Source organism: Parerythrobacter jejuensis, from assembly GCF_039536765.1.
Lineage (GTDB): Bacteria > Pseudomonadota > Alphaproteobacteria > Sphingomonadales > Sphingomonadaceae > Parerythrobacter > Parerythrobacter jejuensis.
The window spans coordinates 739,023-796,693 of record NZ_BAAAZF010000001.1; the positions used below are offsets into that span (position 1 = coordinate 739,023).

Here is a 57,671-nt window from a genome sequence, read left to right on the forward strand (position 1 = left end):
GCGTCGCAATAAGTCGCCATAGTCGGTATGGAACGCGCCGCGCGCCAGCACGATTTTGCGCACCGGCTGGTGGAACACAGTCAGATCGCTGCGCCGGATGCTGACCTTCTCCGCCAGATCGAGCTCGCCTTCGTCGACCTTTTCCAGCGCGGCGAGCGCGACCCACAGCTTGCTGAGGCTCTGTTGCGGGAACATCCTTTCACCATTGAAGTGAATCACCCGCCCGCGCTCGATATCGCGAATGGCAATGCCGACATATCCTTCGAACACGTTGGCAGTGGTGAACACGGCGTCGTCCAACGCGCGCTCTTCCGCAGAGAGGTCGGGCGCGACTGGCCGCCGGGGGACCTCCTCGATCCGCTGCTGATAAGCGGCAGCTGCAGACGTCTCGGGATCGCCTTCAACGCTGGCATCACTGCAACCTGCCGCCGCGACAGCGATCAGCGGCAAGGTCCAGCGGCACTTGCGCCGCGCGATAGAGGCGAGCCTATTCGGCAGGCGGCGCATCCACCTTGCCCTTGCGCGTCCACGGATAAAGGAACTGCCCGGCATATCCGCGCGGCACGTCTTCGGGGATGCCGTAGTTTTCAGGCCAGCGATCTTCAGGCAAATGGAAGGTGCCGAACAGCTTGTCGATCCACGGGAAATGGATCGCGAAATTCACGTCGAAAGCCTCTTCCTCCAGCCCGTGATGCCAGTGGTGGAAACGCGGGGTAGCGATCCAGTGGCCAAGCCGGTTGAAATCTCCGCCGACATTGGCGTGCAGCAGCGACGACCAGACATAGATAAACCCGATATAGGCCTGCATCACCGATGCCTCGAACCCGAGCGTGAACAGCGGCAGCGAAGTGATAGTGCGCAACAGGATCACCTCCACGAAATGCATCCGCGATCCGGCCAGCCAGTCCATGCTCTTGGCGCTGTGGTGGATCGCGTGGAAACCCCACAGGAACGGCACCTGGTGGAACAGCCGATGATACCAATATTGCGCCATGTCGGAGACGACGAGCACGATGATAAACTGCACCAGCCACGGCAGGCTGGCGACTGTGGCGCGGAAGGCATCCCAATTGCTGGTACTGGAATTGATGATCTCCGATGGCGCCAGCGTGATGAAGGCCAGCACCTGAACGAACATCGTGCTGACCAGGAAATAGAACAGGTCCTCGCGCCATTCCTGGCGGAACAGCCGCTGTTCCCTCCGGTGCGGCGCCAGCCGTTCCAGCGGCGCGAACATGAAGCCGGTCGCAAGCAGGTTCACGACGAAGAAATCGAGGCCGAAGAATATCCCCCAACTGTTGCCGCCCTCCGGCTGGACACTCGACCCGCCGAGCAAGGCCGCCGAGAGTCCGATCGCCAGCGCTGTCATCCCCAACACCTTGCGCGGCCTCAGCAGCAGACTGAGCAGGGCGAGCGCATAGCTGGCCAGCAACACACCATGGAGCAGCACGCGGAAGCCGCCCCATTCTTTGACGATCTCAAGCTCCGGGGTGGCAAACCAGTCAGGGAAACGCAGCGCGATTACCAGGCCGAAACCGGCGACAGCGAGCAGCAGGGCAAAGAAGCCGGAGAGCCAGCCACTGCCAAACCGCCGCACCTTTGTGGGCGATTCCAGGTCGCGCATCAGCTTGCGAAAAAAGCCATCTGCATGCCGGTCAATCTTCTCTTCGATCTTCATCCTAACCTGCCGCCTTCACGATTTCCGCCCAGCCGGCCTCGTCGATTGTTTCGATCCCCAGTTCGGCCGCTTTCTTGAGCTTGCTGCCTGCGCCCGGCCCGGCGACTAGCAAGTCCGTCTTCGCGCTGACCGATCCGGACGCCTTGGCCCCCAGTCGCTCGGCCTGCGCCTTGGCCTCATCGCGGCTCATGGTTTCGAGCTTCCCGGTGAAGACCACCGTCTTGCCAGCCACGGGCGAGTCGAGCGTCTCCACTTCGTAGCGCGGAGGGGCGACCTCGCTGAGCAGATCGTCCCAGACAGCGCAGTTGTGATCCTCGTGGAAGAAGTCCCCCAGCGCCTCCACCACGGCGGTGCCGATACCGTCGATGCTGGTGAGTTCGCTAGTAGCGTCCTCATCGCCTGAACGCGCTTTCTCGGCTGCCTCACGTATCGCCGGTAATTCATGGAAATATTTGAGTAAATCGCGCGCCGTCACCGCACCAACGTGACGAATGCCAAGCCCGAACAGCAGCCGCGCGGCGTCCGGTGCGCGCCGGTTCTCCACGCTCGCCAACAGGTTATCGACAGACTTGTCCTTCCACCCTTCCAGCGCCAGAATATCCTCACGACGGTGCTTGAGACGGAAGATATCGGCCGGGCTTTCCAGCCAACCCAGTGCGAAGAATTGGTCGATGGTCTTCTCGCCCAGCCCGTCAATATCCAGCGCCCCGCGACTGACAAAATGCTTCAATCTTTCAGTACGTTGTGCCGGACATATAAGGCCGCCAGTGCAGCGCACATCGACTTCGCCCTCTTCGTTGACCGCCTCGCTGTCGCATTCGGGGCAGCGTTCCGGGAATGCGAATGGCGCGCGATCTGCATCGGGCGTCAGATTGCGGACGACCTGCGGGATCACGTCACCGGCGCGCTGCACCACCACCCGGTCTCCCGGGCGCACACCAAGGCGCGCAATCTCGTCGCGATTGTGGAGCGTGACATTGGTCACCGTGACCCCGCCCACCAGCACCGGTGCGAGCCGCCCGACCGGCGTCAGCTTGCCCGTACGGCCGACCTGGATATCGATAGATTCCAGCGTCGTTTCAGCCTGTTCCGCCGGGAACTTGCGGGCAATCGCCCAGCGCGGCGCCTTGGCGACGAAGCCCAACCGCGCCTGCCAGTCGAGCCGGTCCACCTTGTAAACCACACCGTCAATCTCATAAGGCAATTCCGGCCGCAGCCGCCCGATTTCCTCATAATGGGCCAGCATCTGCTCCAGCGTTTCACAGCGCCGGAACAGCGGCGACACGGGCACACCCCATGCGGCGATCCTTTCGACCATCTCGACCTGTGTCGCAGCCGGCAATTCGCCCTCAACCGCACCCCAACCATGGGCCCAGAATTTCAGCGGTCGCTTGGCGGTCACGCTGGCATCCTTTTGCCGCAACGACCCAGCCGCCGCATTGCGCGGATTGGCGAATTGGCGGACCTTTGCAGGATCCAGTGCCTCGCCCTTGGCCTCTGCCGCGCTGCATGCCTCGTCCATCAAGCGTGCATTGAGCGCATGGAAATCGGCAGTGGCCATATAGACTTCACCCCGGATCTCGAACACATCCGGCACATCGCCCGCCAGCTGCTGCGGAATGTCGGCAATATGGGCGACATTGGGCGTCACATCCTCGCCCACTTGTCCGTCCCCGCGGGTCGCCGCGCGGACGAGTTTGCCGCCCTCATAGCGCAAGGAGCATGACAGGCCGTCGATCTTGTCCTCTGCCGTGAAGGCGATCGGCGTGGCGTCGTCCAACGCCAAAAACCGCCGCACCCGCGCAACAAACTCCGCGACTTCCTCGTCGGCAAAGGCATTGTCGAGGCTCATCATGCGAACCTCGTGGGTGACCTTGCTCAGCGGCGAAGCGGCAATCGCATGGCCAACCTTTTTGCTGGGCGAGTCCGCGCGCACCAAATCGGGAAACGCTGCCTCCAGCTCCGCATTGCGCCGCACCAGCGCGTCATATTCCTGATCGGTAATCTCGGGATCGTCCTGGGCATGATACAGCTTGTCATGCTTCGCGATCTGCCGCGCCAGCCGCATCAATTCATTTGCGGCTTCGGCTTCGGAGAGATGGTTTGCGTCACTCATGCTGCGCCTTTTGGACGCGTTATGCCACAGAGGAAAGGCTCCGAATCAGGCCTTTGAACGGCGGTATCCGGCAGCCTGCGCATCGGCTTCCGTGCAAAACAGGGCCTCGGCCTTTGTCTGGGCGTAATAGGGTCGCCCGGGCAGGTGATAGATCCATTCCCCCCGCCGGCTGTGATTGCCCTTGATCGCGCAGCCGAACTGGTTGCGCCATTGGCGATGGAGGGATGCGTCCGCCCGTTTTGCGGCCATGCGCGCTTCCGCCTGTCGTTTCATTGCCGGCGAAGGCGGCGTGACGGCGGCTGGATTGGCCGCGCGCCAACGATCCGGGCGCTCAAAATCCGATCCCCACAATCCCATCTTGTGCTGCTGCCGCAGGGCTTGTGCATCATGATAGGCAGCAGGCGCACTATCCAGAGCGACCGCCAGACCTGCTTCGATCATGACCGCCGATAAATCGAGCGACCCTCTTGTGCAGGCAGCAACCACATTGCCGTCGCGGACGTCGGCCTGGGGCTGGCAGGAAACCTCGTGACCCTTGAGGAAAGTGCGCAGGAAGGTGATGGCGTCTTCGCCGCACGCCCAACTCTCACCCTCGCGCTGGCATGTCTGTGATGATTCAGGCGCATCGATGCCATGCAGCTCGATCCGTGCTCCGGCGAAATCCAGCGTATCCCCATCCACGACTTTTGGAGTCCCCGCCAAAGTTTGCGCCGACAGGGGCACTGCAGCGAAAAGAAGCCCAACTACAATTGCAAAATCAAGAACGCGCACCCTTTACCTCCGCCCGGCCTGGGCGAGGATTATGCGCTCAAATAGTTACGGTGAGCTTTCGAGGAAACATTCAAACCCCCTCCAGCAATCGATCTGCTTGTGCGCGCGCTTCTGGAGTCACTTCGGCTCCGCTCAGCATCCGTGCGATTTCTTCCTGGCGGCCCGCATCGTCCAGACGCGCGACACTGGTTTTGGTGACTGTCCCCTCGGATGACTTGGCGATCATGTAATGCGTGCCGCCGCGCGCGGCGACCTGCGGGCTGTGGGTGACGGCGAGCAATTGCCCGTCCCGTGCCAGCCGCGCCAGCCGTTCGCCGATGGCGCTGGCCACTGCGCCGCCCACGCCGCGATCGATTTCGTCGAAGATGACAGTCGCCGCCCCGCCCTGCTCCGCCAGCGCCACTTTCAGCGCCAGGATGAAGCGACTGAGTTCACCGCCCGAAGCGATCTTGCCCAGCGGTGCGAAACCTGCCCCGGCATTGGTCGCGATCAGGAACTCGACCGCGTCGATCCCGCTCGCATTCCATTTCTCCTCCGGCAGTTCCTGAATATCAGTACGGAAGCGCGCGGCATCGAGTTTGAGCGGCGCCAGTTCGTCTGCCACAGCCGCATCCAGTTTCTGCGCGGCCGTGACGCGTTGGTCATGCAATTTGCGCGCAGCATCACGATAGACATCGCCTGCCTCGCGCTCCGCCAGTTCCAGCGCATCAAGTTCCGCCTCGCCGCCTTCGATGGCGTCCAGCGCTGCGCGGAAGGTACGCATTTTTTCGGGAAGTTCATCCACCTCACAGCGATGCTTGCGGGCCAGCGCACGCAATTCGAACAGCCGGGTTTCCGCCGCATCCAGAGCCGCCGGGTCATGCTGCAGGGCCTCTGCCGCAGCTGCCAGCTTGTCCTCCGCCTCGCCCGCCTCGATCACGGCGCGATCGAGGGCTGCCAGTGCCTCGGCCAGCAGCGGGTGCTCCGCGCCGATCCGGTCCAGCCGGCGGGCCGCGCTGCGCAACTGGGCCAGCGGGGCGTCCGATCCTTCCCAGACGTGGCGCAGTTCTTCCAGGTCACCGGCCAGCCTCTCCCCCTTCTGCATATCGGCACGCGTATTGGCGAGCCGCTCCTCCTCCCCCGCCTGCGGTTCCAGCTGGGTCAGCTCGGCCAGATGCGCGATCAGCAGATCCTGTTCGGCCTTGGCTTCCTCAATTTCTTCCCGCGCCTGGGCCAGTGCCTCGGTCGTCCTGCGCCATTCGTCCCAGGCCTGAGCGACCGCGTCGGTATCGGCCCCTTCTTCATGGGCGGCATAGCGATCGAGCAAGGCACGGTGGCCGCGCGGATTGACCAGGCCGCGATCGTCGTGCTGGCCGTGCAGCTCCACCAGTGCCGGGGCCAGGGTGCGAAGCAACGCAACGCCGACGGGCTGGTCATTGATAAACGCCTTGGAGCCGCCATCCGCCTTGAGCTGGCGACGGATCAGGAGCGCTTCGCCCTCCTCGATCTCGATATCGGCTTCATCCAGCGCCTCTGCGACGGGACGCGGCAGCTGCGCGAATTCGAAACTGGCGGTAACACTGGCCTTGCCCTCGCCCGCGCGGACCAGGCCGCTATCGGCGCGATTGCCCAGCACCAGGCCGAGCGCATCGAGCAGAATCGACTTGCCCGCACCGGTCTCGCCGGTCAGCACGCCGAGGCCGCGCCCGAAATCCAGGTCGAGTGCCTCGATCAGCACGATATTGCGGATGGAAAGCCGGGTCAGCATGTCTGGCCCGATTCTCTAGCGAATGTGCGCGGGCGCGTCACCGTGGTGCGCGCGGCTACCCACCATCGCGTGCTGACGCCCTATTCCATGGAACAGCGGAGCAGGCTCAGCTGGCTGTAACGCCTGCAGCGTGCCGGTCGACCAGCTTGAACGCCTTTTCATACCATTCGCTGCCCGGATAGTTGGCCCCCAGCACAGCGGCGTATTTCTTCGCCTCGTTGGGGATCCCCAGCGCCAGGCTGGCTTCGGTCAGGCGGTAAAGTGCCTCGGGTGTGTGGCTGGTCGTCTGATACGTCTCGACCACGTTCTGGAACCGGATCAGCGAGGCCGCCCATTTGCCCGAACGCTGGTAGAACCGGCCGATTTCCATTTCCTTGCCCGCAAGGTGATCGTTCACAAGGTCAATCTTGAGCCGCGCATCGGCGGCATATTGCGTGGTCGGGAAGCGGCGATCGACTTCGCGCAGCGCGGTCAGCGCCTGTTCGGTCGTCTTCTGGTCGCGCTGCACATCGCTGATCTGCTCGTAATAGCTGAGCGCGATCAGGTAGTAGGCATAGGGCGCATCCTTGTTGCCCGGGTGAATCGACAGGAAACGCTGCGCGCTCTGGATCGACTTCGTGTAATCGCGCGAGACGTAGTAGCTGAAGCTGCTCATCAACTGCGCACGGCGGGCCCAGGGCGAATAGGGATGCTGGCGCTCGACCTCGTCAAACAGCGCCGCGGCCAACTTCGCATTGCCGACATCGAGCCGTTCCTTGGCGGAGGCATAGAGCGTCTCCACATCGCGCGCGACATAGGCCGTATCGCGCGTGCCGCCGTCCCCGCCGGCACAGGCCGTCAGCGTGGTGGCCGCAAGGGCAGACAGGGCGAGCGCGCGAAGGCCCGAGCGGGCGGGCGCAGCGATAAGCTTGGAAACCATGGCCTGCCCTATAGCCAGCCGCCACGTGAACGCCAAGTGAAAGGGCGCGCGGTTTTGTGGAGAGCAATGCCAACGCAAACGCGAACCCGAACACCGGCGCTTGAGGGCCCCGACAAACACCCTTTCCTACAGCCCCCCACCCATGGCATCTCCCCTCGCCCCCATGACCCGCCGCACCGATCCCCGCACCGCCCGCCTCCCCGTTCGCGCGGGGGAGCTCCCCACCTTCACCCCCGTCCCGCGCAAGGGCGCGCGGCATGACGGGTGGACGCAGGCGCGCCAGCAGCGCTTTATCGAGGCGCTGGCCGAGACCGGCTCGGTCCACGCGGCGTGCAAGGCGGTCGATATGAGCCAGCGCGGCGCCTATCACCTGCGTCGCCAGCCGGGCGCGGAGAGCTTCCGCGACGCGTGGCAAAAGGCGCTCGACCTGGGCGTGCAGCGGATCGAGGATGTGGCGATGGACCGCGCGCTGAACGGGGTGGAGGAGCCGCTCTATTCCTATGGCAAGCTGGTCGGCAGCCGGACGAAGTATAATGACCGGCTGCTGATGTTCATGCTCCGCAACCGCGCGCCCGAGCGGTTTGCCGCAGGCGGCGGACACCACGCCAAAGGTCTCGGGGGCCTCAACGCCGTCGGCAAGATGGAGAAGCGTCGGCTCAAGAAGAAATGGCGGCAAGAGTGGGAGGAGGAACAACGCGGCAAACCCCTGCCTCTGGCTGAGGCCCGCCAACTGATCGACCGCAAGCTGGACGAGCTCCGCCGCCGCTCAGCCCTGCGCCAGCGCGCCCGATGGTGTGCCCTCACCCCCGAAACCCGCGACGCCTACCGCCACTATGAGGAACTGCGCGCCCGCGACGAACAGCGCTCCGTCCAGATGCCGGACCACTGCCCCGACGAAGCCACCATCGCCGCCGAAGCCCAAGCCCGCGAGGCTGCGGCCCTGCGCGAGACCGAATCCGACAAAGACGCCCCGAGCCTCCCCCCGCCCGGTTGGGATCGGCGGGGTGTGGTGGAGGAGCCGGAGGACAAGCCAAGGGTGCGGACGGTGAAGGATGAGAGTTGGGAGTAGCCCAGACATGCGTGACGAAGCACGGACGGCGACCAGCCGACCGCAAGGGCGACTGCCCGCCCGAGCTTATGCGAGGAGGCAAGGGGCGCGGATGCGTCCCGCCCGCAGGGTCCCAACAAAAGGTTCTCGCCACCTGCACATCCCTTACCGTAAAGCACCCGAATGGTGGATAACCTCTCTCCCGAAGAGCGCAGTCGCTTGATGTCGCGCGTGCGTGGTAAGGATACTAAGCCCGAGATGGCTGTGCGCCGACTCGTTCATCGGCTCGGCTTCCGGTTTCGATTGCACAGACACGATCTGCCCGGAAGTCCCGACTTGGTTTTTCCAATCAGGAAAAAGGTCATCTTTGTCCACGGGTGCTATTGGCACAGGCATAATTGCAAAAAGGCAACCACTCCAAAGACAAACGTAGATTTCTGGCAAAAGAAGTTTGACGACAACATTATGAGAGATAATAAGAACTTGATCGACTTGGCCGAAATGGGATGGGAGACGATGGTCGTGTGGCAGTGCGAGGCAGAAAAGCCTGACGAACTTGCCGATCTTCTGGTCGACTTTCTGGAGACTGCGTCGTGAGGGCGCAGCCGGAAGTCGTCGATCTATTCTGCGGCGTGGGCGCCCTGAGCCATGGCCTCAAATTGGCAGGCTGCGAGATATTGGCGGGCTACGACACCGACGAACGATGCAAGTTCGCCTTCGAGCAGAACAACGGCGGCGAGTTCATCAAGCGCGACGTCGGAAAGATGTCCGCATACGAAATTATGAGCCACTACTCCGGCAAAGCGCCGACTGTGCTGGCCGGGTGTGCGCCATGCCAGCCATTCTCGAGCTACAAGCAACGCTACGATGAAGACCCCCAGTGGTCACTCGTCGGCAAATTTGCCGAGCTCGCAGCGGCTGTCCAGCCAGACTTCATAACCATGGAAAACGTTCCGTCACTCCTGCGATACAAGGAGGGCAGCGTTTTTCGGGAGTTCAAAGAGATTTTGAACGATGCCGGATATCCCGTCCGTGCGACCATCGCAAAGTGCGAACTGTTCGGAGTGCCACAGAAGCGAAGGCGTCTTGTTGTCGTCGCCGCGCATCGGCGCAAGATCGGTCGCCTGATTCCCGCCGAGAATGTCGGGATGACCGTCAAGAAAGCGATTGCCCATTTGCCGGCTATCAGCGCGGGTGAGACCGATCCGGCCGATCCGCTTCACACCGCCTCGTCGCTTTCGGAGCTGAACATGCGGCGGATGAAAGCCGCCAAGCCAGGGGGAACATGGCGAGATTGGCCGGAAGAATTGCGTGCTGCCTGCCATCGACGCGCATCGGGAAAGACCTACCCTGGCGTATATGCTCGCATGACATGGGATGACCCTGCACCCACCATGACTACGCAATGCTTTGGTTTCGGAAACGGTCGATTCGGCCATCCTGAACAAGACCGGGCTATAAGCCTTCGAGAGGCTGCTATCCTTCAGTCCTTCCCACCAGAATACGAATTTCTACCATCAAACGATAAACCTAACTTGAAAGAGGTCGGGCGCTGGATTGGCAACGCAGTGCCTGTGAATCTCGGTAGGGCCATCGGACAAACCATTATTTCAAGGTGCGACTACGCATGAGCAGAAAGACAACAGAAAAATATGAACTCACAATAAGTCTGAATTCGCTCGAACATCTTGGTATAAATCTCTACAGCAATATGGCGGCGGTGCTTTCTGAAATCGTCGCCAATGCCTACGATGCAGATGCAGAGCGCGTTGACATCTCTTGGGATTCCGCTCGCAAAAAGATTGTTATAACTGACGATGGTCTCGGAATGACCGAGGAGGAAGTCAATCAACGGTTTCTCACTGTCGGCTATCGCAGGCGGAGCGGACAGCCGGGATTGACCCCAAAACACAAGCGCAAACCCATGGGTCGAAAAGGCATCGGAAAACTCTCACTGTTCTCCATCGCCGATACGGTAGTCGTGGAAACAGCCAAAGACGGGGAAAAAAGTGCTTTCAAAATGCACCTGCCTGATATCCGAAAGAAAATCGAAGCGGGCGGAAACGACTCCACTACTTATACGCCCAAGGAAGTGGGAACAGACAAAATTGACTTCGTACACGGCACACGAATTACGCTGACCAACTTGCGACGACGGCAGACCCTTGCAACTCCCAAAGCTCTCAAAAAACGGGTCGCCCGACGCTTTCAAGTCATCGAAAGCCCAAAATTTCGAGTATATATTGACGACGAGGAAGTGAAAGTCGATGACCGAGAGTATTACGATAAGCTACAATATATTTGGACATATGGACAGCAGAAAGACGTAGTCGCACGAGCCAAAAATATTGAACACCATGAAAAGCGGGCGACCACTACTGCACCTGGCGGAGTAACAATCTCGGGATGGTTGGGCACAGTAAAAGAGTCGAGTCAGCTCAAGGACGATGATGATGACGATAATTTGAATCGCATCGCTATCTTCGTCCGTGGAAAAATGGCACAAGAAGACATACTTGACGCTTTTACAGAGCGCGGCGTTTATGCAGGATATTTGATAGGCGAGCTCAGAGTTGACGGGCTGGATCTATGGGTAGATGAAAAGTCCAAGGACGACGATGCTGCAACAAGTAGCCGCCAAAATTTGGTCGAAGGTGACCCAAGATACGTCGAACTGAAGAAGTTTATCGCCGCCGAGCTCAAACACATCCAAACACGATGGGCAGCCTTGCGAGTTGATTCCGGCGCCAAGAATGCTTTGAAAATTCCCGTTGTAAAAGAGTGGATCGACACACTCAAACCAGCAACCCGAACTAAAGCTAAGCAGTGGATTGGAAAATTAAACAAAATCGAAGCGTCGGATACTGAGGAGAAATCCCTCATAAAACAATCCGTTCTAGCTTTCGAGTTTCACCGCCTGAACGAGAATTTGGATAGGCTCGAAAACATAACGGACGAAGGGGTGCCGACCCTGTTGGAACTATTCTCAGAGGTTGATGGTCTTGAAGCAAACCTGTATGGTCAGATTGTCAAATCTCGCGTGGGAGTTCTTAGGGCACTCGAAGAGAAAGTCGACGGAAATGCTCTCGAAAAGGTGATTCAAAAGTACCTTTTCGATCACCTTTGGCTGATTGATCCAGCATGGGAACGCGCCGACTCCACCGAGTACATGGAGCGCCGAGTCGAAAAAGTAATCGCCCAAGTAACTTCCAAACTTAGTGCGGCTGAGAAAAAGGCACGCATAGATATTGGTTATCGTAAGACGGCTGGAAAACACGTCATAGTCGAATTGAAGCGTCCAAACGTCGTAACAACCTCGTTCAAACTAGCAGAGCAAGTTTCAAAATATCGCTCAGGCATGACAAAGGTCTTGAAAAAAGCGGACCTCGACAAAGAGCCCGTCGAGATAGTGATTGTGCTGGGAAAGCCGCCCTCTGATTGGGCAAATCCTGGAGGAGAAACCGCCTCGCAAGCAACGCTTAATGCGCAAGGAGCGCGTATCATATTCTACGAGAATCTTCTTGAGACGTCGTCGAGAATTTATGCAGACTACTTGGCTCACAGAAAGGACGTTGATAAGCTTCAGAAATTGATGGCTGCTATCGACGATTTTTCGGCAACCTAAACCCCTACTCCTCACCCATCCGCAACGCCGCAATAAACGCCTCCTGCGGAATGCTCACGTTCCCATACTCCCGCATCTTGGCCTTCCCCTTCTTCTGCTTCTCGAGCAGTTTCTTCTTCCGGGAAATATCGCCGCCATAGCACTTCGCCGTCACGTCTTTGCGCAGGGCCGAGATGGTTTCGCGGGCGATGACCTTGCCGCCGATGGCGGCCTGGATCGGGATTTTGAACATGTGGCGCGGGATCAGGTCTTTCAGGCGTTCGCACATGCCGCGTCCGCGTGCCTCGGCCACGCCGCGGTGGACGATCAGCGAGAGCGCGTCGACCGGTTCGTTGTTCACCAGGATGCTCATCTTCACCAGATCGCCTTCGCGCAGGCCGATCTGTTCGTAGTCGAAGCTGGCATAGCCGCGGCTGATGCTTTTCAGCCGGTCATAGAAATCGAACACGACTTCGTTGAGCGGGAGCTCGTACGTCACCTGTGCGCGGCCGCCGACATAGGTCAGGTCGACCTGGATGCCGCGCCGGTCCTGGCACAGTTTCAGGATGCTGCCGAGATATTCGTCGGGCGTGTAGATGGTCGCCTTGATCCACGGCTCCTCGATCATCTCGATCCGGTTGGGATCGGGGTAATCGGCCGGGTTGTGGAGCAGGATTTCCTTCGCGTCCTCGTTCTTCGTCTTGCCCAGCTGGATGCGGTAGACGACCGATGGTGCGGTGGTGATCAGGTCCAGATCATATTCGCGGGTCAGCCGTTCCTGAATGATTTCCAGGTGTAACAGGCCCAAGAACCCGGCGCGGAAGCCGAAGCCGAGCGCCGCGCTGCTTTCCATTTCGAAGCTGAAGCTGGCATCGTTGAGGCGCAATTTGCCGATGCTCTCGCGCAGTTTCTCGAACTCCGCCGCGTCAACCGGGAACAGCCCGCAGAATACCACCGGCTGCACTTCCTTGTAGCCGGGCAGCGCCTGTGTCGCGCCGTTTTTGGTGGTGGTGATGGTGTCACCCACGCGGGCCTGCTCCACCTCCTTGATCTGGGCGGTTATGAAGCCGATTTCGCCGGGGCCGAGCTCTTCCAGCTGTTCAATCTTGGGGCGCATGCAACCGACCCTGTCGACCAGGTGCTCTGTGGCGCCTTGCATGAACTTGATCTGCTGGCCCTTCTTCAGCACGCCCTCGATCACGCGGACGAGGATGACGACGCCGAGATAGGGATCGTACCAGCTGTCGACGAGCATGGCCTTGAGCGGCTTGTCACGCTCGCCCTTAGGGGCGGGGATCTTGGCGACGACCGCTTCCAGTACCTCTTCGATGCCGATGCCCGATTTGGCGCTGGCGAGGACGGCTTCGGAGGCGTCGAGGCCGATGATGTCCTCGATTTCCTGGCGCACGCGCTCCGGCTCGGCGGCGGGCAGGTCGATCTTGTTGATGACGGAGACGATTTCGTGGTCGTGCTCGATCGACTGGTAGACATTGGCGAGCGTTTGCGCCTCCACGCCCTGCGCCGCGTCGACCACCAGCAGCGCGCCTTCGCATGCGGCGAGGCTGCGGGAGACTTCATAGGCGAAGTCGACATGGCCGGGCGTGTCCATCAGGTTGAGCTGGTAGGTCTCGCCATCCTTGGCGGTGTAGTCCAGCCGCACGGTCTGGGCCTTGATGGTGATGCCGCGCTCTTTCTCGATGTCCATGTTATCAAGGACTTGCTCCGACATCTCACGGTCGGTCAGCCCGCCGGTATGCTGGATCAGCCGGTCGGCCAGCGTGCTCTTGCCATGATCGATATGGGCGATAATCGAGAAATTGCGGATTCTGGAGAGATCAGTCATTTCCCCGCGCATTACCCGCGCTTCCGGCAAATGTCAGCATGTCTTGTAGACCGTAATGGGGATGGCGCGAAACAGTTGCCGAACCATCCTCGATTTGTGCGTGTTTCCAGGGTCTCAGGCGACAGTCGCGCTGCCGAAAAAGACTCCGAAAGCACGACACCAGATTACGACCGATTTTGCATCGGTAACATTGGCAGACGCCGGAATACGATAGATTTGCTCGCCACTGCTGCTCTTGAGTCGGCCAAGGTCGACATAGCCAGCCTGCCGGACAGCACGCCCGTTGCGGGGATTGCGCGCTTCGCTGAGCCACACGCGCAAGTCCGGGCCGCCGCGAACCTTGAAATTGCTCTTCAGCTTGACCCCGAGGCCGCCGCCTTTGAGCTTCACGATTTCCACATTGCCTGATGCGGGATGTGAACTGTCAGCGCCACGAAACTCGCCGGCAGAAGACGCTTCGGCAGCAACCGCTGCACTTGGCAGGCCAACAAATGCGAGCCCAAGAGTTGCCGTGCTGGCAGTCGTCGCCAGAAGAACTGGCGCAGCTATGGTACGGATAAGTTTCAGCATTTTTCCATCCTTTCGAGTATTCCGGTCGGCACGATGGCCCATGCCGGTCAGTTCGAAAGGGTTGGCTTTTTCGTTACACGCACCCTCTATCTGCAACGAATTTTCTGACAGCGGGTGCGCAGTTACGCCGCGCGCGATCCGTCGTGCGACATTTCGATCTGCAGGAACTTTGGTGCCGTCTTCGGCTGGTTTCCGTTGATCTGATTGATCGGGTAGTTGCCCGTGGGAAGCGCGGCCAGCGGCATGCCGGCTGCTGCCAACGCGTAAGGTGAGATCCTGTGACGCGTGCACAGACCATCTGCGCCATCGCTGATCAAGGGTGTTTCGAATTCGATGCCCTGTGCGGCTTCCTCAGAGCGCCTGACCACGCCAACTGCGAGCTGCCCGTCACCCAGATCGAGGACCAGACCTGTCCCGACTGGGACATCCAGCAGGCCTTCAATCCGCGCGCCCGTCTTGGAGAGGTTGCGAAGCACCACATCATACCTGTGGTCTTCGTGCACAGCCCCGATGCGGCGAAACACTGTCTTGCGATCCGACCGGTGTTTGGCAGGGCCGTTGGGCACATACTCAAGCTCGCCGGCTTCAAGTTTCGCGAGCACCTGATCCTGCGGCAGTGCCTTGGAATAGATCCAGCCCTGGATCAGGTCGGCACCGCGTTCCCTGACAAGCTCCAGCTCGTCCATTGCTTCGACGCCCTCGGCCACTGTCACCATGTCCAGCGCGCCGGCAAGGCTCACGATCGCAGTAATGATGGCCGCATTGTTATTGTCGTCTTCGGTCGCGCCGCGCACAAAACTCTGGTCGATCTTGATCTTGTCAAACGGGGCATTCTTCAAATAGCCGAGCGACGAATATCCAGTCCCGAAATCGTCCAGAGCCAGCCGCACGCCGAGCTTCTTCAGATCGCGAAACATCTCGTGCGTAGCGGTCGGATCGCCGATGAAGACACTTTCGGTCAACTCAAGCTCAAGCCGGCTGACATCCAAGCCCGAAGCATCGAGCGCATTCTGGACAATCTGCGGCAGTTCCGGATTGGCGAACTGGACCGCAGAAACGTTGATGGCCACGCCCAGGTCGCCGGGCCAACTTGCAGCGTCCTTGCATGCCTTGCGCAAGACCCACTCACCCAGCGCGCCGATTTGGTTCGTATCTTCGGCAACCGGGATGAAGTCAGCCGGACTGATCCAGCCCCGCTCAGGATGATTCCACCGGACCAGCGATTCGAAGCATTTGACCTTGCTGGTTTTCGCGCACACCAATGGCTGGTAGTGCATCTCAAGGCCCTGCTCCGTTACAAGAGCATCGCGCAGGTCTTCTTCAATCTGGCGCCTTAGCTTGGCACCGTCTTTCAGTTCGCTCGAATAGAAGCGATATTGGCCGCGTCCTCCGCCCTTGGCCGCGTAAAGGGCAAGGTCGGCCGCGCTCACAAGTTCTTCTGTCTCGATGCCATCGAAGGGTGCAATCGCTACACCGACGGAGGTACCAATGATCGCCCTGGTCCCATCTATGGAATAGGGCTGTGAAATCATCTGGATTACGCGGGACGCAAGTTCACCCAAGCGCCCACGATCTTCGATATCCGGCAGGATAATCTGGAACTCGTCTCCGCCGAGCCGCCCGATCTCACCCATTTCACCCACGATCCGACCGAGGCGTTGACCGACCTGCTTCAGCAGCTCGTCACCGGCAGGGTGCCCCAGCGTATCGTTGACCTGTTTGAACCGGTCGAGGTCCAGCATCATCAAGGCACAGGAACGCTTCGCGGCCTTATAGGCTATAAGCGTGGCCGTCAGACGTTTGGTCATGCGATGACGGTTGGCCAGGCCTGTCAGCGAGTCATACTGGGCCATGCGCCCGACTTCGCGTCGGCTCTCGCGAACCGAAGTAATGTCTTTCGCGCTGCCTCTGTAGCCGAGGAATTCGCCCTCGCTGTCGAACTGGGGCTTGCCGGAGATTGACCACCAGATCTCTTTGTCGTCCTGCGCGATCCGAACGGTCAAATCCGTGATCGTATTGCGGGCGCGAAGAAGGAACTGCAGTGGCCGTTGGGAGCCCTCGTCCTCGTCCCCATCATTATCCAGTACGAACAGCTTCGACAGCTGTTGCCCTACCAGCTTGTCGACATCCATGCCGAATTGAGCGGCAGCATTGTCCGACAAATAGACCAGCTCCGAGGCAGTATTTGTGGCCCAGAACCAACCCAGATCAGCGCTTTCGAAATCATCGAGCAAGGCAAGGCGACGCGGATCGGCTTTTCCAATCGGCGTCTGTCCCACCGATGGGCCGTTGTCCCCCGAAGAGGCCCCGCGTTTCGAAAAGAAGTCACCTATGGCCATGATATGCCGCGAAATCGCTCTCTATTTATACTTGACCGTGAAATTACTCGGTAGAACGTGATGAATTTCGATAGGATAACTTACCTACTATCAGGTTAACTTACATCGAGTTTCGGACCTGTTTCTTCAGCGCAAAGGTCGTATCTTCACCTGCAAGTTCGATTTTCCCGCTTTCAGACTTTGGCAGAGGTGTGGCGAATTCCATGCCCATCCGGTCTTCCTTGCTCCACCGTGCCGTCGCCGTAACGATCAGTTTCTCGGTAAGAGCAATCTGGAAAATGGTGCTGGCCGGTACATTCCACAACCCTTCAATCATGCAGCCCGTTGACGACAGATTACGCACGGTTGCGAGGTAATGCTGGCTGCCATGCTCCAGCACGACGCGACGCAAGACGGTCTGGCGCGGTGCACGGGTTGATTTCGGACCCTTGGCCACAGCCGTAAGGCCAGTACCCAGCAAACGGGTCGCTGCATCAGGCTGCAAAGGCTTTTCGTAAATATAGCCCTGGATATGGCTGCACCCATGCATTCGCACGAGGTCAAGCTCATCAAGGGTCTCGACACCTTCGGCGGTCGTATCCATGCCGAGCGCCTGGGCAAGACTGGTGATCGAAGCAATGATCGCACCGTTGCGGCTGCCGGGCTCGGTCGCACCGCGAACGAAGCTTTGGTCAATCTTGATCTTGTCAAAAGGTGCCGACTTCAAATAGCCGAGCGAGGAATAGCCTGTGCCGAAGTCATCAAGCGCCAGCCGCACGCCGATCCCCTTCAAGGCGGCGAACATCGCGTCCGTACCCTCATCATTGTTCAGGAACACGCTCTCTGTGATCTCGAGCTCAAGGCGTGACGGCGCAATGCCCGCTTCCGCAATGGCACTGGTAATAATCGCAGGCAGTTGCGGGTTGGAGAACTGGATGGGCGAGACATTTACGGCACAACGGATGTCGTCAGGCCATTCGGCAAGGTCCTTGCACGCAGTGCGCAGCGCCCATTCCCCGATGGGCTGGATCAGACCTGTGTCTTCGGCAATCGGAATGAACTTGCCGGGGCTGATGAAGCCCTTTTGCGGGTGCTTCCAGCGGAGCAGCGCTTCAAAGCCGGAGATCCGCTCTGTCGCGGTGTGGACGACTGGCTGGTAATGAAGTTGCAGCGATCCATCGGCAATTGCATCGCGCAAGTCTTGCTCAAGCAGGCTGCGCTCTTCTGCAGCGGAATGAAGATCGCTGGAATAGAAGTGGAAACGCCCCCGGCCACCGTCTTTTGCAGCGTACAGGGCAAGGTCCGAATTGCGGATAATGTCGTCACTGCTTTCGCCATTCTCCGGCGACATGGCAATGCCGATAGAGGCGCCGATAACAACACGCTGCCCCTCGATCGAGTATGGCTCTGACAGCGAATGGATGATCTCGCTCGCAAGCTGGCTTAGTTTCTTGCGCGCGATCCGGCCTGGCAGGATGACTTTGAATTCGTCTCCGCCCAGGCGACCAACGCGGCCCATCTTTCCAACAGTCCGCTCCAGCCGTTGCGAAACCTGTTTCAGCAAGGCGTCCCCGGCCGGATGCCCCAGCGTATCGTTGACATGCTTGAACCGGTCCAGGTCAAGCAGGAACACCGTACATTCACGGTTCGCTTCCTGCGGAGAGGACAGAATCTTCTCCAGCGTCTGAAGCATCTGGTGACGGTTAGCGAGACCGGTCAGGGAATCGAAATGGGCAAGGCGCGAAGCGTGTTCCTGGCTGCGACGCTTCTCGGTCAGATCCGTGCCTGATCCGCGAAACCCGCAGAAATTCTGGAAAGTGTCGAAGATCGGACGGCCACTGATAGACCACCAACGCTCATCCTCGGTTCGCGATGCGCGTACGGGCAGTTCCTGGAATGCAGAGCGCGCCGAAAGGTGGAACGCAATGGTACGTTCGCCTTCTTGATTGCCCTCGGCCAGATCGAACAACGCAGTGATAGGACGACCGACAAAGTCTTCTGCCTGGGCGCCAAGCTTTTCGGTCACCGCTTCGGAAATATATGTCAGCTGGCCGCGGCGGTCAGTTTCCCAGAACCAGCCTTGGCCAGTCTCTTCGTAGTCGCGCAGGATGTCGATGGCGCGGTTAAGTATCCGCGCGTCGGCCTGATGGCGTTCTGCGCGCCGGCGATCGATCACGATCTGATACCGTGTCAAGGCGATCAGCCCAACCGCGACCAAAGCCAGAGCGACAAAAGCGCTAACCTGGCCCGCTACCAATGCAAGCGGCGCCCAGGCCGCAGCCTTGCATCCGAACATGACCGTGGCGCGGCCGCTGAGCATCGATGCAGACAGAGCGTTGGCGCAAATCAATGTCGCGAGGCCAAACGCGATGTTCAATCCGCCATTGATCATCCAGTAAGCGATGCCAAAGCCGAACAATCCCGACGGTATTACCGATACGCAAAAAGCGAGTATCCAGGCCTTGGTCGGCTGGCCGGGAAGCGAGCGTTCCCACCGAGTAACCCAATAGGACACGCCGAAAATGACAGAGGCGGCCACCAAGGGGAAGAGGGTCAGTAGCGGCGGCAGGCTCAATTGCAGCAATGCACACGATACGCCGCCCAAGAGCGGCGAGAAAAGCATCATCCACCATGAGCTTGGCAGATTGTAGGCTTTAGCGGCGGCGCCGCGCTTGCGAGGGCGCGTGCGAGAGCCTCTTTCGGTGCTTGGATCGCGGCGATCGGGGGCTTTTCGACCGGTCTCGGCCGGCGCTTGATCCCGCGTGGAAACCGCGCGCAATTCTGGCTGCGCGTTCTCGCGCATTGCCTGTGTATCGGCCGATTTCTTTGTAGCCTGCCCGCCCATACGATCCCTATGGACCAGAAGCGGTTTAAAAAGGCTGAAGCGCATCCCTACTGAATTTGATTAACGACCCGACGGCGAGGTTCCTTCAAACCGGCATCTTTCAACGGATGCATCTTGCCACGCAGACTGTAGCACGGCATCGTCTGAGAAAGGGGGAGTGGCACGTCTATGCGTCATATCGCGATAATCGGTTCCGGACCGGCAGGGTATTACACCGCCGAGGCAGCGCAGAAGCACTGGGGGGACGACGCGAAGATCGACATCTTTGACATGCTTCCGGTGCCGTATGGATTGATCCGCACAGGCGTTGCCCCCGACCACCAGTCGATCAAGGGCGTTTCCCGCCGGTTTGAAAAGACCAATCTGAATGACAATGTCCGCTTTGTCGGCAATGTCACAGTGGGTGATGATGTCTCGATTGGCGACCTCCAGTCTCTCTACCACAGCGTCATTTTAGCGACGGGAGCGCCGCGTGATCGCGAACTCGGCCTGCCCGGTGAAGATCTGGCAAATGTCTTCGGCAGCGCAGCTTTTGTCGGCTGGTACAACGGCCACCCCCATTTCGCCGATCTCGCACCGGATCTGACTGGAAAGCATGCCGTGGTGATCGGAATGGGTAACGTCGCGCTTGATGTCGCCCGCATCCTTGCCAAGACACCGCGCGAATTCGCCGGTGCTGATATTGTCCAGCATGCTCTCGATGCACTCGAGGCCAGCAATATCGAGACCGTCACTATCATTGGCCGGCGAGGCCCCCACCAAATCATGATGACGCCCAAGGAATTGGGAGAATTGATGAATTTGGACCGGGCCAGTCCTTACGTCGACCCGAAGGATTTGCCGGACGAGGCCGATGACGCCATTTTGGAACCGGGACTGCGCAAATCGGTAACCCACCTGCGCAATTTCGCCGCGATACCGACCAATATTCATGGCGAAACCCCGATCACGATCGAGTTTGACATGTTTGCCAGCCCGACATCCTTTCACGGCGATGGCGGTGTGCATGAAGTCGAAGTGGAGGAGACGAAGGTCGAGGCCGGTCGAGCCATCGGCACCGGCAAGACCTATCGCATTCGCGCTGATCTGGTCGTTAGCTGCATCGGATACAGGACGTCACCCATTCCCGATGTGCCGTTTGATGACCGCATGGGGCGCTTTGCCAATGACGAAGGGCGCATTTTGCCCGGTCTGTATTGCGTCGGTTGGGCCCGAAGGGGACCTTCAGGCACTATCGGTACCAATCGCCCGGACGGCTATGCCATTATCGATCGGATCATCGAGGATTTCGAAAGTGGTGCGCTCGGTACAGCGCGTAAGAGTGGGCGCGAGGGCTTCGATGCAATGGCCACCGAGCGCGGGTTGGATATTGTGACGTTCCGCGACTGGAAGAAGATCGAGGAAGCAGAAGAAGCGGCCGCACGCGATGGCGCACCGCGTGAGAAATTTGTCGACGTTGCTAGCATGATTGCTGCCAAGGACTGAAAATTCGCCCCATTGCGGGCCTTCCCTACGCGTCATCTTGTAATCGATGTTCCATCCCCGCATGATCTGATGCAATAGAACGACATAACTGGCCCGCCGATAAGAGCGGGCAGCGAAAACGAGGATACCCATGGCCGTAGAGTTTGACGATGAAGCTGCCCAGCACACCAATGCGCTAGGCCCCCTGGTTGGCCTGACCCGCGAAGACATTTTCGGTGCCGTCGCCGTACTTCTGCGCGAAACTGCCTCTGACCCGGCCCGGATGGTACGCCATAGCCAGGCAATGGGCAGTGACATGATCAAGATCATGACCGGTCAGAGCGATCTGGCGCCTGAGGCCAAGGACAAGCGTTTTCGCGATCCGGCCTGGCAGTTCAATCCCTTCATGCGCGCAGGTATGCAGTATTACCTCGCGGTCCAGAAAGGCATGTCGAACTGGCTGGAAGAATTGGAACTGGATGACCTGGAAAAGGATCGCGCGCGCTTCATTTCCACGATCATTATCGATTCCATCGCGCCGACCAATACACTTGCGGGCAATCCCACGGCGCAGAAGCGCCTGATCGACAGTGGCGGTCTGAGCATCATTAAGGGGCTGAAAAACGCCTATACCGACATCACCGAGAACAAGGGGATGGTCAGCCAGGTCGACAAACGTCCGTTCGAGCTTGGCAAGAACGTCGCCACCTCCAAAGGTTCGGTCGTCCTGCGGACCGAAATGATGGAACTCGTCCACTATGCGCCCACCACCGACGAAGTGCACGAAATCCCGCAGCTGACAATTCCGCCGCAAATCAACAAGATGTATATCAACGACCTGTCTCCGGAAAAATCGGTCGTCAAATACCAGCTCGACAACGGGATCCAGACATTCGTCATTTCCTGGCGCAACCCGTCGAAGGAACAGGGTCATTGGGACATGGCAGATTACGTCTCCTCGTGCCGCGAGGCGATGGAGGCAGTCAGCGCCATTACCGGTTCGAAGAAAGTGAACGTCTCCGCTGGCTGTTCCGGTGGCCAGACTGCCGCGATGCTCGCATCGAAAATGGCGAGCGACAAGGACGACCTGCTGGGCGCACTCACCTTGATGGTGTGTGTGCTGCATCCCAAGCAGAACGATATCGAAGCCGGCTCCCTGATCAGTGAAAACGGCCTTGCCCTCGCCCGCCAGCGCGCGGCAAAGAAAGGCGTGATCGAAGGAGACAGCCTGGCCCGTGGCTTTGCGTGGCTGCGGCCCAATGATCTGATCTGGAACTACGTCATCAACAACTACCTGATGGGTGACGATCCACCCGCATTCGATGTCTTGTTCTGGAATGCGGACGCGACCAATCTTTCCGCCAGCCTGATGGGCGATTTCCTGACCGTGTTCGAAACATTGGCCTTCACCAAGAAGGGTGAAGTCGAAATGGTCGACCACAAGATCGACCTTTCCAAGGTCAAGAGCGACCTGTTCATCCTTGGCGGCGTGACCGACCACATCACGCCCTGGAAGGCGACCTATCGTTCGACCCAGCTATTCGGTTCGAAAGATGTGACGTATGTCCTGTCGCATTCCGGGCATATGCAAGCAATCCTCAACCCGCCGGGCAACCCCAAGGCGCGCTACTATCTCAACAAGGGCAAGAAACTGCCCAAGACCGCCGATGAATGGCAGCAAGGTGCCGAAGAAGTGGCCGGCAGCTGGTGGCCTTACTGGATGGAATGGGTGCAAAATCGCTCGGGCAAGACAAAACCAGCGCCCAAGGAGTTGGGGAATGCCGACTACAAACCGCTGGACCCGGCCCCCGGTCTGTACGTAGTGGAAGAAGTCTGAGCGGTTTCGCACTTGCGAAACGCCATCTGAAGGACCGACTTTGCCGAAGAAAAAGCAGGATATGACCGCCGAAATCACCATGGAAGAGGTCGGCGGTCGCACGCTGCGGGTCGCCCGTTGGCGACTGGATGAGCCTTCGGACCATCCCCCAGTGCTGTTCTTCAACGGCATCGGTGCCAATATCGAGGCTGTGGCCCCGCTGGCCGAAGAGCTGGACGATCGCGGTTTCATTATGTTTGACATGCCGGGAACGGGCGAAAGCCCCGATCCTACCATTCCTTACACGCCCTTCACGATGAGCTGGACGGCCGCCCAACTGCTGGGCCGGTTCGGACTGGATGAAGTGGACGTGATGGGCGTCAGCTGGGGTGGTGCCATGGCACAGCACTTTGCGCTGCAACACCCGGGCAAGACACGCAAGCTGGTCTTGGTCGCGACCACAGCCGGGATGCTGATGGTTCCGGGCAATCCGGCGTCCTTCACCAAAATGGCCAACCCGCGCCGCTATATCGACCCCGAATTCATGAACGAGCATTTCGCGACGCTCTATGGCGGGGTTGATGCAGACGGCGCAGCGCACCAGAAAGATAGCCACATCGGTCGGCTCAAGCCGCCCAGCCCGCGCGGCTACATGTATCAGTTGCTGTGCATGCTGGGCTGGACCAGCGCCCCTGTCCTGCCCTTCATGACCAAGGAAACGCTGATCATGATGGGCGATGACGACCAGATCGTTTTGCCGATCAACGGGAAGATGCTGAAGGCATTGATCCCGAATAGCCGCCTGCACATGGTCGAAGGTGGCGGGCACCTGTTTTTGCTCACCCATGCTGACGAGAGTATTGCCGAACTCCGCAATTTCCTCGACGCGCCAGAGGACGAGACGCGGCAAGCGGCCTAGACCGGACTCGCTGGACAGGCCCTCCGCAATGTGAGACCCCTCTTGGCGGAGAGGGCGAACGGCCAAGGTGGCAATCACCGCACCGCGCTCGCATTTTGGAGTTGCAGCGCCTGTGACGGTACCCACCCACACGCACCATGACGATGCGTTCAGCGATAGCTATCATCCTGAAAATTTGCCGCGCCCAACAAGCGGCGAAGGCGGTGCTCTCGACAAGACCGGATTTGCGTGGGCCGTGTTCGAATGGGCCCGTAATCCGTACTACATCCTCGTCGTCATCTACATTTTCGCGCCCTATTTCGCACGCGACATCATTGGGGCGGACTTCCTCGCAAGCGGCGCACTCAACGGGCTGGAGCCAGACGAGGCACTGAAGACAGCCAATGCGAAAGGCCAAGCGACCATCGCATCGGTGACAAAATGGGCAGGGTTCATTGCAGCGTTGACCGCACCGTTCCTGGGTGCCGCGCTGGATCGCGGTGGGAGGCTGAAGCCCATCCTCGCCGTATTTCTCGGTTCCATTACGATTTGCTCTGCCATGCTGTGGTTCGCGCAACCAGGCGGCGCCGGTCTGCCAGTGTGGGCGATCATGGCGTTGCTGGTGGTGGCCTATGTTAGCTACACCTATTCCGAGGTCACCCACAACGCGATGCTCTCTGTTGCTGGAGAGCCCAAGCGCCTCTCCATGATTTCCGGCCTCGGGCTTGGTCTCGGCAACCTTGCTGGCACGCTGATGTTCATCGCTATCGCGTTGCTCTTCGTGCTGCCGGGCCTGACAGAATGGCCCTTTGCCGAACCGCAATTTGGTTTTGACATGGCCGAGTTTGAACATGCCCGAATTGTCGGCCCGCTTTGCGCCGTATGGCTAGCGGCATTCTCGATACCCTTCTTCCTCAACTCCAAAGATCCCGGCGTCCCGGGTGCAAGCTGGTTCAAGGCGGTGAAGACGGGGACTCAAGCTGTTTTCACAACGCTTCGCGAGGCTGCGAAGTATCGCGAGTTGATGAAATATCTGATTGCACGGATGCTCTATGCGGATGGGATGACCGCCCTGCTCACGCTAGGTGCAGTGTATGTTGCGCTGTTTCTGGGCTGGGGATTCCTCGAAATGCTCAGCTACGCCATTTTCGCATCGGCCTGGGCCTTTCTGGGCGGCTTGTTCGGCGGTTGGCTCGACAGCAAGGTTGGCGTCAAACGTGCGTTGGTCATCGAAGTTGTCGTCATGGCACTGGTCTTTTCAGTGCAACTCTCGATCACGCAGGAAAGCCTGTTTTTCGGAGCCATTGAGAACTACCAGGTGTGGGACGGGCTCGTGTTCAAAACACTTTCCGACCTCACCTATTTGAGCCTCATCGCGGTTGTCGCAGTTACTGCAACGGCCAGCATTTCGTCCAGCCGGACCATGTTGGTCACGCTCGCGCCTCCTGGGCGCAGCGGGGAGTTTTTCGGCCTATATGCAATCGCGGGAACAATCACAGTGTGGATGGGCCCGTTGCTCGTACAATTCTTCACGACTGCGTTCAACGATCAGCGCATCGGAATGGCTTCGATTTCAGTCTTGTTCGCGGCGGGCCTCGCAGTCCTGATCTCTGTCAAAATGCCCAATTCCACCAGCTAGCTAACTGGCTGCAGGAAGCCAGTCGCTCAGGATCGCATTCACCTGTTCTGGTGCATCCTGCTGCACCCAATGCGAAACGTTCGGCAGCCGCTTCAGAGTCAGGTCAGACACCCACTCTTCGGTGCCCTCCGTGCAGTGGATGTTGAGAGCGACATCCTCTTCACCCCAGATCATCAGTGTTGGTATGTCGACGCGATAGTTGCCCAATTCTACCAGACCACGATGCTTCATGGCCGCACGGTAATAATTGACCATGGCCCGAGGCGCGCCCGGTTGCGCAGCGGCGGCGGCATAGACGGCCCGTTCCTCCGGTCCGAACCGCTCCGGATTGCAGCTGGTTTTGACGAACAATTCGCCAATGTTCTTTCCGTTGTTCGATCCCAGGCGTTTCTCCGGCAACCAGGGGAGTTGGAAAAAGAAGACGTACCAGCTCTTCCTGAGCTGCTCCCAACGCTTCAGCTCGCGCTCCAGCACCTTCGGGTGCGGCAGGTTCATGATCACCAGCCGTTCCAGCGGACGGATTTTTGCAATCGCGAAGGCCCAGGCAATGATACCACCCCAATCATGTGCAATCAGGGTGACTGACTTGGCGCCGCTCGCATCGATCAGCCCGGCAACATCCTGGGTCAAATGATCCATCCCGTAATCGCGAACGGCATGGGGCCGCGTGGTCTGGCCATAACCACGCATATTGGGCGCCCAGACACGATAACCCATCTCGGCCAGCAGCGGCATCTGGTTGCGCCAGCTGTAATGCAATTCGGGAAAACCATGCAGACATAGCGCAAGGTGGTCACTCTCGCCCGATGCCGGCTCCATTTGGGCAACCTCGAAAGTCAGCCCGTTGGCCTCCACAAACTCGATCGAAATCCCGCTTTCGGGTTCGGGTGACCAGCTACGTTGCCTATCCATCTCTCCAGCATAGCACCGCGCCAGCAGATATGATAATTGGGTTGCAAAGAAAGATTGAGAGGAGAGACTCATGCCCGCATTTGACTTGATCATCCGTGGCGGCACCATCGTTGATGGGACCGGAGAAGCCCGCTTTACCGGCGATGTCGCGATCAAGGATGGCCTGATTGCCCAAGTCGGCGAAGTGCGCGGCGATGCGGCGGAGGAAATGGACGCATCCGGCAAGATGATCACGCCCGGCTTTGTCGACATTCACACCCACTATGATGGCCAGGCCACATGGGACCAGGAAATGGCACCTTCGAGCTGGCACGGTGTGACGACTGTCGTGATGGGCAACTGCGGCGTGGGCTTTGCCCCTGCAAAACCCGAGCGCCACGAATGGCTGATCCAGTTGATGGAGGGGGTCGAGGATATTCCCGGCACCGCCCTGGCAGAAGGGATCACTTGGGAATGGGAGACTTTCCCTGAATATCTCGATGCGCTCGAAAAGATGCCGCGCACGGTCGATATCGGCACCCATGTCCCGCATGGCGCAGTGCGTGCCTATGTACTGGAAGACCGTGAGGAGCCTGGCGCCGTACCGACCGATGAAGACATTCAGCAAATGGCGCAAATCGTCGAAGACGGCGTGCGCGCGGGCGCGCTCGGATTCTCCACCAGTCGCACCGTATTGCACAAGGATGTGAACGGCGTGCTGGTGCCCGGCACCACCGCTACGGCAGAAGAGCTGGTCGAGCTGGGTCGGGCCATGGGCCGGGCCGGACACGGCGTCTTCGAAATGGCCAGCGATCTGCGGCGCGAATGGAACGAATTCGAATGGATGGGCAATCTGAGCCGCGAGACTGGCCTGCCCGTAACCTTTGCTGCCTTGCAAAGCATCGCCAAGGAACAGCCGCTCGACGAGCAAATTTCTAACATGCGGGCAGAGAATGACAATGGCGCCAACATCGTCGCCCAGATTGCCCTGCGCGGCAATGGCATCATCATGGCGTGGCAGGGGACAGTGAACCCCTTCGTCTTGCGCCCAAGCTGGCAGGCTATGGCCGAGCTGGACTGGGAGGAAAAGAAAGCCAAGCTGCTCGATCCTGCTTTCAAGGCGCAGCTGCTTTCGGAAGCTAATGACTATTCCGAAGTGGCGGAAGACACCAAGGAAGTGATCTTTGCGCTCACCAATGGCTGGGCACTGATGTTCGAGATGGACGACGATTTTGATTACGAGCCACCGCAGGATGCGACTGTGCAGGCACGCGGCGGCGCTGCGGGCATCGATCCGCAGGAATATGCTTACGACATGCTGTGCCGCGACGATGGCAAGGGCTTCATCTACTTCCCGATCCTGAATTATGCCGATGGCGACCTGGAATTCCTGCTGCCGCTCCAGCACAGCGACGACACGGTCAACTCGCTCAGCGATGGCGGCGCGCATTGCGGCACGATCTGTGATGCAGCGAGCCCTACCTTCATGCTTGAACACTGGGTCCGTGATCGCAAACGCGGTGACCGGATTACACTCGAGAATGCCATCAAGCGGCAATGCTGGGACACAGCCAAGCTCTATGGCCTTGAAGATCGCGGCATCCTGGCGCCGGGTTATCTCGCCGACCTCAACATCATCGACATGGATGCGATCAAGCTGGGCAAGCCCTGGCTTGCGTTCGATCTGCCGGCAGGCGGAAAACGCCTGCTCCAGAAGGCAGAAGGCTATGTCGCCACGATCAAGGGCGGTGAAGTAACTTTCCGTGACGGGAAATGGACCGGCGCGACACCGGGTGGCCTGATCCGTGGCCCCCAACGGGCGGAACTCGCTGAAGCCGCAGAATGAGCGCCTATTCTCCCCGTGAAGGAGACTGGGCCGTCATTACCGGAGCCGGTCGGGGGATCGGGCGTTTCCTGGCCGAGCACTTCGCGGTCAAAGGCATGCGTATTTGCGCCCTGGATATCGACGCATACGAGGCAGACCAAACGGCCCGCCTGATTGGCAATGAAAGTATCGGACGCGGATGCGACGTATCCGACCGGGCAGAGGTGATGGATGTCGCCGAGAAGCTCATCGCGATGGGCGTGAAACCTTCGCTATTGTGGATCAACGCGGGCGTGGGCAGCGCCGACACGATCGCAAGCGTCGAGCCGGGAATCCTTGAATGGGTGATGGGCGTAAACGTGATGGGGCCGGTGTGGACCGCGCAGGCATTTCTGCCCGCCATGCGCGCAGCTGACGGTCCCTGCCATGTTGCGGTTACTGCTTCATCGGCGTCTGTGGTTCCCGTCAAAGGCCCCTTCACGCTCTATTCCACAACGAAGCAGATGACCGCCGCGGTAGGCGAGGCGCTGGCCGCCGAACTGGCCGAAGATGATATCGGCGTTACGATCCTGTGCCCTGGCATCCTCAACACGCAGATCTGGAACGCGCGCCAGGCTCGGCCGGAACGATTTGGTGGCCCGCGTTCGGCCCCGGAAGAAGCTGGTGCCCATTGGCGGGCCCAACCCGGCCCCGAAGTGCTGGCGAAGGGGGTCGATGCGACACTGGCCAAGGGCGGCGGGTGGTGCATCATCCCGACCGAGGCGGATACCGGTCCGCTCATGCAAGACAGGCACAACGGCCAGCATGACGGTTTCTACAGCTATGCAATCCAGGAAGGCTAACTGACCATGAAGGCCATTCAAACGGGCGCGACGCCCTCTTCGCTAGAGACACTGCAGCTGGTCGACATCGACGATGCGACTGCCCCGGGAGCGGGGGAGATAACAGTGTCCTTGCAAGCAAGCTCGCTCAACTATCACGACTACGCCGTGGTCAAAGGAATGATCCCGGCGGCACAGGGCCGGATCCCGATGTCCGACGGTGCCGGTGAAGTCACCGCTATTGGCGCTGGCGTGACGGAATATGCGGTCGGCGACACAGTCGTGTCGACTTTCTTTCCCGACTGGATCGATGGCGAGCCGCCACAAAGCGCCTTTACCCGCGTACCGGGCGACGGGATCGACGGATACGCGCGTGACGCAATTACCGCTCCGACAACCTGGTTCACCAAAGCTCCCAAGGGCTATGATGCGGCACAAGCCTCCACCCTCACCTGCGCCGGTTTGACCGCGTGGCGCGCGCTCTTCGTCGACAATGCGATCAAGCCGGGTGATATCGTCTTGGTTCAGGGTTCCGGCGGGGTTTCGGTCTTCGCGCTGCAATTTGCGAAGATGGCTGGTGCCACAGTGATCGCGACCAGTTCTTCCGACGCCAAGCTTGAAAAACTGAAAGCTCTCGGCGCCGATCACCTGATCAATTACAGGGAAACCGAAGCCTGGGGGCCTGCGGCGCTGGGCATGACCGGCGGCCGCGGCGTGGATTGCGTCGTCGAAATCGGCGGCCCAGGCACGCTTGACCAGTCCATGCTCGCTACGCGTGTGGGTGGTCATATCGCTTTGATTGGCGTTCTGACGGGCTTTGCCGGACCGGTGCAAACGGCCTTGCTCATGAGCAAGAACCTGCGTGTGCAGGGGCTTACGGTGGGCAGTCGGGCACAACAACTCGATATGATTGCCGCCATTGAGGCCAATGGGATCGAGCCCGTTATCTCAGACCATTTTGCGCTGGCTGATCTTGCCGATGCTTTCCGCCATCAGGAAGCGAACAAGCATTTCGGCAAGATCTGCGTGGATATTTAACGCCAGCGCTTAAGCGGCAACTAAGGCTCGATAACGATCCCGACAGCTGGGTCCACCTTCCCGCCCAACATGGCAAGATAGGTCGAGCGTGCTGCATCAAGCCCAGCGTGCCGCTCGATCGCTACGGTGTCACCGACTGCGCTAAGAAAATAGTGCCAGCTTTCTGCAAGCTGCTTGCCCGCGCCTTCCGGACCCAATTCCTTGAACAGTGCCACGGCATGATCCGGGGCAAAGAACATGGTCGGCTTGGCGCCCGGCAGATCGGCAGCGCCGCCCATTCCTTCACCGCGTTCTTCAATGTGGGTTACGCCCACCAGGCAAGAATACTTCAGCGCATCGGCGAAGTGGGTGTGCAGGCTCGCGAGCAAGCCGGCATTGCCCGCGAAATCGACCGTTACGCTTGGCACAGTCTCCAACGAACCAACGGCATCATAAGCAAGGACCTGATCATACAGGCCGGTGCTCTCGACAAATGCAACATTGCCAGCCGAGGTAAGGCCGATCCGTTTCACACCTGGAGATCGCTGCTTGGCAACAGCTGCCAGCCCCATCGCCGTTTTGGAAGACGCACTGGTCAAGACGACTTGCTCCGCGCCGAACCAGCTTTCATTGCGCATGAAATATTCGATCAGGAAGCCGGTCTTGAACAACGGGCCAAAGATCATACGCTCACCTTCGCGCGCCGGATCATGCTCCGGATCATTGGCGAGGCGGGAATACTGGTTGTAGATCGGGCTCATCGGCTGGCGATGTTTGGCAGTATCTACAAACCCGCTCTTTGAGACATTGCCGGGCACAACATCCAGATGCGTCGCCATTGGCAAGTAGCCATAGACCCGCTCGCCCACGGCGATATCAGCGCAATTGCTATCGATCACCTTGGCATGACCCCACATCGGAACGATGCCGTGGCCATCCGGTGCCGGGAAGAAATTCCAGTATCCGAACCCGTCGCCTACCACGGCGTAGGTGATGTTGTTGGCTGTCACGGAGAAACTCTCGATCTCCAGCCGTGCGGCACCGTTTGCCAGAGCTGGCATGTCGAGATCAGCCATGTGCGTGGTCGCCAGCTCGTCTTTCTGGACATGGACGGCTTGGGCGGCAGCTTGGGTCATCGGGGGCTCTCCTGAAAAAGTGTTGGCCACATCCTAGCGCGCTGTGCCCCGCGATGCGAGCGGGTTCTCAGCCTTCGCTTTCCCAGCGGGTGGCCTGGATGCTGGGCTGCATAGCCGTAAACGCGATCCACGCTTTGAGGTGTTCGCACTGGGCAATTCCAGCCGCCCCATGCGGCGTCAGCTCGACCCCGCGCAAGATAACATAGAGCCAGATGTCAGCGAGCGTGAATCCGCCAGTCCAAGCCCCATCTTTGGCAATTTCCAGGTCGAGAAACTCCAGCGATTTGGCAATGTTGGGAAGATTGCGCGCGATCCGGTCCTCGTCCAGAGGCTGGCCAGCATAGCGATGCATGACAAACGGCATCACCAAGCCATGTTCGAACAACGGAAACAAATAACTATCGGCTACGGAGATCCAGCGATCCATCCCTGCTTGCATAACTGGATCATTCGACTGCAGCGCGCCTCCATTGTGCCGGTTGTCCAGATAGCGGGCGATCGAAACCGTTTCGTAGAGCTCCAGACCATCGACCTCGACCACCGGTACCTTGCCGAAGGGATGCCGGTTCTGGTCTGAATGCGCCGCTGTCGGGATTACCTCGTGGTCGAGCCCAGCCTCGTGCGAAACAACTTCGACAATCCGGACATAGGTAGAGATGACCGGTCCGAATATGCGGACGTCAGCCAAGTGCCTACTCGCCTGCTGGCTCTTCAGACTTTGCGGCTTCGGCCTCGCCTTGGGCCTTCTGCGCCTTCTCGAGCTCTATCAGAGCGGTACCGGCATCTGTCATCCGCGCACCCATAGCCGTCATCCGGCCACCGCAGGTCGGCCCAAGAGCTCCAAAATCAAGCATGCTCATTGTCTTGACCCGGTCAACCATAGCGGCCTTGAGATCACCCCCGCGGACGGCTTCCCACCGACCGATAAAGTAGGTCATGCCGGACATAATGCCTGTGCTCTCATCCGCCGTCAGATCTTCGGAGGAGTCCAAGACATAGGCCGCGAACAGCGCGCAATCGAGATCGTCTTCCGGTGTCGGGTTCTGGACGTCAGGACTTTGCGCAGTCGCCGGGAATGCGAGGGTACAGGCCGCCGCTATCGCCAAGAACGATCCGCGCTTCATCATACCCGCATCGGCATGAGGACGTAGAGCGCCGGACTGTTCTCGTCTTTACGGATCAAGGTCGGCGCGCCAGGATCTGCGAGATGGAGCTCCACCGTATCGCTGTCGATCTGGCTCAGGATATCCTTGAGATAGTTCGCGTTAAAACCGATCTCGAACCCTTCGGAGCTGTATTCACCCGCCAGTTCTTCCGATGCTGTGCCATTGTCAGGGCTGGTTACCGACAACGTTACCTTGTCAGTATCGAGGCCCATTTTCACTGCGCGCGTTTTCTCGGTCGCAATAGTTGCAACGCGGTCCACCCCTTGGAAGAAGCTCTTCGGGTCGACTTTCAGCAGCTTGTCATTTCCAGTCGGAATAACACGGCTGTAATCCGGGAAGGTGCCGTCGATCAGCTTGGAAGTCAGCACCGTGCCGCCTTCACCGCCCAGCGTGAAACGGATTTTACTGGCGGAGAGGTCGATCTGGACATTGCCGTCCATCGCCTCTTCCAGCAGCTTTCGCAGCTCTGCCACGGCTTTGCGCGGCACAATCACGTCCGGCATCCCATCGGCACCATCAGGACGTTTGAGGGTAAAGCGAGCGAGGCGATGGCCGTCAGTCGCAGCAGCCTTCAGAACCGGTTCGTCTTCGTCCGACACATGCAGGAAAATACCGTTGAGATAATAGCGTGTCTCTTCGGTGCTGATTGCGAAGCGGGTGCGATCAACCATTTCGGCCAGGGTCTTGGCCGGCAATTCGAACGATGTTGGCAGGTCCCCTTCCACGATAACCGGGAAATCATCCTTTGGCAGGGTCGGCAGCTGGAACCGGCTCCGGCCAGCTTTCACTGTCATCCGGTTATCGGCGGTTTCCAGGCTAACCTGGCTGCCATCGGGCAGCTTGCGGGCAATATCGAACAGCAAATGCGCCGAAACTGTCGAGGCACCCGCGGCCTCTACATTAGCAGCAGACATGGTTTCCACGACCTGCAGATCGAGATCGGTCGCCATCACCTTCACCGAACCGCCATCGCTGGCATCGATCAGAATGTTGGACAGGATCGGGATCGTATTGCGGCGTTCCACCACAGACTGGACGTGGGAGAGGCAACGGAGCAGCGTCGCGCGTTCGATAGTGGCCTTCATCGGTCCTTCTCTCGTCTCTTATGCGCCGCCCAGGGATGCAGATCACTCTGCCGGAATCGCCAGGAGCGCCGGGGATATGTGTCAAAGACCTTACCGCGCCTGCGAAAGCGGGCAAGGAGTAAGCGCCAAGGCCACGGATTCCTTGGGGATAACCGGCACGATTTGACCGGAATCGGCGTCACCTATTGGTGATCACGCACTTACCATCGCCATGCCGCCATTCACATGCAGAGTCTGCCCTGTGACATAGCCGGCTTCCTGGCTCGCAAGATAGGCGACCGCCGCGCCGATATCAGTGCCCTCACCCATCTTGGCCATCGGAATACGGGCATTGATGGTGGCTTTCTGATCATCCGTCAGCTGCTCGGTCATAGCCGTGCGAATGAATCCGGGAGCCACGCAGTTGACCGTGATCCCCCGGCTGGCCAATTCCTGTGCCAGCGCCTTGGACATGCCGGTCAGCCCGGCTTTGGACGCAACATAGTTCATCTGGCCCGGATTGCCGGTCGCGCCGACGACGCTGGTTATCGAGATGATCCGGCCAAACCTGGCCTTCATCATAGGCCGCGCGGCGGCACGCATCAGGCGGAAAGAGGACTCCAGATTGATCTTCATCACCTGGTCCCATTCCTCGTCCTTCATCCGCATCGCGAGATTGTCCCGCGTGACACCCGCATTGTTGACGAGAATATCCATCCTGCCGAGCGAATCGATGGTCGCTGGAATCAGTTCCTCGACCTGGGTCGTATCGGAAAGATTGCAGGTAATCTCGACGTGGTCGTGACCAAACTCAGCGTTAAGCTCTTCGCGAAAAGCGCGCAGCTTGTCTCCATTGGAGCCTGACAGCGCCAAGCGGGCACCTTGCGCGGCAAGCGAACGGGCAATCGAGGATCCGATCCCGCCACTCGCTCCGGTCACAAGTGCGGTCATTCCTTCAAGCGAGAACATCAGATTATCTCCGTCAAAATTCGTGCAGTGCCTCTCGCCTTAGCGAACCGATTGGTCAATCCTCGATGGGCTGCTCTGCCGCCTTTGGCGCGAAATTTACGCGCCGGCGCTCCTTGATTTTACCGCCGACCAGAACTCCTTCGACCAGCTCGTATCCGAGGAGCGCAATGATGCGCTCTCCCAGAAATATCGGGCGTGAATTTCCATACCAATCGGTGCAGGAAGCCTCGCAGCCATCTTCGTCTGCACTATCGACGGCATATTCGCTGCCCTGGCTATCTTTTGCCACCCGGTCTTCATCGATCGGGTCACGGGGGACCGAATAAAGATTGCCCGCCGGCGAAAACTTGCGAGCATCGCGGCGCAAGTAGAAGATCGAGGAAGCCTCGCCCAGGAACTCGCCTCCATCGTCATTCACATCACTGACAACGGGCAGGGCCAAAGTGCCGCTGGTGCCCGACTTATCGCCAGGATTGGACCGAAAATAGAACGCCTGACTGCGGTTCTCGCCTTCATCGGCATTGGGTAGGAAATAGGTATCAAGCCGTTCTGCCGTGAGCAGTTGATGATCCAGCCCTATGGCAGAAAAGCCCAGCGCATCATTTGGACCAGGACCGATGACCACGGGATCGATGCCCATCTTGTCTATCCGGGTGACACCATGATCGAGGCGCACTTTCTGGACCCAGCGGGCATCCAGTGGCGTTACGAAGACCCCAGGAGACTGCTCCTCGTCACCGTAGTCTCCGCCACCATAGAGCAGGAAGCGTCCAACATACCGGTTCAGGACGCGGTACCCATCCACCGGCGCAAGTTCGCGGTAGGCACCTGGTTGGGCCTGCGCCGATCCATCACCAAAGTCATCAAGATCAAGTGCCAGCAACGCCAGCGGACCGTCGACATATTCACTGGCCCACATCGGGCCGTTCGCTCCATCTTCTTCGACCATCACGAACAGCTTGTTTTCCTCGCCATCCTGCAAAAAAGAAAACTGGTCGATTGGCGCCCCGGAGACACCAATAGCCTTAATGTCACCATGGTCAGGAATCACGTAGAGCATGCTCGGATTGTCACGGTCCCGGCGTCGCGTTCGCCAATCATTCGGCGCTTGTGTCCAGACATACACAGCATCACGGGTGATGTAGAATTCGCGTGAATTTCCACCCACTACTGCGCGCGTCTCACAGTCGAAATCGTCAGATGCGGCATTGCAGCGGGTTACTGCGTGGAGGATGGATGCTGCGGGCTGGAACTCCTTCAAATACCGGGCAGCGATACCAAGGCGATCTGCCCCTCCAGGATCGGCCACAGCCTTCGTCGTGCCGTCAGCCATCCGCTTGCGGATTGCAGGAAGTCCGTCGCGCCAATCACTGGCGGACACTGGGACTGGCGCATAGAACACCAATTCTTCGCCGATCAGTCGGGACGCGTAATTACGCGACGAGTAGTAGTCTGACGAGCCAATATAGTGCGTGTCCCGGTAGCTCAATGAGCCATCCTCAGCCATGGTAAACCGGCTGATTTCGGTGCCATCCTCTCCATAAGAATAACCGATTGACAGGATCGTGCTTCCAGTCACCAACAGCTCGTCATACCAAGTATCATCAGGGTTTCTGTCACCGGGCGGGAACACGTCGATCGCATCAACGGGATCGAGGTTCTTATCGCCATGGCGAATGGTGAAGATGCGTCCACGACGCAAAACGATCAGATAGTCGCCGCTGGCTTTGACGATCCCGCCTTCGTCAACGCCAATTTCCTGCACATTGGTGATCGTAGGGGCGGCAGGAATCATCGTAGCTGTGACGATAATCTCTTGTTCGTAGTCGGGGTCCTTGTCGGCCTCGCGCCGCGCATCTTCTTTCTTCAATTCGGCAAAATACCGGTCAACCTGCGCGTCGCTGGTGAACATCGGCACGCCGCTATCCGGACCTGCAGATTGTGGCAGAGTTGCGCAGCCCCCCAGCAGTATAGCAGAGACCAGAACAGCGAAGATTATGCGCATCGAAGTTCCCTCTCCAAGCAAGCCACCGCCAGACTATGCGGATTGGGCCCAAAGGGAAAGCGCCCCGAGCGATGACGTCACACGCGCTTCGCGAGAGCTTCGATATCGTCCATTGTCAAAAGGCTGATTGCCTGGGCTTCCTTGTCTATCCTGCCGACCATCGGGCCCAGGACCTTGCCGCCCAATTCCACGAATTGCTCGATCCCCGATGCACGCATGGCCTGCACGCTTTCACGCCAGCGCACACGCCCTGTCACCTGTTGCACCAGCAAATCGCGTTCTTCGCCAGGGTCAGTCACCTGCGCTGCCGTGACATTGGCGTAAACTGGCAAGGTGAAGCTGCCGGGGGCTGTCTCTTCCAGCGCCTCGGCCATTGCATCGGCGGCCGGTTGCATCAACGAGCAGTGGAAAGGCGCAGAAACCGGCAAAGGTATGCCGCGCTTGATCCCGTGTTCTTTCACCAACGCAACAGCACGTTCGATCGCGCCCTTGTGGCCGGAGATCACAACCTGGGTCGGGTCGTTGTCGTTGGCGATATCACACACTTCGCCTTCAGCTGCCGCTGCTGCCAGCGCGGTTGCCTTCTCGATATCGGCGCCAAGAAGAGCCGCCATGGCCCCTTCACCCACTGGCACAGCCGCCTGCATCGCTTGCCCGCGCAGCTTGAGCAGCCTTGCCGTATCGGCAAGCGAGAATGCCCCCACCGCGCACAGGGCGGTATATTCGCCCAGCGAGTGACCGGCGACGCAATCGCCCTTATCTGTCAGCGAGACCCCGAAATCCTGCTCCAGCACGCGCAGGGTGGCGATGGCGTTCGCCATGATGGCGGGTTGTGCATTCTCGGTCAGCGTCAGGTCCGCCTCCGGCCCGTCCCGCATGATGCTGCTCAAAGTCTGGCTCAGTGCGTCATCGACTTCCTCGAATACCGCGCGAGCGGCGGTGCTGGCATCGGCCAGTTCGGCACCCATGCCGACCTTCTGGCTGCCCTGCCCGGGAAAGATAAATGCGCGCATTGGTAATCTCCTGTCTTGCAGGTGCGATTATGAGGCCTGCGGCGGACTCGCAACCCCGAACGGAACGACATGGTTATCTACCGTGTGGCCGACCTTCGCCCGCCCCAGATAGGGAATGCCGGCCCGGTCACACCAGAATTTGGCGATCTCCTCCGGTGTCTGACCGAATTCGCGATCATTCTCAGGTACGGCTGTTACCGCCCCCAGCCGGAGGCCAGCGATGCGTGGCAAAGTATTGGCAAGGCTGAAGAACAGGCGGTCGATTGCATAGAGATGTTCGCTCACCTCTTCGACCATCACGATATGGCCAGAAAGATCGGGCAGCAGCGGGGTATCAACCAGCATTGCCAGCGTAATGAGATTGAAAGCCACGGTCGGCGTCTTGCCATCAATCGACGGCTCCACCCCACCGGCATCCCCCGAAAACCAATTAAGCACGCGGCGCAGCGCGACCTTGCCCCTTTCACTGCGCGCGCTCACCGGCATAGACCCGTGAACGGGCTGCCCAATTCCGTGGCGATAGAGAGCTGCGAGCATGTAGCCCATGTCCGAATAGCCGACATAGGTCTTCTCTCGGGCAGCGTCATTCATACGCGCTACCGCCGCTTCGGCGATGCGATTGGAGCCATAGCCGCCCTTGGCAAACCACACCGCGTCATACTCCGGATGGTTCGCGCATTCGACCAAGGCATCCAGCCTCGTCAGATCATCGCCTGCGTAATGGGCGTGTCGAGCGAAGCATTGGTCGTGAAACCAGACCGAATGCTGGGGATATTCTGCTGCGACAAATTCTTCCATGGCAGCTGCATGGTCGCGGGTAATGGCGGTGGCCGGTGCACAGATAGCGATGCGGGTCATGACACCGGTCTAGCACCCGCTTCACAAATCGCCACTCCCCGCGTAGGCGCGTCCACATGAGCGAATTGCCTGACCCCACTGCCGACCTGACTGCACGCCCTTGGTTCTTTTGCGGGATTGGCGGGTCTGGAATGCAGCCCCTCGCCGCCATTCTGAAAGGCCGCGGCGCACAGGTGGCCGGATCGGACCGAAGCTTTGACCAAGGCAGAACGCCGGAGAAGTTTGCAGCACTGGAGCGGCAGGGCTTCCAGCTTTTCCCCCAGGACGGCAGCGGCATCACCATGCCGGAACAAGTCCTGGTGGCCAGTGCAGCTGTAGAAGACACTGTGCCAGAAATGGTCCGCGCGAAAGAGCTGGGCATTCCGCGCCTCACCCGTGCCGACCTGAATGCCGCCCTGTTCAACTCGGCCAAGGCCGGTGTTGCCATTGCCGGGACCAGTGGCAAATCAACGGTCACCGGAATGCTAGGCTGGATCTTGCATCACGCGGGGCGCGCACCGACGATCATGAACGGCGCGGTGATGAAAAATTTCGTCAGCGAAGACCGGCCCTTCGCCAGCGCCGTCATCGGCGGGGATGACCTCTACGTTTCCGAAGTCGACGAAAGCGACGGCTCGATCGCATTTTACCGCCCACGCGTCGGCGTGTTGCTCAATGTCAGCCTTGACCACAAGAGCATGGAAGAACTGCGCGAATTGTTCGGCAATTACCTCGCAGTTTCGAAGACCAGCGTCATCAATGCCGACAATGCAGAAGCCATGGCCCTTGCTGGGAATGCGGGAGACCTGATTACCTTCGGGATCGACAATCCCGACGCGACGATCACGATTGCAGCGAATTCGATTGCGGCCGGGCCGACCCGTCAGGCAGCGATGGTCGTCGACAGTCGCGATGACGGGCGGCATTCGCTGGTTCTCAACATGCCCGGCAAGCACAACCTGTCTAACGCAGTAGCTGCCATCGCGGGCGCCAATGCAGCGGGTGTGCCGGTGGCCGATGCTGTGGCCGCCCTGGCGCAATTCAGCGGTCTCGCTCGCCGTTTCGACGTGGTCGGAACCAGCAGTTCCGGCGTGACAGTGATCGACGATTTCGGCCATAATCCTGAAAAATGTGCAGCAACCTTGCGCACTCTGAAGTCCCATCCCGGGCGTGTTTTCGCCTTCTTCCAGCCCCATGGATACGGGCCGCTGCGCCAAATGGGCGAAGAACTGGCGCAAACCTTTGCGCGTGAACTCGGCCCGGATGATCTGACGCTACTGTGCGACCCGGTCTATTTCGGGGGCACCGTTGATCGTAGCGAAGGCAGCGAACGGATTGTTGATCTGATTGCCAGCAACGGACACACGAGCGGGCCAAAGGCTCTCCACATCAACACGCGTGATGGGTGCGGGGATTTTCTGGTCGCGAATGCCAAAAGGGGCGACCGGATCGTTGTTATGGGGGCACGTGATGATACTCTGAGCGAGTTCGCCAATGGACTACTTAAGCAGCTCCAGACTTAGGCCGCTAGCCGCCACCTTCCGCCCTGCCTCCTTCGGTTTTATCCTGCGATCCAGGCTTCTCATCAGCAATCTTACTTTCGATCTTATCTTGCTTCTCGGCCGCCGCCTTATTCAATATTCCCTTCATTCCAAGAAAAGAGCAAATATTTGCATGTTCTCTAATCAGGGATTGAGCCTCATAAAAGGTCGAAGCGTTTTTCTTGCCCGACTTCAATTCCGCCCGAAACAGCGATTGCTGGGCCTGCACTAGAGATTTGGCATTCGCAAGATCAGGCCCAACCACAAAGGCTTCGTCGTAATTACGCCAAGCGCTATCGCCTAGACCAAAGCCCGCTGCGATACCGGTGACAACATTCTCACCAGCATTCGCCAATCCCAAAATCGTGCTGAGCGCAGTACCTGTATCATTCCATAGGGCGCGGCCATACTGGCGGCGGCGTTGGGATTCATCGGCGTCTTCAAAAAACATGTCGCAGTATTCGTCAGAAAGAGCGAGGCCTGCAAATAAGTACTCGGCAACCGCATCTGCCTCGGTTGGCGTCTGGTTGCCAATTGCTTGGGAAACGCTTGTCCCAGCGTCTTGTCCGCCTGTCCCAGCGTCTTGTCCGCTTGTCCCAGTTTTTTTTCCGCAGAGGACGTCAACGTTCGCTCGATCAGCAATATTCAAGCGGTTGAGCTGATTTGTATCAATGTTCCAGTCATCAAATTTTCTTGGAAGACAGAGCAGGAGAGCATAATTTCTCGCAATTATTGGGTTTATTCCAACACTCTTGGTATTGACCGGTTGTACGAACACGCGATCAGGGTTTTTCATAGTCCCCAACGCCGAACTCAATCTCTGTGACGACTGACAACCGCCGGAAATTAAAGCGATTAGAACAACAAGAAATCCAAATTTCATAGTAATACGCCCCCCACACTTCATAGGGAGCACAAATGTATGTCATTTGTCAAACTACATAAAGCATTAGTACGAGTTATCTGGCCTGTTCATCGTTACATTGTTGAAGCTCCCGTTCCGCAGCCCGCTTATAAGCCTCGCGTGCAGTCAACCGCTCGCGATAGGCCCTGAGGGTTTCAGAAACGCCTTCATCCAGCCCCACGCTCTTCGCCAGGATCAAGGCGTAGCCGACACAGATATCGGCGACAGTGAAGCGGTCGGCGCACAGGAATTCACGCGTCTCCAGCCGTTGCTCGACTTTCACCAGACGCTTCCAGAACCACTTCGCATAGGCGAGACCGGCTTCCTCCCAACCCTTGTCCTTCTCGAACAGGGCAAAGCGCATATAGACGGTCTGCGGAAATGTGATCGTGGCATCGGCATGATAGGTGAAATCGAGATATTCGGCATAATCCGCTTCACCCGGTGCAATCGCGAGGTCCGTGTAGCCGGACCGCGTCGCCAGGTAATGCGCAATGGCGCAACTCTCGGTCATCCTGCTTTCGCCCTCAATCAGCAACGGGATGGTCCCGAGCGGATTGATTTCGAGATATTCCGGTGCCTTGTAGCGCGGCGGAAACGGAAGCATTTTCAGTTCGATATCGACGCCGGCCTCTTCGGCCGCCCAAGTAGCACGCAATCCGCGAGAGCGCGCACAGGTGTAAAGGACCGGGCGCATCAATGCTCCTCCGCTTTGTGCCCGACCCTGAAAACCTTATGGACGACGAAGACTATGATCGCCCCCAACACCAAGCCGACGACTGCGGATGCTGCGGCGTAGGTGATCCAGCCCAGAATGCCCCCCAGTGCACCCGTGGTGGTGCGGACCGCTTCTTCCAGGCCCATGCTTGCATCATACAAGCCATGAATGCCCAGCTCGTGCGTTCCGTGCAGAATGATCCCGCCCCCGACCCACAGCATGGCAATGGTGCCGACGACAGAGAGAAGCCACAGGATTTTCGGCATCGCCGACAGCAGGAACTGCCCGACTTTCCGCGCAGTGTCCCCCGGCTTTTCGAGCAAGTGCAGACCGATATCATCGAGCTTCACAATGATCGCAACGGCGCCATAAACAGCCACGGTCACGCCAATTCCGACGATCGCCAACACGGCCGCGCGCGTAAGAAGTGTTTCGGCCGAAACTTCATTGAGGGTAATCGCCATGATTTCGGCGGAGAGGATGAGGTCGGTCCGGATCGCGCCTGCCGTGCGCTGTTTTTCGAACTTCACAGGATCCTCGATGGGATCATCGATCGTCTTGCCGTGCTTCTCGCCGCCCAGCTTCTCGATGATCTTTTCGGCACCCTCATAGCTCAGATAGGCCCCGCCCAGCATGAGCAGGAAAATGATCACCCCCGGCAGGAATTCACTCAGAAGCAGAGCCCCGGGGAGCAGGATCAGCAACTTGTTCTTCAAACTGCCTTTGGTGATGTTCCAGATCAGCGGCAATTCGCGTGCCGGAGTCATCCCTGTCACATAGCTCGGCGTGACCGCAGCATCATCGATCACCACCCCGGCGGCCTTCGTTCCGGCCTTGGAGGCAGCGACGCCCACATCGTCAATCGACGCAGCCGCAGCCCGCGCGATAATCGATACATCATCCAGCAGTGCAGCTAGCCCACCTGGCATATTCTCGCCCTTTCCCTATTCGCGCCCCATATGCGGCCCCTTGCAGCCGCCTGTAAACGCCGCGATGGCAGCTTTGCACCCTTGCTTTTCACCGAGACCCCGCTATGTGCGCCCCTTCTCCGCTTCCGGCGGGGATTTTGAAGAAAGCCGGAGGGGCCCCGCAATCGTGCGGATCAGCCAGCGATCGGCATTACAGTGTGAAGGACAAGTGGTATGGCTCTGTATGAGCATATCTTCCTTGCGCGTCAGGATCTGAGCCAGGCTCAGGTAGACGCGCTGGCGGCAACAGCCACCGAAATCGTCGAGAAGAATGAAGGCAAGGTCACCAAGACGGAAACCTGGGGCCTCAAGAACCTCGCCTACAAGATTGACCGCAACCGCAAAGCGCATTTCGTGATGCTCAATATCGAGGGTCCGGGCGGCGTTGTGGCTGAGTTGGAGCGTCAGACGCGCATCAACGAAGACGTCATCCGTTACATGACCATCCGCGTGGAAGAGCACGAGGAAGGCCCAAGCGTGATGATGCGCAAGAATGACCGCGACAGCAAGAAGCGTCGCGACCGTGAGGAGCGCAGCTAATGGCACGTCCGTTTTTCCGCCGTCGCAAGTCCTGCCCGTTCTCGGGTGAAGGTGCGCCGAAGATCGATTACAAGGACGTTCGTCTGCTTCAGGGCTTCATGTCCGAGCGTGGCAAGATCGTTCCTTCCCGTATCACCGCCGTTTCGGCCAAGAAGCAGCGCGAACTCGCCAAGGCGATCAAGCGTTCACGCCATATCGGCCTGCTTCCGTACATCGTGAAGTAAGGGAGAAGACACATGGATATCATTCTCCTCCAGCGGATCGGCAATCTCGGCTCGATCGGTGACGTTGTCACTGTGAAAGACGGCTATGCCCGCAACTTCCTGCTCCCACAGAAGAAGGCCCTGCGCGCCAACGAAGCCAACAAGAAGGTTTTCGAAGCGAACCGCGAGCGTCTCGAGAAAGAGAACGCTGAGCGTCGTAGCGAAGCAGAGAAAGCTGGCGGCAAGGTTGACGGTGCAGAGGTCGTTCTGATCCGGGCGTCGTCGAATGCCGGCCAGCTCTATGGCTCTGTCAATGTGCGTGACATTGTTGCCGGCCTGGCCGAGCAAGGCCACGACATCGACAAGAAGCAGGTCATTCTGGGCAGCCCGATCAAGACGATCGGCATGCACGATGTGACCATCGCCCTGCACCCGGAAGTCGAAGTCATTGTGAAAGCCAACGTGGCGCGCAGTGAAGACGAAGCCGAACTGCAGAGCCAGGGTGTCGACGTTCTCGCCCAGCTGTTCGAAGAAGAGCAGAAGGAAATCGAGGAACAGGCCGATGCCAACCGCATCGACCCAACCCTCGAGCCCGGCGAAATTCCCGCTGAACTGCTCGAAGACGGCGCAACGGCTGCCGAAGAAGCTCCGGCTGAAGGCAGCGACGCCGAAGAGACCGCCGAAGACTGATCACCTGATCAATCCGGCTACGAAAAAGGGGCGCGGAGCTGAACGGCTTCGCGCCCCTTTTCCTTGGCCCTTTTCATTCCTGGCGGCGGGCCATTGCATTGTATTGTCGCAATTGCGCGTTACATGCGGCTGCATATGGAAAAAATAGACACGATTCTGGCGGAATTGGTCCGCCTTCACGACGAGGCTACCCAACGCCTTCGCAAAGACATCCTGGCCTTCGCCCGCGAGGGCAAATTGCCTTCCAAGACTCGCCGTAGCGATGGCAGCTATGCTTATCCCGAAATGCGCGTCACCTATCGCGGTGGCCCTCCGTTGACCGATCAGGGCCGCGCCTTTGGCCGCCTGAACGATAGCGGTACCTATGCCACCACGATTACGCGCCCTGCCCTGTTTGCCGACTATCTGCGCGAACAGCTGGAGCTGATCCAGGAAGATCACGAGGTCGAATTCGAAATCCGCCCGTCACGTCAGGAAATCCCGTTTCCTTATGTGCTCGACGGGGAAGCCGGGGCCGAGCTGGCCGGCGTATCTCCGCAGGAAATCGCGCGCCACTTCCCGCACACCGACCTCGCCGATATCGGTGACGAGCTGGCCGACGGGATCGAGTTGGATGATCCCGACGATGTCATCCCGCTTTCGCTGTTTGACGGGCTGCGCACCGACTTCAGCCTGGCCCGCCTGGCACATTACACTGGCACCGACGTCGAACACTTCCAGCGCTTTATCCTGTTCACCAACTATCACCGCTATGTCGATGAATTCGTTGACTGGGCAGCATCGCAACTGGGTGAGAACGGCTATACCGCACTGGCCGGCGCAGGCGGCTTGCTGATCGAAGAAAAGACCGAGAATGCGCGTGAGCAGCTCTCGGACACGGCATGGCGCAAGCACCAGATGCCGGCCTATCACCTGGTCGGGAATGACCGGTGCGGGATTACCCTCGTCAATATCGGCGTCGGCCCGTCCAACGCCAAAACGATCTGCGATCACCTGGCAGTATTGCGACCGGAAGCTTGGTTGATGATCGGCCATTGCGGCGGACTGCGCGGCACCCAGAAGATCGGCGACTATGTGCTGGCCCACGCCTATCTGCGCGATGACCACGTGCTCGATCCGCTCCTCCCGCCAGAAATCCCGCTGCCCGCCATTGCCGAGGTGCAACAGGCCCTGACCAACGCCGCCGTAACTGTGAGTGGCGAAGGCGGTGCTGACCTGAAGAAGCGTATGCGCACCGGCACTGTCGTCACTACTGACGATCGCAATTGGGAACTGCGCTATTCCACCTCGGCAAAGCGCCTGTCGCTGAGCCGTGCCGTCGGCATCGACATGGAAAGTGCCACCATCGCCGCACAGGGATACCGCTTCCGGGTGCCCTACGGCACGCTCTTGTGTGTCAGCGACAAACCACTGCATGGCGAAATCAAACTGCCGGGCCAGGCCAACAAGTTCTATGAAGAGGCTATCGCCGCCCATTTGCAGATCGGCGTGACCGCCTGCGGCCTTATGCGCGAAGAAGGTAATCGTTTGCACAGCCGCAAACTGCGCGCCTTTAACGAACCGCCGTTTAGGTAGGGCACGGCTTTTCAATCCAGAACCACCGTCGCCCCGGACTTGATCCGGGGGACCTCTGCCTTTCGGCCCCGTACCAAGCCCGAACATGCAGGACCCTGACTCGTGGGCCGGGGTGACGTGGGGAGGTTTGTTGGGTAGCGTTTCTCCCAAACAGGAGACCAACATGACCGCACCCAACCGTTCGCGTTCCATCGCCGGACGTGTCGCCATCATCACCGGGGCCGCCAGCGGCATGGGCCGCGCGACGGCGAAACTCTTCGCTGCCGAGGGTGCGCATGTTGCAGTGACTGATCTGGACCTCGCCGCTTGCGAGACAGTGGCAGCGGAGTGCGGTGCAAACGCGCGAGCCTATGCCCTCAATGTCTCGGACAAGAATGCGATCGCGCGGATTGTGGCGCAAATCGCGGAAGACATCGGCGGGATCGATATCTTGGTCAACAATGCGGGCATCTCGCGCCATGCCGCGCTCGATGGCGGCGAGGACTACGAAGACATCTGGCACAGCGCCCTGGCGGTGATGCTAACCGCGCACCAGCGCATGGTTCGCGCAGCCCTGCCCCACCTGCGCCAGAGCGACGCCGCGCGGATCGTCAATATCGCCAGCACAGAAGGCCTCGGCGCGACTCCCGGCCTGACGCCCTATGTCGCGGCCAAGACCGGGGTGACGGGCCTGACCCGCGGCCTCGCAGTCGACCTCGGCCCGGAAGGCATCACCGTCAATTGCATCTGCCCCGGCCCCATCAATACCGGCATGACCGCGCGCATCGCGGACGAACACAAGACCATCTACGCCAAGCGCCGTACCGCCCTCAAACGCTACGGCGAGCCGGAGGAAGTCGCGCATATGACGCTGTCGCTGGTGCTCCCTGCTGCAAGCTACATCACCGGCGCGGTGATCCCGGTGGATGGCGGGCTGATGGCGCGTAATGCTTGAGCGCTAATTCATCCCAAGAGACCTAGCATAGCGATAATTTCGTCAAGGTAGAGAATGACGAAAAGCAATATGGCCTGGTTCGCAAAAGGGATCATCGCGATGCTCCAGAACAGCGTCTGCCAGATCGACCCTGTGACGAGGAAGACAAGGGCAATGGACAGGAAAACGGAGATGTAGAGATCGACAATGATTTGTCGGCCCCAGTATTTGTCCCAGATCTCGCGCACGCTTTTCACGAAATTTTCGTATCGCATACAGTGCCACGAATAAGCTAGGAAGCCGAGCCACACGGCGATGAGGACAACTTTTGCGAAGCCAACTGGCCCAGAAAGAGCAAATTGCCGGTCGTCCCAGCTTATCGCAATGGCGACGGCCACCCAGACGGCGAACACGGCCCACGGGATCAACCCATCCGCGCGCAATTCTCTTTTTTTCATGTCCCTCTCCCTTAGCAATCAGCCCCTCGGCGTGTCACCCCTGCCCCTTCGTCTTCGTCTTGCCCGCCTTCGCGTTGGCCGCGATGTAGTCGATGATCTGCCCGGCAATATCCTTTTCGGTCGCTTTCTCGATACCTTCCAGACCCGGCGACGAGTTCACCTCCATGATCACCGGGCCGTGATTGCTGCGCAGCATGTCGACGCCGCACACATTCAGCCCCATGTGCTTTGCCGCGCGGACGGCGGTGGAGCGTTCTTCCGGAGTGATCTTGATCAGCTGCGCGCTGCCGCCGCGGTGGAGGTTGCTGCGAAAATCGTCGGCCGCGCCCGTGCGTTTCATCGCCGCGACCACTTTGCCGCCAACCACGAGCGCGCGGATATCCGTGCCGCCCGCTTCCTTGATGAACTCCTGCACCAAGATGTTGACGTTCGCCCCGCGAAACGCCTCGATCACGGACTTCGCGCTGCTCATCGTTTCAGCCAGAACCACGCCGATGCCCTGTGTGCCTTCCAGCAGCTTGATCACCACCGGCGGGCCGTTGACCGCCTTGATGATCTCCTCCGCCGCCTTGGGATCGTTGGCATAGGCTGTCAGCGGCAGGCCGAGCCCGTGCTTCGCGAGGATCTGCATGCTGCGCAGCTTGTCCCGGCTGCGCCCGATGGCAACGCTTTCATTGAGGGGCCACACACCCGCCATCTCGAACTGGCGAAGCACCGCGAGACCATAATTGGTGATCGAGGCGCCGATACGCGGGATGACCGCCTCATACCCGCTGATCGTTTCGCCATTGTAGGTGATCGTCGGGCGGTGACTGGCGATGTTCACAGTGCAGCGGGTGGTGTTGAGGATGTCGAGCGTGTGCCCGCGCTCGTTGGCCGCCTCCACCAGTCGCTGGTGCGAATAGAGGTTGGGATTGCGGGCGAGCATTGCGATTTTCATGCGAGGGGTCCTGTCTCTCGGCCTTAAGGCTTGTGGCCGACCTTGGTTTTTCGTTCGGGGGTCTGCAGCCATGAATGGCCGGAATCGACGACAAAACGGCGACGCAGCGAAGAGCGGCCTATCAGCATCGGGAACTTCATATCGCTACGGTCTGCCAGGCTGATCTCGGCCCGGAATTCGATATCGCCGATCCGCATCGGGGTCTTGATGACATAGCGTCTTTGCGTCTCGCCGTTGGAACTCGTGATGCCGCGCACATCGACATGCACCGCCTCGCACAAGACGCGCTGATCGAGGTCTTGGAAATCGACGGCAAAGCGGACGAACTTCTCGCCTTCGCGTTCGAATTCCTCGATCACATGGCCATGCAGCGAGCTGGTGCGTGCTCCGGTATCGATCTTGGCCGGTATCGGCGGCAGGCCAAGCCCGGGCAAATGCACGAGCTCGCGCCAGCCGACGGCCGGAAGCCCAGGCTTATTCGCCATCATCTTCCGTTTCAGTAGAGGCAGGCGCAAGAATCGCCAGCCCGTCGCCATCTTCACCTACGGAGAAACGCCGCAAGACTTCGCCGCTCGCATAGTCGACTTCAGCAACAGTATTGGTGCCCGTTTCGGCGGCGTAAATACGCTCGCCATCAGCGGACCAGATGATCGTGACCTGGAAGCGCTGCTCGGCCTGGTCAGGGCCGCCAATGGCGATCGATCGAGACAGTTCGCCACTTTCGAGATCAATCACGCTCAGCCCTCCATCCTGAAGATCGGATGTGATTGCCACGTCGCCTTGGGGCCGGATCGCCAGCCGGAGCGGGAACCGGCCGGTGTCGAGCCTTTGGCGCACTTCCAGCGTGGCCGGATCAAGCTCGAACGCCTCATTCGAACCGCGCGCAGAGACCCATAGCGCAGAGCCGTCTGGCGTCAGCGCGATGCCTTCCGGCTCCGATCCCATCGCGACCGACAATGGCGCGCGGCGGGTTTTCAGATCGACCCGAGTGACCGTTCCCGACTGCATATCTACCGTCCAGGCCTGATTGCCGTTTTCCGCGACGGCGAGCATATGGCTGCCATCCTTACCGGTGGCATATTCGAACACGCCCGGCTCGTTTGCCATCGGGTCTTCGACCCAGAACATCGATTTGCGACCTTCCGCCGTCGCATACAGATCGCCATTGGCATGCCACACCAGCCCGTGGGGCCGTGCACCGTCGCCCAATTCGATCGATTTGACCGCGCTTAGATCAGCAGTGTTGAAGATCGACAGCGACGACCCGCCATAGCAACCCACCGCCACGTATTGGCCGTCAGGAGAGACGGACAATTCATGCGGGGTCGTACAGCTATCGACCCGCTTGACCTCCGCGCCCGTAGCAAGATCAACTTTGGAGAGTGTATCCTCCCCCTTGTTCGTCACAAACAGGGCCTGCCCGGCCATGTCAGCGTTCGCGACCACAGGCGGTGGCGGCAGGTCTGCTGCGGCCGGAGAGCAGGCGAAAAGCGCGAACGGTGCAAATGCGAGGGTGGCGATGGCTGGAGCCGATATCCGGAAGCTGTTCATGACCCACCCCTATCAGCATCTCTGGACGCAGTGAAAGTAGCTTTATCCATGCTATGAAAATTCCCGTCGTCGATAGATAATATCAATGACGTCGCGTCTGTGAAATCTATTGGCCCTGATCACGGACTCTCCCTATTTGCCTCGCATGCGGACCGGGCCCCTCTGGCGCTTGGCCATTCAGGCTGGCGTGATGTCGGACCGCATCGGCAATTGTCGAGAACGGGTCCGTCATACCCCCTTTTCTAGACGAAAGCCGATAAAGCAATTGCGGCTGCGCCAATATGCGGTCGCTCAAGAGTTTTGAGAGGTATTATCATGAAGAAGTTCGTCACCGCAGCCGCGCTGGGTCTCAGCGCTGTCGCTCTTGCCGCGTGCAGCGAAACCGCCACCACCGAAAGCGCAACCGCCGAAGCTGGCGCAACCGCAATCACCGCCGAAGAAGTCACTGCCGCACAGCAGGGCTGGGGCGAAGGTATCGTCAACATCGGCTCGGTCTTCACTGCCGACGGTGACTTCCGCCAGGCCGCGACCGACCACATCAACACCTTCTATGGCTATGAAGATGGCATGGAAATCCTGTTCAAGCCCACCCTGGCTGCCGAAGACCAGTTCCGTGGCACCTTCGATGAAGCCCTGAGCTATTTCGTCGGCACCGAGGGCACTGAAGATGGCGGCTTTGCCATCGCGCCTTACACCGCCGTACGCTGGGAAAATGAAGGCACCATCCTGGATGGCGACAGCGCCATGGCGATGGGCAATTATTACTTCACCGGCACCGACGGTAACGAGACCAAAGTCGAGTACACCTTCGGCTACACCAAGAATGACGACGGTGACCTGGTCATCAACCTGCACCACAGCTCGCTGCCGTTCAGCGCGAACTGAGCGCGGTCGCAATCCTATTGTTCCGCCTTGCGCGGACAGAAAAGCCCCCGTTGCCCAATCGGCAGCGGGGGCTCTTTCTGTGGGCCCTTTGTTTGAACGGCCTACTTGCGCTTACCAGCCCTGTGGCTTGCCCTTGTTCTGCTCTTCAAGCCAATCCATCAACGGGGCGAAATACTCGATCATCGCCTTGCCGCTCATTTCGCGGGTACCGGTGAAAGCCTCCAGTGCGTCCGGCCACGGCTTGCTCGCGCCCATTTCCAGCATCGCATTGAGCTTCGCACCGACTTCCTTGTTGCCATAGAAACTGCAGCGATGGAGCGGACCTTCCCAGCCGGCTTCGTCACAGGCAGCCTTGTAGAACTGGAACTGCAGCACGCGGGCGAGGAAATAGCGGGTGTAAGGCGTGTTGCCCGGGATATGATACTTCGCCCCCGGATCAAAGGCATCAGCGGGGCGATCGACCGGCGGGACAATGCCCTGATATTCCGTCCGTAGCCGGGTCCAGACGTCGTTATATTGCGCTGGCGCAATCGAGCCATCAAACACGCCCCAACGCCATTTGTCGACCAGATGCGCGAAAGGAAGGAACGCTACCTTGTCCATCGCCTGGCGCAGCAAGAGGCCGATATCCTTGTCCGCACCGGGCACGTCCGCACGATCGAGCATATCGATCTGGACCAGATATTCCGGCGTGATCGAGAGCGCCAGCATATCGCCGATCGCCTCATGGAAACCATCATTCGCGCCGTTGAGGTGCAGATAGTCCTGCATTTTGTACGCGCGCTGGTAATAATTGTGGCCGAGCTCGTGATGGATCGTGATGAAGTCATCCGCATTGCGCTTGATGCACATCTTGATGCGGATGTCGTCTTTGTTGTCCAGATCCCATGCGCTGGCATGGCACACCACTTCGCGGTCGCGCGGCTTCACGAACTGGCTGCGCTCGTAGAATGTCTCCGGCAGCGGTTCGAAACCCAACGAGCTGAAGAACTGCTCGCCGATCCGAACCATTCCTACCTCATCGAGCCCCTTTTCCTCAATCAACGCGGTCAAGTCATAACCGATGTCCCCCTCCCCTTCGGGCGCGACCAACGGGTAAATATTGCCCCATTCCTGCGCCCACATATTGCCGAGCAAATCGGCACGGATCGGGCCTGTGGCGGGCTGGACCGCATCGCCATATTTCTCATTCAACTTGGCACGGGTGTACGTGTGAAGCGCCATGTAGAGCGGCTTGACTTCCTCCCACAGCTTTTCTTTCGCGTCGGCGAATTCCTCTGCGCTCATATCGTAATTCGAACGCCACATCGCTCCGACGTCGGTAAAGCCGAGCTCTTTTGCGCCATCATTCGCAATTGCGACCATGCGGACGTATTCGTCTTTCATGGGCGCACCGACCTGACCGTGCCAGCTCGCCCACATTTCGGCGAGTTGTTCGGGTGTCCGATCCAGGTTCCCCATCTCGGCCTCGATGTCGCTGCCGTTGATCGGTTCGCCGTTCAGCGTGCCCTTGCCCTTGCCATATTGGCTGCCAAGGCTGGTCGCGATTGTGCTCAATTCAGCCGCGGCGCCTTCTGTTGTCGGCGCGGGCAGGACGATACCTGTGCGCAGCATATCGAGCTTGCGTGCGACTTCTGCGTCGAGCCCGGCGATCTGCGCGTACTTTGCAGCTTCCAGGGCATATTTGACTGATTTTTCCGTACCTTCCGCCCCGGCCTTGGCCACGAGTGCATCGGTATCCTGGGTGATATAGGTCGCATTGATCCAATAGACTTTGCTCGCCTCAACCGAGAAATCGAACAGATCCTTTTCGACCATGGCCACCCAATCGGCTGCGCCTTGCGGGGTCATCGGGAATTGCGAGGTCGCCTGTGCTTCGTCTGCCTTGTGGCCGTCGGCCAATGCAGGAGTGGCAGCCAAAACAAGGGCTAGCGCCGAAAGCGCGGGCATTGCGAATTTCATGGGAACATCCTCTTGATCGGAAAACCGGTTTCTTATGACACCAGTTTGAACCCGCAGCGCGGCTTAATCAAGCGGCGCTTTTGCGGTTCAGATCGAGGAATATACCGTTCAATGGCAGCACGAAACAGGCGATCCAGGATATCGCCTTGGGATAATACATCGCCGCCGCGAGCGCCGCCTGGCGGTCGTCCCCTGCCCCGGCCATGAGCTGCTGCAATTGCAGGATGGTCTCGGTGAAATCGGTCGCGAGGAAGATAATCGCAGAGGCAAGCAATGCCCATCCGATGATGCGCAATGTTCCCGTGCCGACCTTCAGGAAATACAGACCACCTAGCAAACTGCCGAAGCCATAGAGCGCGATGAAGATCAGGTCGCTGGTCATCGCGGTAAAGGCATTGCGCAACACACCAGCTTCCGCCCAGGACGATTGCACATAATCAACCCGTGCCGCGTTGCCTGCGGTCTGGTGAGCTGTAATGCCCGATGGCACCGTATCGATCGCCAACGGGAGGTGAAGATACGCAGCAATTGCAAACGCGATCACGCCCCCGATCCACACAATCAGAAAGCGGCGTCGCGTAATCATGCAGTCTTCTCCAGCCAATCGGCGATAGCCGCCCCGAGATCGGGTTTGGTCACGCTCGACATGTGTGTGCCGGGGATCTCCGAATAGCTGGCATTTGGCAGCAGTTCGGCCAATTCGATGGCGGAACCGTTATCGCGATCTTCATCCCCACACACGACGAGCGTCGGCATAGAGATATTCTGGAGGCTCGCAAGGTCCAAATCCGGCAATGTTTGCAATAACATGCGGGCCGCCAAACGATCGACACCCTGGGACTTCAGGAACTGCATGGAGAAATAGGCCGGGTCGCCACGCTCAATTGTGTCAAACTCATCGATAACCCGCAGGAAATGCGCCGATCGCTTGGTCCATTCGCCCAATCCCGCAGTGCCCATGCCGCCGATGACCAGCCGCTGCGGATCAAGGATACCCTGGACCACGGCGTGGAGCGACGTCCGCGCACCAAGCGAGAAGCCGCCCAGCACATAGTCTTCCAGCCCCAGTTGATCGACCAGCGCCGCCACATCACGCACCAGCACATTCTCGGGATACTTTGCGGGATCATGCGGAGCTTCGCTCTGGCCGTGAACACGGAAATCCAGCATCAGCACTTCATAGCCTGCTGCAGCGATCGTATCGGCATGGCCCCACTTGATCCAGTTCATATCGGCATTCGAAAACAGGCCGTGGAGCAGGACGAAGGGTTGTCCGGAGCCGATCCGATGTAGCGCGAGCCGAGTACCGTCGAATGAGTCGAAAAACTCGGTTGTCATTGGCTGGCGATCCCGACCAGTTCGACCCATTCCTGCGACGAAGACGGATTACCTTCCATCGTCCGTGCGTTCTCGGGCAAGTGCAGCCACGGCTGCTTGCTCTGAACCCATATATGAGCGGCGGGGATTACGGACGAACTCCCAGTAAGAGTTCCGCAACGCAGGCTCGCCATCCCGGGCCTGCTGTCATTTTCCGCGTAGATCCGCGCCTTGCATCGCGGGCAACCGTAGATGGTCGATGCCGACCCACTCGGCTGCGTGTATTCTGCAACATCGAGCTCGCTATTAATCTCGATATCCTTGAGGAAAAAGAGCATGTGCTCGCTAAAGGCCGAACCCGTTCTGGTCTGGCAATCCGTGCAATGGCAGGCGTAAGGGTTCAATCGAAAGCCCTCGGCGATCGTGTATTCTACCCGGCCGCACAGGCAGCCTCCCTTCAACACGCCCTTCACCGCTTGGTCAGCCCCTTCTGCTCCATCCGCCATTGCGCCATTTCGATGCGATCCTGCCCGAAGAAAGGTTCGCCTTCGAAGACCAGCGTGGGAACGCCCCAATGGCCGGCCTGCTCGAGCGCATCCTGGTTGGCACCGATTTCCGCGTCGAGTGCTTGTGCATCGTCAGCCACCTCGGCTTCGAGCTCTGCAAAATCGAGGCCTGCACGTTGGGCGGCGCCGGCCAGATGATCCCCCTCGTGCCAATTGTCGACTGCGCCTGAGAAGATAAGCTTCGATGCTTCTTCCGCAAAAGCGAGCCCCTTGCCACGCCGAGTTGCTGCCTGACCCAGCCGCCCAAGGCGGTAGATGTAGGGCTGGTCCGAAGCGATTTCGCGGGTCGCCAGATCTTGTACGACAGGATCCGGGCGGGGCCATCGGAAGGGGATTCCGAGCATCTCGGCCGCGCGCATGGAATCCATCAGGATATAGCGTGGTGCAGCCGGATTGCCTGTGAACAGGATATCGGGATCACGGATCGCAATCGGCCAAACCGTCCGCAGCGTGATATCGAGGTCATATTCCTCCGCCATTGCGCGATAACGCGCAGCGGCAAGGTAGCTATAGGGCGAACGAAAGCTGAAGAAGAGATCGGCGGTCAGGGTCATCGGTCATACTCCGTCAGCGGAAGAAACAATTCGTGCCGGCGTAGAGCCCCTCGACGGCATCCTCGCCCATGAAGCCTCCCATAGAGTCACCCAGGGCGAATTCATCACCCAGCGTGCTGTCGGGGATTGGCGAATATCCATCGACCCCTTCCACTTCCTGCCTGGGGGAGCCGACCGAAATGTTGCCCTGGGTCGCGATCTGTTGGTTCGCTTCGTTGAATGACCAGCCGACCAGAAAGTCGTTTTGGAAATTGACCGTCAGCCCGCCCGGGAAATTGGTGAATTCCATTGCCCCGGCCCCGCATTCCGCGATCGCGTCACGGCCTTCCGGTTCGCCCAGAACCTTGGCCAGCGCGGATTCGACTTCATTGCGGCCCGAGGAGAAATAGAACGCTTCGGCACCAGCTGCGAGGCCGCCGCTGCGCAAGACGACACGATCTTCGTCAACCGCAGCCGCCTGTGCATTCTGTTGTTCGTAAGGCGGCGGGACGTCGCTGCTGCACGCGGCCAACAGGCCTGCCATCACCAATGCCAGAGCCCGTTGATCCCACCGTTTCACTGCCGTTACCCCTTCTTCAGATGTGTGCGCCCCAACAGTTCGGCGATCTGTACCGCATTGAGAGCTGCGCCCTTGCGCAGATTGTCGGAGACGCACCACAGCGTCAATCCGTTCTCGACCGTCGGATCCTCGCGCACGCGGCTGACATAGGTTGCCCCGTCACCGGCACTTTCTACCGGCGTGACATAGCCGCCATCTTCGCGCTTATCGATCAACATGATGCCCGGCGCCTCGCGCAGGATTTCCATCGCCTGTTCCGCACCAAGCTCGTTTTCAAACTCGATATTGACCGCTTCGGAATGGCCCACAAAGACCGGCACCCGCACACAAGTGGCGTTGAGCTTGATGGACGAGCCCATGATCTTCTTGGTCTCGACCATCATCTTCCACTCTTCCTTGGTGGAACCGTCATCCATGAACACATCGATATGCGGGATCACGTTGAAGGCGATCTGCTTGGTGAATTTCTCCGGCTCTACCGGATCACCGACGAAGATCGCACGGCTCTGGTTAAAGAGCTCGTCCATGCCCGCCTTCCCGGCACCGGAAACCGACTGGTAAGTGCTCACAACCACGCGCTTGATCGTAGCCGCATCATGCAAAGGCTTGAGCGCAACCACCAGTTGTGCAGTCGAGCAGTTGGGGTTCGCGATGATGTTGCGCTTGGAATATCCATCGATCGCATCCGGGTTCACTTCAGGCACGATCAGCGGCACATCCGGGTCCATGCGATAAAGCGAACTGTTGTCGATCACGACGCAGCCCGCCTTGGCAGCAATCGGTGCATATTGCTTGGCCGGACCCGAGCCCGCAGAGAACAACGCGATGTCCCAACCGGCCCAGTCGAAATGCTCGATATTACGGCATTTGAGCATCTTGCCCGTGTCGCCGAATTCCACCTCGCTCCCGTGCGAGCGCGAGGACGCAACCGCAGCGATTTCCTCGATCGGAAACTCCCGCTCGGCCAATACCTGCATCATTTCACGCCCGACATTTCCGGTCGCGCCGACAACGGCTACGCGATAGCCCACTTCATTTCTCCATTTGTATTCGACGGCGGACTTAGAACTCTGGTTCCGGACCGCAAGGCCAATCCCGCTTGAAGCGTCAAAAGAAAAAGGGCGCCCCGGTCATCCCGGAGCGCCCTTTTCGTGTCTCTATGCCCGCCGGACTTAGTCCTTGGCAGGACGCGTATCGCGACGTTCGGCGATACGCGCACTCTTACCGGTGCGGCCACGCAGATAGTAAAGCTTGGCGCGACGCACGACACCACGGCGAACCACGGTGATGCTGTCAACGATCGGCGCATAGAGCGGGAACACACGTTCCACGCCTTCGCCGAAGCTCATTTTGCGCACGGTGAAGTTGCTGCCCATGCCGCGGTTGGACCGGGCGATGCACACACCTTCGAAATTCTGGATACGTTCGCGGTTGCCTTCCGTCACCTTGACGCCGACACGAACGGTGTCGCCGGCACGGAATTCGGGAATGTCCTTGCCTGCGTTGGCAATTTCTTCCGCTTCGATTTGCTGGATCAGGTTCACTGGTCCGGTTCCTTGTCTTTTCGCCGCGCACCAGAGGCAGACTGGACCCGAGCACCCCTGTGGCGCTCCCATAGATCCGGCCTGCGTAGCCGTGTGATCGCCTCTGCCTGGGCTTCACGCCAAGCAGCGATCTTCGCATGATCCCCCGATCGCAGCACTTCAGGGATCGTGCGCCCTTCCCAGATTTGAGGTCGGGTGTAGTGAGGATACTCAAGGAGGCCGTTCTCGAACGACTCTTCGGTACCACTCGAAGCCGCGCCCATTACGCCGGGAAGCAGCCGAATGCAAGCGTCGAGTATGGCCAGCGCTGCGGGTTCGCCGCCAGACAGGACGATATCGGCCAGCGACACTTCTTCCACGTCACGCGCGTCAAAAATCCGCTCGTCAAATCCCTCGAACCGACCGCACAGGATGGTGACCCCCGGCCCGGCTGCCAGCTCGCGGATGCGGGCCTGTGTGATGGGCGTTCCGCGCGGTGTCATGGCGAGCACAGGCGCATCGGGCTGCCGCTCGCGTGCATGGTCAATCACCGCGCCCAGAATATCCGCCTTGAGCACCATGCCTGCTCCGCCCCCAGCCGGCGTATCATCGACTGTACGGTGCCTGTCGGTAGCAAAATCGCGCGGGTTGACGGTCTCGCAAGACCAATCCCCCCGCTCCAGCGCCTTGCCCGCCAGCGATTGGCCCAACGGCCCAGGAAACATCTCCGGATAGAGTGTAAGGATGGTGGCGGCGAAGGTCACGCCCTGCGCACCGCAACAACGAAGAGCCGAAGACAGAAGCCGACGGCTACTATTGCAAGGAACCACAATGCTGCAAAAAGCACTGCGCGCTCGATCTCAGGCACCAGATTGTCGATCATGTTGGGCGGTGGCGAACCATTTTCAGCGTCGTGCCGCCCGATCGCTACCAGTTCGCGAAACACAGTGAGAGCTACGTATCCTAGCGCAGGAAGGATCGCCAGTGAGGAAATGAGCAAGCGCAACCGCCGCTCCGGAAACAGCGTCCTCCAGAAGAAGTTCATCGCAACTGTTGCCAACACGAAAATGGTGACCATCCAAGTGCTCAAGACCTGCGCTCCCGAACAACCCCATCCTTGGCCCGCGTATCGACGCTGAGCTCAAACACGTCGGGCCGCGAGTAGTGCCCGTCGGTGTCAAGGCTCGCGAGGCCCTCGCTGATGGCTGAGAGGTCGAGTCCAGCATGCAAAATTTCCTCGCCCTCGCCCGCTTGCGCGACGACGCTGGCATCGGGCGCGGCGAT

The 57,671-nt window shown here is 59.3% G+C and carries 55 protein-coding genes (2 of these 55 cut by a window edge); 18 read left to right on the forward strand and 37 right to left on the reverse strand.

The features are described from left to right. The 6 genes from ABD653_RS03555 to ABD653_RS03580 form a co-directional block, all read right to left on the reverse strand. Positions 1-507 carry the 5' end (the start) of a serine hydrolase gene (locus ABD653_RS03555; RefSeq protein WP_160779892.1) on the reverse strand. It extends 687 nt beyond the left edge of the window, so the window shows 507 of its 1,194 coding nt (coding positions 1-507); the start codon lies at positions 505-507; its stop codon lies off the left edge, out of view. Continuing rightward, positions 488-1,678, reverse strand: a complete 1,191-nt coding sequence (locus tag ABD653_RS03560) for a sterol desaturase family protein (RefSeq protein WP_160779893.1) — start codon at positions 1,676-1,678, stop codon at positions 488-490. Before ABD653_RS03560 ends, ABD653_RS03555 begins: the two co-directional genes overlap by 20 nt. 1 nt (position 1,679) lies before the next feature. Next, positions 1,680-3,794: an NAD-dependent DNA ligase LigA gene (ligA, locus tag ABD653_RS03565; protein ID WP_160779894.1), complete on the reverse strand. Its 2,115-nt coding sequence runs from the start codon at positions 3,792-3,794 to the stop codon at positions 1,680-1,682. 45 nt (positions 3,795-3,839) lie between these two features. Then, the gene (locus ABD653_RS03570) at positions 3,840-4,496 is read right to left on the reverse strand and encodes a thermonuclease family protein (RefSeq protein ID WP_160779895.1); all 657 of its coding nucleotides are present in this window, start codon (positions 4,494-4,496) and stop codon (positions 3,840-3,842) included. Between the two features lie 139 nt (positions 4,497-4,635). Further along, positions 4,636-6,312, reverse strand: a complete 1,677-nt coding sequence (gene recN, locus ABD653_RS03575; RefSeq protein WP_160779896.1) for a DNA repair protein RecN — start codon at positions 6,310-6,312, stop codon at positions 4,636-4,638. A 106-nt stretch (positions 6,313-6,418) separates the two neighbouring features. Beyond that, on the reverse strand, positions 6,419-7,231 hold the full coding sequence (locus ABD653_RS03580; RefSeq protein WP_160779897.1) for an outer membrane protein assembly factor BamD: 813 nt from the start codon (positions 7,229-7,231) through the stop codon (positions 6,419-6,421). A gap of 100 nt (positions 7,232-7,331) precedes the next feature. Here ABD653_RS03580 and ABD653_RS03585 point away from each other — a divergent pair, with 100 nt between their 5' ends. The 4 genes from ABD653_RS03585 (at position 7,332) to ABD653_RS03600 (ending at position 11,904) form a co-directional block, all read left to right on the forward strand. Then, complete coding sequence (locus ABD653_RS03585) at positions 7,332-8,300, forward strand: hypothetical protein (protein ID WP_344705270.1); 969 nt, start codon at positions 7,332-7,334, stop codon at positions 8,298-8,300. 162 nt (positions 8,301-8,462) lie between these two features. Beyond that, positions 8,463-8,876 (forward strand): very short patch repair endonuclease, encoded by a 414-nt coding sequence (locus tag ABD653_RS03590; RefSeq protein ID WP_160779899.1) that lies wholly within the window; start codon positions 8,463-8,465, stop codon positions 8,874-8,876. Next, the gene (locus ABD653_RS03595) at positions 8,873-9,910 is read left to right on the forward strand and encodes a DNA cytosine methyltransferase (protein ID WP_160779900.1); all 1,038 of its coding nucleotides are present in this window, start codon (positions 8,873-8,875) and stop codon (positions 9,908-9,910) included. Before ABD653_RS03590 ends, ABD653_RS03595 begins: the two co-directional genes overlap by 4 nt. Then, positions 9,907-11,904: a BbrUII/HgiDII family restriction enzyme gene (locus tag ABD653_RS03600; protein ID WP_160779901.1), complete on the forward strand. Its 1,998-nt coding sequence runs from the start codon at positions 9,907-9,909 to the stop codon at positions 11,902-11,904. The genes ABD653_RS03595 and ABD653_RS03600 overlap by 4 nt, the downstream gene beginning before the upstream one ends. A 4-nt stretch (positions 11,905-11,908) precedes the next feature. On the opposite strand, the gene lepA is transcribed toward ABD653_RS03600, so the two are convergent. The 4 genes from lepA to ABD653_RS03620 all read right to left on the reverse strand — a co-directional run bounded on the left by lepA (position 11,909) and on the right by ABD653_RS03620 (position 19,240). Then, positions 11,909-13,726, reverse strand: a complete 1,818-nt coding sequence (lepA, locus tag ABD653_RS03605; RefSeq protein ID WP_160779902.1) for a translation elongation factor 4 — start codon at positions 13,724-13,726, stop codon at positions 11,909-11,911. A 114-nt stretch (positions 13,727-13,840) separates the two neighbouring features. Then, positions 13,841-14,296, reverse strand: coding sequence for a DM13 domain-containing protein (locus ABD653_RS03610; RefSeq protein WP_160779903.1), 456 nt, complete (start codon positions 14,294-14,296; stop codon positions 13,841-13,843). Between the two features lie 122 nt (positions 14,297-14,418). Next, complete coding sequence (locus tag ABD653_RS03615) at positions 14,419-16,635, reverse strand: putative bifunctional diguanylate cyclase/phosphodiesterase (RefSeq protein ID WP_160779904.1); 2,217 nt, start codon at positions 16,633-16,635, stop codon at positions 14,419-14,421. Positions 16,636-16,735: 100 nt separating this feature from the next. Further along, positions 16,736-19,240 (reverse strand): EAL domain-containing protein, encoded by a 2,505-nt coding sequence (locus ABD653_RS03620; RefSeq protein WP_234032200.1) that lies wholly within the window; start codon positions 19,238-19,240, stop codon positions 16,736-16,738. 387 nt (positions 19,241-19,627) lie between these two features. Between ABD653_RS03620 and ABD653_RS03625 the strand changes: the two genes are divergently transcribed. From ABD653_RS03625 to ABD653_RS03640, 4 genes are all read left to right on the forward strand, one after another. Further along, the gene (locus ABD653_RS03625; protein ID WP_160779905.1) at positions 19,628-20,944 is read left to right on the forward strand and encodes an FAD-dependent oxidoreductase; all 1,317 of its coding nucleotides are present in this window, start codon (positions 19,628-19,630) and stop codon (positions 20,942-20,944) included. 130 nt (positions 20,945-21,074) lie between these two features. Next, positions 21,075-22,760, forward strand: a complete 1,686-nt coding sequence (locus tag ABD653_RS03630; protein ID WP_160779906.1) for a PHA/PHB synthase family protein — start codon at positions 21,075-21,077, stop codon at positions 22,758-22,760. A 40-nt stretch (positions 22,761-22,800) separates the two neighbouring features. After that, positions 22,801-23,658 (forward strand): alpha/beta fold hydrolase, encoded by an 858-nt coding sequence (locus tag ABD653_RS03635; protein WP_344705273.1) that lies wholly within the window; start codon positions 22,801-22,803, stop codon positions 23,656-23,658. 112 nt (positions 23,659-23,770) lie between these two features. Continuing rightward, positions 23,771-25,276, forward strand: a complete 1,506-nt coding sequence (locus ABD653_RS03640; protein ID WP_325065406.1) for an MFS transporter — start codon at positions 23,771-23,773, stop codon at positions 25,274-25,276. Here ABD653_RS03640 and ABD653_RS03645 read toward each other — a convergent pair whose 3' ends face one another. Continuing rightward, positions 25,277-26,188 carry an alpha/beta fold hydrolase gene (locus tag ABD653_RS03645; protein ID WP_160779907.1) on the reverse strand — a complete coding sequence of 304 codons (912 nt, stop codon included), beginning with the start codon at positions 26,186-26,188 and terminating at the stop codon, positions 25,277-25,279. Between the two features lie 70 nt (positions 26,189-26,258). Between ABD653_RS03645 and ABD653_RS03650 the strand changes: the two genes are divergently transcribed. From ABD653_RS03650 to ABD653_RS03660, 3 genes are read left to right on the forward strand one after another with little or no spacing between them, the layout of a single operon-like run. Then, the gene (locus ABD653_RS03650; protein WP_160779908.1) at positions 26,259-28,013 is read left to right on the forward strand and encodes an N-acyl-D-amino-acid deacylase family protein; all 1,755 of its coding nucleotides are present in this window, start codon (positions 26,259-26,261) and stop codon (positions 28,011-28,013) included. After that, positions 28,010-28,834 (forward strand): SDR family NAD(P)-dependent oxidoreductase, encoded by an 825-nt coding sequence (locus ABD653_RS03655; RefSeq protein WP_160779909.1) that lies wholly within the window; start codon positions 28,010-28,012, stop codon positions 28,832-28,834. Before ABD653_RS03650 ends, ABD653_RS03655 begins: the two co-directional genes overlap by 4 nt. Positions 28,835-28,840: 6 nt before the next feature. Beyond that, the gene (locus tag ABD653_RS03660; RefSeq protein ID WP_160779910.1) at positions 28,841-29,851 is read left to right on the forward strand and encodes a zinc-dependent alcohol dehydrogenase family protein; all 1,011 of its coding nucleotides are present in this window, start codon (positions 28,841-28,843) and stop codon (positions 29,849-29,851) included. A gap of 20 nt (positions 29,852-29,871) precedes the next feature. On the opposite strand, the gene ABD653_RS03665 is transcribed toward ABD653_RS03660, so the two are convergent. The 8 genes from ABD653_RS03665 to ABD653_RS03700 all read right to left on the reverse strand — a co-directional run bounded on the left by ABD653_RS03665 (position 29,872) and on the right by ABD653_RS03700 (position 38,041). Further along, complete coding sequence (locus tag ABD653_RS03665) at positions 29,872-30,966, reverse strand: DUF2855 family protein (protein WP_160779911.1); 1,095 nt, start codon at positions 30,964-30,966, stop codon at positions 29,872-29,874. Positions 30,967-31,033: 67 nt separating this feature from the next. Next, positions 31,034-31,654, reverse strand: coding sequence for a glutathione S-transferase family protein (locus tag ABD653_RS03670; RefSeq protein WP_160779912.1), 621 nt, complete (start codon positions 31,652-31,654; stop codon positions 31,034-31,036). A gap of 4 nt (positions 31,655-31,658) precedes the next feature. Next, positions 31,659-32,072 (reverse strand): hypothetical protein, encoded by a 414-nt coding sequence (locus ABD653_RS03675; protein WP_344705276.1) that lies wholly within the window; start codon positions 32,070-32,072, stop codon positions 31,659-31,661. Positions 32,073-32,089: 17 nt separating this feature from the next. Next, a complete protein-coding gene (gene dnaN / locus ABD653_RS03680; protein ID WP_160779914.1) occupies positions 32,090-33,217 on the reverse strand; it encodes a DNA polymerase III subunit beta in 1,128 nt (375 codons plus the stop codon). A 192-nt stretch (positions 33,218-33,409) separates the two neighbouring features. Next, a complete protein-coding gene (fabG, locus tag ABD653_RS03685) occupies positions 33,410-34,165 on the reverse strand; it encodes a 3-oxoacyl-[acyl-carrier-protein] reductase (protein ID WP_160779915.1) in 756 nt (251 codons plus the stop codon). Positions 34,166-34,220: 55 nt separating this feature from the next. Continuing rightward, positions 34,221-36,170 (reverse strand): beta-propeller domain-containing protein, encoded by a 1,950-nt coding sequence (locus tag ABD653_RS03690; protein WP_160779916.1) that lies wholly within the window; start codon positions 36,168-36,170, stop codon positions 34,221-34,223. 77 nt (positions 36,171-36,247) lie between these two features. Beyond that, positions 36,248-37,183, reverse strand: coding sequence for an ACP S-malonyltransferase (gene fabD / locus ABD653_RS03695; protein WP_160779917.1), 936 nt, complete (start codon positions 37,181-37,183; stop codon positions 36,248-36,250). Between the two features lie 27 nt (positions 37,184-37,210). Further along, the gene (locus ABD653_RS03700) at positions 37,211-38,041 is read right to left on the reverse strand and encodes an LD-carboxypeptidase (RefSeq protein WP_160779918.1); all 831 of its coding nucleotides are present in this window, start codon (positions 38,039-38,041) and stop codon (positions 37,211-37,213) included. A 56-nt stretch (positions 38,042-38,097) separates the two neighbouring features. Between ABD653_RS03700 and ABD653_RS03705 the strand changes: the two genes are divergently transcribed. Next, entirely contained in the window at positions 38,098-39,543 is a 1,446-nt protein-coding gene (locus ABD653_RS03705; RefSeq protein WP_160779919.1) for a glutamate ligase domain-containing protein, read from the forward strand. 4 nt (positions 39,544-39,547) lie between these two features. On the opposite strand, the gene ABD653_RS03710 is transcribed toward ABD653_RS03705, so the two are convergent. The 3 genes from ABD653_RS03710 to ABD653_RS03720 all read right to left on the reverse strand — a co-directional run bounded on the left by ABD653_RS03710 (position 39,548) and on the right by ABD653_RS03720 (position 42,112). Next, the gene (locus ABD653_RS03710) at positions 39,548-40,444 is read right to left on the reverse strand and encodes a hypothetical protein (RefSeq protein ID WP_160779920.1); all 897 of its coding nucleotides are present in this window, start codon (positions 40,442-40,444) and stop codon (positions 39,548-39,550) included. Positions 40,445-40,520: 76 nt separating this feature from the next. After that, complete coding sequence (locus ABD653_RS03715; RefSeq protein ID WP_325065407.1) at positions 40,521-41,162, reverse strand: glutathione S-transferase family protein; 642 nt, start codon at positions 41,160-41,162, stop codon at positions 40,521-40,523. Then, positions 41,162-42,112, reverse strand: coding sequence for a DUF808 domain-containing protein (locus tag ABD653_RS03720; RefSeq protein ID WP_160779922.1), 951 nt, complete (start codon positions 42,110-42,112; stop codon positions 41,162-41,164). The genes ABD653_RS03715 and ABD653_RS03720 overlap by 1 nt, the downstream gene beginning before the upstream one ends. A 213-nt stretch (positions 42,113-42,325) precedes the next feature. Between ABD653_RS03720 and rpsF the strand changes: the two genes are divergently transcribed. From rpsF to ABD653_RS03745, 5 genes are all read left to right on the forward strand, one after another. Continuing rightward, a complete protein-coding gene (gene rpsF, locus ABD653_RS03725) occupies positions 42,326-42,691 on the forward strand; it encodes a 30S ribosomal protein S6 (protein WP_160779923.1) in 366 nt (121 codons plus the stop codon). Next, positions 42,691-42,915 carry a 30S ribosomal protein S18 gene (gene rpsR / locus ABD653_RS03730; RefSeq protein WP_160779924.1) on the forward strand — a complete coding sequence of 75 codons (225 nt, stop codon included), beginning with the start codon at positions 42,691-42,693 and terminating at the stop codon, positions 42,913-42,915. The genes rpsF and rpsR overlap by 1 nt, the downstream gene beginning before the upstream one ends. Positions 42,916-42,927: 12 nt before the next feature. Then, positions 42,928-43,584: a 50S ribosomal protein L9 gene (rplI, locus tag ABD653_RS03735; protein ID WP_160779925.1), complete on the forward strand. Its 657-nt coding sequence runs from the start codon at positions 42,928-42,930 to the stop codon at positions 43,582-43,584. Positions 43,585-43,719: 135 nt separating this feature from the next. After that, the gene (locus ABD653_RS03740) at positions 43,720-45,159 is read left to right on the forward strand and encodes an AMP nucleosidase (protein ID WP_160779926.1); all 1,440 of its coding nucleotides are present in this window, start codon (positions 43,720-43,722) and stop codon (positions 45,157-45,159) included. A 163-nt stretch (positions 45,160-45,322) separates the two neighbouring features. Next, positions 45,323-46,093, forward strand: a complete 771-nt coding sequence (locus ABD653_RS03745) for an SDR family NAD(P)-dependent oxidoreductase (RefSeq protein WP_160779927.1) — start codon at positions 45,323-45,325, stop codon at positions 46,091-46,093. An 8-nt stretch (positions 46,094-46,101) separates the two neighbouring features. Here the strand turns inward: ABD653_RS03745 and ABD653_RS03750 are convergent, their stop codons facing one another. From ABD653_RS03750 to ABD653_RS03765, 4 genes are read right to left on the reverse strand one after another with little or no spacing between them, the layout of a single operon-like run. Further along, complete coding sequence (locus ABD653_RS03750; protein ID WP_160779928.1) at positions 46,102-46,530, reverse strand: hypothetical protein; 429 nt, start codon at positions 46,528-46,530, stop codon at positions 46,102-46,104. Between the two features lie 34 nt (positions 46,531-46,564). Further along, entirely contained in the window at positions 46,565-47,470 is a 906-nt protein-coding gene (gene rimK, locus ABD653_RS03755) for a 30S ribosomal protein S6--L-glutamate ligase (RefSeq protein ID WP_160779929.1), read from the reverse strand. A gap of 23 nt (positions 47,471-47,493) precedes the next feature. Next, a complete protein-coding gene (locus ABD653_RS03760) occupies positions 47,494-47,958 on the reverse strand; it encodes an ATP-dependent zinc protease family protein (protein WP_344705277.1) in 465 nt (154 codons plus the stop codon). Beyond that, on the reverse strand, positions 47,945-49,021 hold the full coding sequence (locus ABD653_RS03765) for a YncE family protein (protein WP_160779931.1): 1,077 nt from the start codon (positions 49,019-49,021) through the stop codon (positions 47,945-47,947). Before ABD653_RS03765 ends, ABD653_RS03760 begins: the two co-directional genes overlap by 14 nt. A gap of 315 nt (positions 49,022-49,336) precedes the next feature. On the opposite strand from ABD653_RS03765, the gene ABD653_RS03770 reads away from it, so the two are divergent. After that, positions 49,337-49,906, forward strand: a complete 570-nt coding sequence (locus tag ABD653_RS03770) for a phosphoribosyl-AMP cyclohydrolase (RefSeq protein WP_160779932.1) — start codon at positions 49,337-49,339, stop codon at positions 49,904-49,906. A gap of 111 nt (positions 49,907-50,017) precedes the next feature. On the opposite strand, the gene ABD653_RS03775 is transcribed toward ABD653_RS03770, so the two are convergent. The 11 genes from ABD653_RS03775 to ABD653_RS03825 all read right to left on the reverse strand — a co-directional run. Then, on the reverse strand, positions 50,018-51,868 hold the full coding sequence (locus ABD653_RS03775) for a M2 family metallopeptidase (RefSeq protein WP_160779933.1): 1,851 nt from the start codon (positions 51,866-51,868) through the stop codon (positions 50,018-50,020). A 67-nt stretch (positions 51,869-51,935) separates the two neighbouring features. After that, positions 51,936-52,454, reverse strand: a complete 519-nt coding sequence (locus tag ABD653_RS03780; protein ID WP_160779934.1) for a hypothetical protein — start codon at positions 52,452-52,454, stop codon at positions 51,936-51,938. After that, entirely contained in the window at positions 52,451-53,206 is a 756-nt protein-coding gene (locus tag ABD653_RS03785; protein WP_160779935.1) for an alpha/beta fold hydrolase, read from the reverse strand. Before ABD653_RS03785 ends, ABD653_RS03780 begins: the two co-directional genes overlap by 4 nt. Beyond that, complete coding sequence (locus tag ABD653_RS03790; protein WP_160779936.1) at positions 53,203-53,691, reverse strand: GFA family protein; 489 nt, start codon at positions 53,689-53,691, stop codon at positions 53,203-53,205. The genes ABD653_RS03785 and ABD653_RS03790 overlap by 4 nt, the downstream gene beginning before the upstream one ends. After that, entirely contained in the window at positions 53,655-54,305 is a 651-nt protein-coding gene (locus tag ABD653_RS03795) for a 2-hydroxychromene-2-carboxylate isomerase (protein ID WP_160779937.1), read from the reverse strand. The genes ABD653_RS03790 and ABD653_RS03795 overlap by 37 nt, the downstream gene beginning before the upstream one ends. A 13-nt stretch (positions 54,306-54,318) precedes the next feature. After that, positions 54,319-54,864, reverse strand: a complete 546-nt coding sequence (locus ABD653_RS03800) for a putative periplasmic lipoprotein (RefSeq protein ID WP_325065408.1) — start codon at positions 54,862-54,864, stop codon at positions 54,319-54,321. Positions 54,865-54,869: 5 nt separating this feature from the next. Next, positions 54,870-55,895: an aspartate-semialdehyde dehydrogenase gene (locus tag ABD653_RS03805; RefSeq protein ID WP_160779938.1), complete on the reverse strand. Its 1,026-nt coding sequence runs from the start codon at positions 55,893-55,895 to the stop codon at positions 54,870-54,872. A 141-nt stretch (positions 55,896-56,036) separates the two neighbouring features. Continuing rightward, on the reverse strand, positions 56,037-56,408 hold the full coding sequence (rplS, locus tag ABD653_RS03810) for a 50S ribosomal protein L19 (RefSeq protein WP_160779939.1): 372 nt from the start codon (positions 56,406-56,408) through the stop codon (positions 56,037-56,039). After that, on the reverse strand, positions 56,405-57,151 hold the full coding sequence (gene trmD, locus ABD653_RS03815) for a tRNA (guanosine(37)-N1)-methyltransferase TrmD (protein WP_160779940.1): 747 nt from the start codon (positions 57,149-57,151) through the stop codon (positions 56,405-56,407). Before trmD ends, rplS begins: the two co-directional genes overlap by 4 nt. Beyond that, positions 57,148-57,465: a hypothetical protein gene (locus ABD653_RS03820; RefSeq protein WP_344705278.1), complete on the reverse strand. Its 318-nt coding sequence runs from the start codon at positions 57,463-57,465 to the stop codon at positions 57,148-57,150. Before ABD653_RS03820 ends, trmD begins: the two co-directional genes overlap by 4 nt. Positions 57,466-57,473: 8 nt before the next feature. Further along, a protein-coding gene (locus ABD653_RS03825; protein WP_160779942.1) for a carbon-nitrogen hydrolase family protein crosses the window boundary here: on the reverse strand, positions 57,474-57,671 show its end. The gene runs 762 nt beyond the window's last position; 198 of the gene's 960 nt are visible here — the last part of the coding sequence; its start codon lies off the right edge, out of view; its stop codon occupies positions 57,474-57,476.

Bases quoted from the DNA above. Each gene is read 5' to 3' on its own strand.
- ABD653_RS03660 (WP_160779910.1), top strand. From the start codon at position 28,841: ATGAAGGCCATTCAAACGGGCGCGACGCCCTCTTCGCTAGAGACACTG.
- ABD653_RS03560 (WP_160779893.1), bottom strand. From the start codon at position 1,678: ATGAAGATCGAAGAGAAGATTGACCGGCATGCAGATGGCTTTTTTCGC.
- rpsF (WP_160779923.1), top strand. From the start codon at position 42,326: ATGGCTCTGTATGAGCATATCTTCCTTGCGCGTCAGGATCTGAGCCAG.
- ABD653_RS03770 (WP_160779932.1), top strand. From the start codon at position 49,337: ATGAAGAAGTTCGTCACCGCAGCCGCGCTGGGTCTCAGCGCTGTCGCT.
- ABD653_RS03620 (WP_234032200.1), bottom strand. From the start codon at position 19,240: ATGATGCTTTTCTCGCCGCTCTTGGGCGGCGTATCGTGTGCATTGCTG.
- ABD653_RS03600 (WP_160779901.1), top strand. From the start codon at position 9,907: ATGAGCAGAAAGACAACAGAAAAATATGAACTCACAATAAGTCTGAAT.
- ABD653_RS03705 (WP_160779919.1), top strand. From the start codon at position 38,098: ATGAGCGAATTGCCTGACCCCACTGCCGACCTGACTGCACGCCCTTGG.
- lepA (WP_160779902.1), bottom strand. From the start codon at position 13,726: ATGACTGATCTCTCCAGAATCCGCAATTTCTCGATTATCGCCCATATC.
- fabG (WP_160779915.1), bottom strand. From the start codon at position 34,165: ATGTTCTCGCTTGAAGGAATGACCGCACTTGTGACCGGAGCGAGTGGC.
- ABD653_RS03690 (WP_160779916.1), bottom strand. From the start codon at position 36,170: ATGCGCATAATCTTCGCTGTTCTGGTCTCTGCTATACTGCTGGGGGGC.
- rplI (WP_160779925.1), top strand. From the start codon at position 42,928: ATGGATATCATTCTCCTCCAGCGGATCGGCAATCTCGGCTCGATCGGT.
- ABD653_RS03665 (WP_160779911.1), bottom strand. From the start codon at position 30,966: ATGACCCAAGCTGCCGCCCAAGCCGTCCATGTCCAGAAAGACGAGCTG.
- ABD653_RS03630 (WP_160779906.1), top strand. From the start codon at position 21,075: ATGGCCGTAGAGTTTGACGATGAAGCTGCCCAGCACACCAATGCGCTA.
- ABD653_RS03785 (WP_160779935.1), bottom strand. From the start codon at position 53,206: ATGACAACCGAGTTTTTCGACTCATTCGACGGTACTCGGCTCGCGCTA.
- recN (WP_160779896.1), bottom strand. From the start codon at position 6,312: ATGCTGACCCGGCTTTCCATCCGCAATATCGTGCTGATCGAGGCACTC.
- ABD653_RS03760 (WP_344705277.1), bottom strand. From the start codon at position 47,958: ATGATGGCGAATAAGCCTGGGCTTCCGGCCGTCGGCTGGCGCGAGCTC.
- ABD653_RS03775 (WP_160779933.1), bottom strand. From the start codon at position 51,868: ATGAAATTCGCAATGCCCGCGCTTTCGGCGCTAGCCCTTGTTTTGGCT.
- ABD653_RS03750 (WP_160779928.1), bottom strand. From the start codon at position 46,530: ATGAAAAAAAGAGAATTGCGCGCGGATGGGTTGATCCCGTGGGCCGTG.
- ABD653_RS03795 (WP_160779937.1), bottom strand. From the start codon at position 54,305: ATGACCCTGACCGCCGATCTCTTCTTCAGCTTTCGTTCGCCCTATAGC.
- ABD653_RS03780 (WP_160779934.1), bottom strand. From the start codon at position 52,454: ATGATTACGCGACGCCGCTTTCTGATTGTGTGGATCGGGGGCGTGATC.
- ABD653_RS03715 (WP_325065407.1), bottom strand. From the start codon at position 41,162: ATGCGCCCGGTCCTTTACACCTGTGCGCGCTCTCGCGGATTGCGTGCT.
- ABD653_RS03615 (WP_160779904.1), bottom strand. From the start codon at position 16,635: ATGGCCATAGGTGACTTCTTTTCGAAACGCGGGGCCTCTTCGGGGGAC.
- rpsR (WP_160779924.1), top strand. From the start codon at position 42,691: ATGGCACGTCCGTTTTTCCGCCGTCGCAAGTCCTGCCCGTTCTCGGGT.
- ABD653_RS03710 (WP_160779920.1), bottom strand. From the start codon at position 40,444: ATGAAATTTGGATTTCTTGTTGTTCTAATCGCTTTAATTTCCGGCGGT.
- fabD (WP_160779917.1), bottom strand. From the start codon at position 37,183: ATGCGCGCATTTATCTTTCCCGGGCAGGGCAGCCAGAAGGTCGGCATG.
- dnaN (WP_160779914.1), bottom strand. From the start codon at position 33,217: ATGAAGGCCACTATCGAACGCGCGACGCTGCTCCGTTGCCTCTCCCAC.
- ABD653_RS03820 (WP_344705278.1), bottom strand. From the start codon at position 57,465: ATGGTCACCATTTTCGTGTTGGCAACAGTTGCGATGAACTTCTTCTGG.
- rimK (WP_160779929.1), bottom strand. From the start codon at position 47,470: ATGAAAATCGCAATGCTCGCCCGCAATCCCAACCTCTATTCGCACCAG.
- ABD653_RS03645 (WP_160779907.1), bottom strand. From the start codon at position 26,188: ATGGATAGGCAACGTAGCTGGTCACCCGAACCCGAAAGCGGGATTTCG.
- ABD653_RS03625 (WP_160779905.1), top strand. From the start codon at position 19,628: ATGCGTCATATCGCGATAATCGGTTCCGGACCGGCAGGGTATTACACC.
- ABD653_RS03655 (WP_160779909.1), top strand. From the start codon at position 28,010: ATGAGCGCCTATTCTCCCCGTGAAGGAGACTGGGCCGTCATTACCGGA.
- ABD653_RS03740 (WP_160779926.1), top strand. From the start codon at position 43,720: ATGGAAAAAATAGACACGATTCTGGCGGAATTGGTCCGCCTTCACGAC.
- ABD653_RS03650 (WP_160779908.1), top strand. From the start codon at position 26,259: ATGCCCGCATTTGACTTGATCATCCGTGGCGGCACCATCGTTGATGGG.
- ABD653_RS03610 (WP_160779903.1), bottom strand. From the start codon at position 14,296: ATGCTGAAACTTATCCGTACCATAGCTGCGCCAGTTCTTCTGGCGACG.
- ABD653_RS03745 (WP_160779927.1), top strand. From the start codon at position 45,323: ATGACCGCACCCAACCGTTCGCGTTCCATCGCCGGACGTGTCGCCATC.
- ABD653_RS03720 (WP_160779922.1), bottom strand. From the start codon at position 42,112: ATGCCAGGTGGGCTAGCTGCACTGCTGGATGATGTATCGATTATCGCG.
- ABD653_RS03580 (WP_160779897.1), bottom strand. From the start codon at position 7,231: ATGGTTTCCAAGCTTATCGCTGCGCCCGCCCGCTCGGGCCTTCGCGCG.
- ABD653_RS03700 (WP_160779918.1), bottom strand. From the start codon at position 38,041: ATGACCCGCATCGCTATCTGTGCACCGGCCACCGCCATTACCCGCGAC.
- ABD653_RS03790 (WP_160779936.1), bottom strand. From the start codon at position 53,691: ATGGCGGATGGAGCAGAAGGGGCTGACCAAGCGGTGAAGGGCGTGTTG.
- ABD653_RS03765 (WP_160779931.1), bottom strand. From the start codon at position 49,021: ATGAACAGCTTCCGGATATCGGCTCCAGCCATCGCCACCCTCGCATTT.
- ligA (WP_160779894.1), bottom strand. From the start codon at position 3,794: ATGAGTGACGCAAACCATCTCTCCGAAGCCGAAGCCGCAAATGAATTG.
- ABD653_RS03590 (WP_160779899.1), top strand. From the start codon at position 8,463: ATGGTGGATAACCTCTCTCCCGAAGAGCGCAGTCGCTTGATGTCGCGC.